Below are 57,461 nucleotides of genomic sequence, written 5' to 3' on the forward strand. Positions count from 1 at the left end.
TGTAGAGAACGTTAATCGTTAAAACCGTGAATTTATCTTTGATATTAGTAGCATCTAAGGCCAAAGGGAGATAAGTTGTCCCCGAGGAAAATAAGCTGTAGACCCATTTTAACAAAGGGCCAAAACAAGAAGTCACGTCTACTTCGCTTCGCTTCCTTCCATTTTTATCACTTTTCTCGGTGTACCATTGTTTGAGGCGACACTTGACTGTATTAGGCTTTTCATCATTGATAGAAGCGATGAATGTAGAGACTTTAGTTAGGCTAGAATTGCGCGTCATAACCATCCCAAAACTCCAAGCCGCTAATCCTCGCAGTTGAGGAATGGTTAGGGTGGGCATATGATAGCTGAGTATTCTCATCCACTCCAAGAGTGCTTTATTTTTTATCAAGGCTGGTTTTTCCTCCTCTAACCGTTTCATTGAGGTATTGATAGAGTTAACCTCTTTCATCATCCGGGGATACCTGGGGTCCCTCCCTTCCCTATTATACCCTAGGTGATAAAAACATATACCTGTAAGTCCTCCCCATCCCCCCCATCCCCAATCTCCCCTGAATTGAAAAACCGGACAGGCTTTTGGATACAATCGAACAACTGCATGAAAAGAACCGCTTATGACTGAAACCGTTGAATCTCAATTTACCAGTGGCGTAGAACGCTACAAAGCTGGTGAAGGCCCAGACACCCTGATTCCGGTGTTCCGGGATATCTGCGATCGCGCCCCAAAAAATAGTCCCGCTTGGACTTGTTTGGCGTGGCTGTATTTATTAGCCGATAAACCGACTCCCGCCTATAAGGCAGCTCAAAAAGCGGTCAAACTCAATCCCCAGGATGCTCAAGCTCAGGTTAACCTGGCAGTAGCGATGCTCGATAGTGGTCAAAAAGGCGTCCGCACTCATATCGAAATCGTCCAACAACTGATGATGGTTGCCGCAGAATTGCGCGATGAAGTGAAGGACAATATCGAAGAGGGATTGAACCGAAAACCCGATTGGAAGAGTTTACAACGGGTCAAAAACTGGCTGTTTGAATAAGCTTCCCCTTTGGTCTCTATGCTAGAGGCGATCGCATTTTCCTAGACCTTCCATTTAATTTTTAACCTTCAATGCCTGCATGAGAGCCCTCTCCAAATCTTCATGCAGGCTTATTTATTTTTACCCTTCTGATTCCCCAGCAGTTCAGAATAGACCTTGGACAACGGGATTCCGTATAACAACTTGAGTCGTTGCTTAACCGTTTTTTATAAAACTGACTCAAGCTTGATGATGCCTCACTCCGTTGCAAAATCAATCCTTCCCGAGATCCTCCTCAAGGGACTTAGCCTATTTTTCCTTTTTGCCACCTCAAAAACTGTCCACTCCACCGGATTTTAACCGGATATATTTCTCTGCCTAGAGTACATCGTTGTTAACCCTAAACAACCTCTAAATTTCAGGTCAAAGAATCACGGGAACTGAGTCTTGAAATCTTCCGCTTTAACCGGGCTTAGTTTTTGAAAGACTATTTCTTAAGTTTTAGGTTAATTTAAGAAAAGTCTACGGTGCATAATTGCCTTCAAAATGACCTAAATCAATCCAATCGATACCACTTCATCAGCATTTACCCCCTTTATCTTATGATTCTTTCTCGCCAATATACTGATTTGCCCTTGACTTGGGATACCAAGTCACCTGAAACTTTACAAAATGACTGCCAGTGGCTTGAATCTATTGTTAAAAATTCCGCTCCTTTTTCCGACGGATGGGTGAAAGCCAGAATTGTGCAACTGGCCTATAATTGCCCGAACTCTCTGGATTTTCCCCTACCGAACCCGGGGAGAAAATCAGGTAAAGGAACGACTATGACAACGGCTCAACTTTTGGCCTACGGCGGTAAGCTTTCGGAAAAAGAAATTGTTGAAGCGTTACAGTGGGAATGTCTTCAATACTGCCAAACTCACCCCATTGCTGACTTTCCTTGTTTTCGGGCAACGGTAGATGAAAACTATGTGATGGCGACGCTCAATAGCTGGTGCGATCGCCATTTTTCGGAAAAGTCGGCTCGTAATTTTGAAATCTACCAAGACCTCCATTATCCGAATGTATTTTTAGTCATTAGCACCGCTCCTATTTCCCTCTATGTAGACCGGCAATTACCTCCCCCGGAGCGATTCCGTGCCTTATTTAATGTGGATGAATTCGCGGAAATTGTGGGGGAAGGATTTTGCGATCGCATGACCCTCCGGACCCACGGCTATGCGACCTCCGCCGCGAGCTTTTATGATTTATTCATGAAGGAAGCTAATGCCTTAAATCGCCAAGATTCGGCCCAGAATAGCCGGTTAAAAGACCATCATTTCTATATCGGATATCATTGGCCGAGTGAACAACCTTTTACCAGTCCCGGTTTATGGAGTGATTTCTCCAAAAATTGGGGCGTTGTTTTGAAATTCTCCTTTGTCCTTTCCGGATTTGCTGGCATTATTGGTACCGGATTGTATGGAATGGTCAAACTCCTCGGCCTTCCCCTGTTCAAAGGGTTAGAACTACTCCCCCTGATTGGTCCAATTTGGAAGGGGATTCAGTTGAGTGCGGTGGGCCTGCAATGGTATTGGGTGGTCCCCCCCCTGTTTATTCTCTGGGTGGTCTTGATGCAGTGTTTGCGGGTGTTGGTGTATCAGCGCGATCGCTACCGGGCGATTCACTATGGTGCACCGGATTTAGCCGAATTCTTTTGGCGCTTAGACCGCGCTCTGAATCAAAAGGCTGAAAAAACAAAGCAAGCTCCCCAAACAGAAGCCTTCAAGCCGGTTATCGGCTCGATTGAAGCCGAAAATCAGGCTTCTTCATTCAAGGCTAATCAGCCAGTGTCGGGGTCTAACCCTGAGATTGCGGTGAACTTGGTGGGTCACAGTATGGGAGGACTCCTGCTGGTCAATACGTTGCGAATTTTGTCCGATCGCTTCGGCAAGGATGACGGGGACATTGACGATCCCGATGGGTTAGAGTCCAGCAAGATTGGCGATCGCCTCCGCTTGGATAAATTAATTTTGGCATCCCCAGATATCCCCTTAGAATTTCTGCGGGAGGGTCGCAACAACTACGTGCGGTCTGCTATGCGTCGTTGCCGTCAAATTTACCTGATGTCGAGCGATCGCGATATTATCCTCCGTTATATGCCGACCCTGGGCAACTGGTTTAGTGAACCCAGTATCGAAATGTCCGCCTATCGTCTAGGGAATGTCTACCTCAAACCCTTAGACGATCGCTACCCCAACAGCAATTACCGCCCTTATATTCGTAATGTCTTGGTCTCCCAAGCAGCGGCCAGTCCCACTTCCGCTTATGACCTCTTTGAGCGCTTCAACTATATCGACTGTTCCGAGACCATTGGTGTCAATGGCATCTTTTGGGCCCTGAAATCCCATCGAGGATTGGCGATCGACTTAATCAATACCCTGATGTTTCTCTTGAGTCTGAGTTATAGTCGTCTCTTCGGCCAACTTGATTTACATGGGGGCTACTTTTTAACCCATACTGCCACTTTTAAGATTTTGAAACTGCTGATCAGTCTCAATGGCGAGTCTGAAGCAGAAATCGCAGCAGGGATTGAGGAGTTGATTCAAGGCACAAGGATCCGGTTTTTACCCCGTCAACCCTTTTTGACCAAGGATTAATCCCGTATCCAGTTTTTAAAGGTCTACAAAAACCCGCACCCGTCAAGGGTGTGGGTTTCTGTGTTATTGGACTTCAGGGCGTTGCTGACGCAGGATAAACTCAGCGATCGCCAAATCCATTGGGGTGGTCACTTTCAAATTGGTCTCTTCCCCGGGGACAATTTGCACCGGCAAGTCACATTTTTCAAATAATGCCGCATCATCAGTGACTTCCCATCCCTGGGATTTTCCGCGATCGTGGCACTGTTTCAATAAAGCGACTTCAAATCCTTGGGGGGTTTGGGCGGCCCAGAGTTGCTCGCGATCGGGGGTTTGTTCAATGGTTGGGGAGTCCCGGGCGACAATTTTAATGGTGTCTTTGACGGGAATCGCGGCAATTAACCCGGGACAATGGCGGAGGGACTCGGCGCAGCGATCGAACAGGTCCGGGGTTGCCAAACACCTGGCCCCATCATGAATGAGCACATGAGTCGCTTCTGGCGGGAGTCCCTGTAACCCGTTGTAAACCGATTCCTGGCGGGTACTGCCGCCTTGGATGAATTGGACAGGTTTGCGGGGAGGATTGGCGGCTAAAATCGTTTCAAAGTCCGGCCAGTCTTCCGGTTGACCGATTAATCCAATCCAACAAATTTCCTGGGAGGCATCCGCCGCATCTAGGGTCCAGGCAATCAAGGGGCGATCGAGCAAGGACAGGAGGAGTTTATTGCGGTTGCTGCCCATTCGTCGCCCCATGCCAGCGGCGGGTATCAATAAATGCACGGTGGTTCCTCTAAAGCGTTTAGTTACAAAAATGACGCGTGAATAATAGACCTGTTGCAAAAATCGGGCTTGATCCCCCCAACCCCCCTTGGAAAGGGGGGCTTTTTAGAATTTGGCAATAAATCTACTTATAAACTAATAACTAGAGTAGAGGCGCAGGGGCGATCGCTGCATTTTTTAGGCGATTTCTGACCGGAGATTAGCTTGAGTCCAAAGATTCCGGATCGGATTAGGTCTCTCATCGCTTAGAATGAGTCTGTTTAGTAAGCTCAATCAATTGAGATGCGAATATTGGCCCTTGTCCCCGGCGGAATCGGCGACCAAATTTTATTTTTTCCGACGTTGGATAGCCTAAAACGGTTATATCCCAACGCTTACATAGATGTTGTTGTGGAACCTCGGTCGAAAGGTGCCTACCGGGTATCCAAGTTTTCTCATGACAAGTCCCTCCAGGTGCTGCCGTTTGATTTTAAGGATCGCAACGGGTTGGCGGATTGGGGGAATTTGCTGGGGATCATGCGCGATCGCGAATATGATGCGGTGATTTCCCTTGGACAGCGCTGGGTAGTGGGGTTATTACTCTGGTTAACAGGCATCCCCATCCGGATTAGCTACTCAGATTTGGGCAACTCCTGGTTACTCACCAACCCAGTCCCGCTGAAAACTGAGCAATATGCCGCTGGTATGTACCACGACTTGTTGCAGGGTTTTGGGGCATCCATGCCTTGTCCGGAACTCTCGGTCACCCTGCTTAAAGAGGATTTACGCTGGTCCGATGACGAACAGCAAAGATTGGGTGTCAAAGATAGCGGTTACATTCTGATTCATGGGGGGGCCAGCCAACTCTCCCAAATCAAAGGATTGGATAAAATCTATCCCGTTGAAAAATGGCAGCAGATTATCCAGGACCTGCAAACCCGTCAACCTCAATTGCCGGTGGTCTTGATCCAAGGGCCAGAGGATAAACCCTTATGTGACCAGTTGGTGAGGTCCTGTCCCGGCGTGAAGGTGACCTCACCCCCGGATGTGGGTAAGTTGGCGGCGACGATCGCGGCTGCAAATTTGATGCTTTGTACGGACAGTGCGCCCATGCATCTGGCCGTGGCAGTACAGACCTATACCATTGCCCTGTTTGGCCCGACAGACCCCGCTAAATTGCTCCCTGCGGGCGATCGCTATATCGGCATTCGATCTTCTACGGGCAAAATTGCTGATATTTCACCGGAAAAGGTCCTAGAAAAAGTGTGGGGAGGCTAAACAGAAGATTCGGAATTGGCAATTAAGAATTAATAATCTTTCATCACCAGGTCTGACCCATAACCGCAGAGGGTAGGGGTAGTACATGAACTGCCTCTACCCTCTGCGGTTACATCCCCCTTCTCAAGCCTCAGCCCTGATAAAATTTGGAGTGATTAATTTTTAATTCTTGTTGAGTCTCCTCAATCATCACCGATGAAACCCGCAGTATTCCTGGACCGAGATGGCGTTTTAAACCAAGAAGTTGGATATATTCACCGCGTTGAAGACCTGAATTTGATTCCCGGTGTGGCCGCTGCGGTGCGCCGCTTAAATGACCGAAATCTCTTCTGTTGTCTGGTTTCCAACCAATCGGGTCCGGCGCGAGGATATTACCCCGCTTCTCATGTGGATGCCTTACACCAGCGCCTGTGTCACTTATTGGACCAGGAAGCAGGGGCCCGGTTGGATGCGCTTTATTATTGTCCCTATCTGAGTCCTCCGGAAGGGGGGACGGACCCGGAGTTTACCCGGTGGACCACTTGGCGTAAACCCAATACGGGAATGCTAGTAGCAGCGGCTTGGAAACATGATTTAGACCTGAGTCAGAGTTTTATGGTGGGAGATAAGGCAACCGATGTGGATATGGCCCATAATGCCGGTTGTACGGGGATTTTGGTGAAAACGGGCTATGGCGATCGCGTTTTAGGGGGGAAATACCAACATCACACCCATCCAGATTTTATCGCCTCGGATTTAGCGGAGGCGGTGGATTGGATCACGCAGCAGGGGTCCAAATCAGGAAGGGGATAGAGGCGATCGCCTTGGGTTAATCCCATTCCGTTTCCTAATAGGCCCCCTCTTTCGCAAACACCACCTTCACCGTCTGGAATAAAATCTGGAAATCCAGAGAAACGGACCAATTTTGAATGTAGGTCATATCCAGGCGGAAAACTTCCTCAAAATCGACAATATCCGATCGCCCAGAAACTTGCCATAATCCCGTGATTCCCGGTAGGACTTCATGGCGCATAAAGTGATGTTCTGAAAAGCGTTCCACATCTCGCAGGGGGAACGGACGAGGACCCACTAAACTCATCTCCCCATTTAAAACATTAATAATTTGTGGTAGTTCATCCAAACTGTACCGGCGGATAAACTTACCTACTCGCGTGATCCGGGGGTCGTCTTTCATTTTGAACATAATACCCCCAGCCATTTCATTCTTGGCTTCTAACTCTTTTTGTAGCTGTTCGGCATTCGTCACCATTGTCCGAAACTTCCAGACTTTAAAATGACGGCCTTTTAATCCCACCCGAACTTGTTTGTAAAAAATTGGACCGGGGGAATCAACCTTGATCAGCAGTGATAACAACAGTAATCCCGGACTAATTAACAAGATGATGATCCCAGCGGCGACTAAATCAAATCCCCGTTTGATCCAGTAATCTCCCCCAACAATCGGCGGGGATCTAAATCTCATACTCGGGATGCCGTTGACCATCTTAATCTCAGACCACTGAATCGGCAGTTCGAGTCCCAAGGGGAGAATTCTCAAGTGAATCCCAGCGCGTTTCAACTCCCAGTAGAGATAAATTTGGTCTCGGACAGAAAGTTCAGAACAGACAAAGACTTCGCTGACGCTTTTTTCCCGCAGTCGTTGAATCATCTCCGACCAATCGTGGCTTTTTTCTCGGGTTGAGAGGTCTTCTACATCACAAATTTTGTATTGTTTACTTTTAACAATAAATCGTTTAGCAGTTTCAATATCTTTGGGTTTACAAATTAAGCCAATGCGCTGACGGATTGCCCCTTTCTGCCGCAAATACACAATCGTTAAATGCAGGATTAATCGCTCAGTCAGAACAAAAGTAATGGCAAATATCCAAGATAACAAGAAGGTCGAACGAGAAACGACTGCTTCAGGTTCGTAGAGATAGCCAATAAATAATAAAACACATTGAGCAAAGCTGAGGGATTTGACGAGATTAAAAAAATCTCGCCGCCGATCATCGGTCCCATACAGTCCCGCTGAAGCGACAATCCCCACGGTAATCACCAGAATGGGAATTAAAAATCCTGGGTTTTCATTCTGAGTCGCTATCAAGCTAAAGGAGCCAACAGGGGTCCCTAACTTGTCCGCGAGTAGCCACGCATAGCTCAACATCAAACTATCGAGGACAATTAGCAGGATAACCCGGAGTGAGCCAATGCCCGTCCCGCGACTGAGTTTGGCAATGAGTGGAGCTCGTATATCAAGTTTTCTTTTATCCATTTGTCTTGTCGGATGCACCGAACCGAGGTTAATACTCTGTGCTTTAGGATGTCTATTCTTGACCAGATATTCTTTAGAGTAGATGCCCCCCTCGACGACGCAAGTTTTGAGTTTGCCATCGCTAAGACTAAAATAAATAGATTGGTTAGTCTGTCGTATGCACCAACTTGATTCCTGGCTTAATTAACATAAATTGACACCCTTTATTTGTAAAGGACAGGAGCAAAAGCCGGTGGAATATTTTGAGTAATTCATGAACTCTATTATAATCATCCCTGAAGTTGTCCCTACTAAACGTGATAACAGAGTTCAGCTTGTCATCCTGTTGCTAGGTTAAACGATAGATAGTCTAATGGGCAATTTAGCCAGAGGGTGAACTGAACCTTGGAGGTGGGAAGAGGGGGTTAGATGCTCCCATCCTTAGTTTTAGGAACGGTGTCTGGTGATTTGGGTATTGTTGGTCATTAGGAATGTGATTGAGAACGATCGCAACAGAGGGGTACCGAGGGGTTGATTTAGAGATGGACCTATCCCCTTGATTATCTCAGAGCTTATTCAAACCGAACATGGGCAATTCAACTCAATTTATAAAAAGTATTTATAGTTAAGGTCGCCAATGTTAAAAAAAAGGTGCAAACCCAGAGCATACATATCATAACACGCTCCTATTGTCAACCCTCAAATGGTTTGGATGAATGTTCCCCTCAGTTTTGTCTTGGCGGTTTTGTGCCGGTTCACCCGGGGAGGGGCCGATATAGGTGGCCCCAGGGCTAGGCCGAACAAAACCACCCGATGGGGTCGTTACTCCCGGGGTCCTGACAGTGCCCGGTGGTAGGATTAGCGAGAGAGTTCGACACTCACCTCATTGGGAGCACGGCGTTTGAGATCAATGGATTCCGATCGCGGCAGCAAGTCATAAACTTGACGCAACACATCATCAATGGACTCGTAAGAAACTTGTCCTTTGCCGTCATAAACGACTTTACCCTCTAAATCGAGGACAACGGTTTGAGGAACCACTCCAGAATAATAGTACCCCGGTTCTGTGGGTGCATAGTCATCCTTGACGGGAATGGCATCCACGTTCAGGGGTAAAATATCGGCGGCCCTTCCGTAGAATGCCTGAATTTGCGAAACAACGGCGGTGTATTCCTTGCAATCGCTGCTGTCATCGAGAAAAAACACTAACACCGTGGCGCGATCGTCCCGGGAAAGGGACTGTTCTAGGGAGACTCGCGGGGGTACTAAGGAACCATTGCCACCATAGAGGGCGTAAATGTTGCCATCAAAGTTATCATCGTTGAGACCGGCGATCGCCCCTGGGGTGAGCATCAACCACAGACAACTCACCATCGCGATCGCCACAACCCATCGTTTTGCCATCACTCGACATAAGTCAACTGCTAAATTTAGACATTTCTTGACACGGATGCTACCAGTACGCAACCCAGAATAAAACATAAAATACAACATCAACTCTCGGGGAGACTCCTGCAATTGACTTTATCAAGTTTTGCCGGTTCTTGACGCACTTGCTTCAATCTAATCTTGGCAATTGGCAACTCCTAACTCGCGAACTCTCCCGCAACTCATCCCTGGCATCCGAAAAGAAGGGTCAAAACTCTTCCTCAACCGGGTGAAACTCCATTAAGGGATGCTTGAGTTTCTCCCATCTGCCGGGGACTGTAAACCGCAATAATACGGCGATCGCCACCCATCTCGATCACCAAGTCCACCTCGGAACCCGGATGCAACAGGGGCCTAACAAACAACTCCGGATGCAACGCCTTCCAAAAATATTCCACAAATTCCCCAATTTCCCCATCACTCATTCCCGCCTTACCCTGGGCCTTCATGTCCCATTCCGCCTGCATCCGCCACTGTAAACTAAGGTGATAATCCTGGGGATATAACACCATCAATCCATCTAATCGGTCCCACAATGGCAGATAATCCCGCAATCGCTGATTCATGTCTCGGGCAAAACTATGGTCTGCTGCGGTCATAATGGGCCAAGGGGGATTGTCAAATACTGCGGGGTCTAGGGGACGCACCCCCACAAACCATCCTTCCCATAACAGGATATCTACATTCTGAACGAGGGAGGGTTCGGTGCGATCGCCTTGTCCCTCCCACAATGATTTATCAAATCGGGGGACAGCAATGGTTTGTCCATCGGGATTGCGCAAGCGATCCAGGAGGTTAATCCCTAATTCGACATCATGAGTCCCTGGGGGTCCTCGCCAAATCAGACGCGGGTCCTCTGTTCGCAACTGCTGCCGTTCTAAATAGGTTTTATAAAGGTCATCGAGAGAAAGGGCCAAGGTAGAATAGCCTAAATGGGTCAAAATCCAGGTTAAAATTCTCCCCAGGGTGGTTTTCCCCGTTCCCTGTCCTCCTAAAATCCCTTGAATCCAGGGTCGTCCTAATTTCTGGTGACTGGCGATCAGTTTCATCGCCAAGGGTAACCACAATTGCCATAGGGATGGGAGGATTTTGTCTCCCGGGAAGGGAAATTGCTCTAGGTGGGGTAGAATCACGGCTAATGCCTGCGATCGCGCCTTGAGTTGAGACTCTACCGTTTCCCGGGAAATCCCATACCCCTGAGCACGAAGCGGATCGGCGAGTTCTTCCTGGATTAAGGTTTCCCAAGTGGATCCGGTGGGTGGCTCACCCTGGTGCCACTCCGCCAGAATTGCGGCGATCGCCCCCTCTTGCTTCATGAATCAATCTCCCTTGAATTCAGTGAAAATGGCCGATGATGGGATGAATCATCTCTTAAGAACCGAGGGTAAAGGCGAGGACGAATAAACTGTAAATCATCCCAATTTTAAAAGAATTGATTCCCTGGGCCAACAGCGATCGCTTCATTTGATTGTGAATCCGATAGAAAAAATAACTATAAAGTTCGGTTAAGAGAATTAAAACAGCGGCTACCATTACATCTAAATTGGCATTTTGTCCGGCGATCGTACTAATTGCCGTTCCCAGAAAATTACCCATTAAAAAGCTAATTAGCAGTACGGATATCCGTCGCCACGGATTGCGTAAGGATTGCCTCAGTTCAGAAGCGGCACCATCAAACAGACTGTTCAGACGGGTATTCTGCATAGCTTATATCAGTTTCAATCAAACTATTGATCTCGAACCCTGACCCGTTCAGTCAGAGACCCGATTCTGACCTCGGCGATCGCGCAACATGATGGCGACCCTCAAGATGTCATCTCTCTCCCGCATTTCCATCCAGGAAGAAGCATCTGCCGGTTTGTTAGATACAATAGCATATTCAAACCCTCTCCCTATTCTCTCCCCTCTCCCTATTCTCCCTGACATTCCAACGTAAATTGACCGTTAAATGAGGTTGCCCGAGTTTAACCCCTTGTCAATTGCGCTCAAACCGGATCGAGTCACCAATCCATCAAACCATCACAGACCCTAGATACACAAACAACGGATGAAACTTCAAATGAATCGCTTTTGGGATACTGAAAGTCAAATAAGCGTACCGCCTAAGTTCGCTCTAATCTTATCAATTTTGGGGCTATTGGGGATTGGTTGGATTGCATTTTTATGGAAATTAGGTAGCGTGGGGTTAGTGGATGAAACAGAACCTTTGTTTGCAGAAGCAGCCCGCCAAATGGTGGTTACGGGGGATTGGATTACGCCCTATTTTAATCAAGAAACGCGATTTGATAAGCCGCCGTTGATTTATTGGTTGATGGCGATCGCCTACCAAATTTTCGGCGTGAATGAGTGGGCCGTGCGTCTGCCTTCCGCATTATCTGCCATTGCATTGATGGGTTTTGTCTTCTTTACTCTGCTCTATTTTACCATTCCCACCTCGGCCATTTCCTCAGAAATTCAAGAACCGGAACCCACCAGAAATATCCCTCGAAAAGCCTGGTTTTGTGCCGGACTGGGAGGGGCGATCGCAGCCTTGAATTTCCAAACCATCGCTTGGGGAAGAATCGGCGTTTCTGATATGTTATTGAGTGCTTGTATGGGAAGCGCCCTGCTGGCTTTTTTCTGGGGATATGCCAGTTCCAAACCCTTCCTAAACAGCGACAATCAATTTAAAAATTCTCTGCCCTCACCCCTATTAAATGCCGAGGTTTGGTATATTATTTTTTATGGTTTTATCGCCTTAGCCATTCTGGCTAAAGGACCTGTAGGGATTGTTTTACCGGGATTAATTATTGGAACTTTTGCCCTTTACCTGGGAAAAGTCAAAGAATTATGGCGAGAAATGAAACCCTGGCGCGGGATTTTAATCATCCTAACTATCGCCCTGCCTTGGTATATTTTAGTGATTTTAGCCAATGGTCAAACCTATATCGATACATTTTTTGGATATCATAATTTTGAACGGTTTACCCAAGTTGTCAACAATCACAGTGAAGCCTGGTATTTTTACTTTTTAGTCCTGTTAACGGGATTTTCCCCTTGGTCGATTTATTTACCCATTGCTATCACCCGGTTACGCTTTTGGAAACGTAGTCGCTGGCAGAATCAACCCCGGGCTAATCATCTGGGTTTATTTGCTTTATTTTGGTTAATTGGAATCTTTATTTTCTTTACCGTTGCCGTCACCAAACTTCCCAGTTATATTCTTCCCGCCCTTCCTGCTGCTGCCCTATTAGTCGCCTTGTTTTGGAGTGATGAAAGCTTTAAAAGTAACCGAGAGGGTAAACCCGAGGGTTTCAGTTTATTTGCCGCAGTTTCCATCAGTGGAAACTTAATCTTATTCTTACTCATGGCAACGGCCCTTCTCTATGTTCCCCGAATCTTAGATCTAGATCCAGCCATGCCGGAATTCCCCAAAATTTTAACAAATTCGGGTTTAATTGAACGAGGGGCTTTAATTTTAATCGTGAATGCCTTAATTGGGGTGATTTTGGTCTTAAAACGCCAGTGGCGATGGATGATGTCCGTGAATATTGTGGGATTTGTCGCTTTTTTCATGTTGGCAGTTATGCCAGTTTATTTTATCTTTGATAGTGAACGACAATTGCCGGTACGCCAACTGGCTGAAATTATTTCCCAGGTGAAACAACCGGAACAACAAGTGGTGATGGTTGCCTTTGAAAAACCCAGTTTAGTGTTTTACAGTCATCAATCCATTAAATTTTTTAGGCGGTCAAATAATGCCCGAGAATATTTGCAAGAATTAGCAGTAAAAAATCCTAATGTTCTGCCATTCTTGGTTCTAGGATATCCTGACAAAATTAAGGGACTAGAAATTCCTAATCCGGACGCTTATCAAGTGATTGCCAAACGGGGGAATTATTGGCTAGTGGAAATGCCAAAACAGTTGTTTTTGCCCGATGGAATAGGGATAAAGGATGAGAATTGAGGGGTGATCCGAAATCCGGTTATAATAGGTTGATAAAAACCCACACCCTCAAGCGTGAAGCTAGAGGGACGAAGCCCGCCTACAGGGGCTGAAGCGTAAAGAAGATCTTTAACAACCGCATTGGGTATGATTAATATCTCCCCCATCCTCCCCATCTCCCCCATCCTCCCCATCTCCCCCATCCTCCATCCTCCCCATCTCCCCCATCTCCCCCATCTCCTCTCTCAAGTTCAAATTTTCAACGCTTGGTTAATGGAATCGAGTAACTCTTCCATTGATAGAGAAGGGGGTAAAAGTTGAGTGGCGATCGCCTTTAAACTGGACCGAAATTCACTAATTGCCTTGAATTCTCCGGTAGTGGCTGCTTCGGGGGTTTCCAAGAAGCGATCGACGATTAAAATGGCGGGGCGTTCCGGAAGTTGTTCTAATACTTTCAGCGCCTCCATTGGGAACGGAGGGGGAACCGAATCGGAAACATAAATTAACAGCAAATCCACACTTTTATGTTGCAATTGTTGCCAAACTTCTGACCAAGAACGACCCATCCAACATCTAAACCCAGCGGTTTGGATATATTGAATCGAAGCTTGTAACCACTCGTGTTTAGTCGCGGTAGAATCCACAGGAAAACGGCCCGATTCCCCACTTCCTGAGCGTTTGGAAACCCCCGGGGTGACGGGTTCATATCGGTCCGAAAACTGGCATAAAATCGAGATATCAATGGCTAAAATTGCCGGTTTAGAACTCATGCCTACGGCGACTTCTACCGCCTGAAATAGCTCCTTAGCATTGGGCCAAATTGCCTCATTTGCCTGGTCGCGGCTATGAATGGGTTTGAGATAGGGAAACACGGTTAATCCAGGCACTTGGGAGGCAGAGAGGGCAATTTGGCGATCGAGGGTCACTACGGGGACTGCCGCAAGGGCGGGATATTGGCTGAACTGTTGGATAAATAGACTGGGGTTGTGGAGGTGAGGGGCGGGATCCAGCAAGATGGCGTCCAGATGCCAGACTCGGGCTAATAATTCCGCTTGTTCGAGATCATCGGCCTCTAAAACCCGATAATGATAGGATGCTGAGGGATTGAACCCCGAGGTGAGCAGTCCGTTCAGTTGCTCGCTCAATCCGCTGCTGTCATCCTCCGGCGATCGCCCCTCAATGTCCCGATATTCTGGGTCAAAGGGACTCAATCGCAACACCGTTAGGGTGGTTTGCGGTGTTGCCAAACTCTCCTCTTCCGGGTCCTGCATTAACCCCTCTAAAGTTTTTTCCAGGGAATTTCCCTTCACCGGCAGGGTTAAAAACCCATTACACTGCGCCCGAATTGCCCGTTCTTTGTCCACCTCTGTTGCCATGACGATCGCCGGGATATGTCGGGTTTGCGGGTCCGATTTGAGCAGGGTCAGCACGTCCCAACCGGAGAGCATGGGTAGGAATAAATTCAAAAAAATAGCCCGAGGTTGTAAGCGTCGAGCCTTTTCCACCGCCTCAGTTCCTGCACGGGCGATCGCCACCCGATAACCCAACTCATTGAACCGTTCCGTCAAATCATCAATATATCGCGGGACCGCTTCCACAATTAAAATTAAGCGGTTCTTTGTGGGGGTGGCGCGTTCTGTTAGAGTCGTCGTCTGTTGGGGGGGACAAGGGGGTAACAGCAGGGTAAACTCACTCCCCACCCCTTCTTTAGAAATAAATGTGACATCCCCCCCATGAGCCCGCGCAAGGCGCTGGGTTAATGCCAATCCCAAACCCGTTCCCTCAAATTGTCGGGTCATCGGGTTTTCTAACTGTTGGAATTTTTGAAAAATTAAGTGCTGTTTTTGGGCGGGAATGCCAATCCCCGTATCCCAGACGGTGAAAGCCAGCCAGCCTTCCCAGCGATTCACTCGCAGGCCAATTTCTCCGCCGGTGGCGGTAAATTTAATGGCGTTAGAGAGGAGATTGTACAGCATTTGCCGCAGGCGCAATTCATCCGCAACCGGGTTCGGTAACCCGGGTTCGACTTCCAGGGTAAAAGGGATTTCCAGTTCGGTAATGGCGGCATTGCTGCTGCTGCCATGAACCGGGGAATCCGAGGGGTGATGGGACTGTTTGGCTTGATCAAAGGCGCGATCGCAGACGTCGGGAATGCTCACAGGTTCGAGAATCAGTTCCATTTGTCCACTCTCGATCCGGGTGAGGTCCAAGATGTCGTTGACCACATTCATCAAATGTCGCCCACTGGTGTAGATCATTTGAGCATAACGCGCTTGGCGATCGGTCAGGGGACCCAGGGTCCGTTCCTTGAGCAGACTGGATAACCCTAAAACAGCGGTGAGGGGGGTTTTGAGTTCGTGACTGATACAGGCCAAAAATTCATCTTTGAGCCGGTTCATTTGCATTAAATCAGCATTTTTGGCCGCCAGTTCTTTGGCGACTTGCTGCTGAACTGTGACATCTTGAGCGAGAACTAACCAGAGGGATTCCGCCTGGGACCCCTCCGATTGGATGGAAGCTGAAACCGGGGGGTGATTTTCCCTAGACTCGGGTTCGGCTAATTCGGGCCCTTGTGAAGGGTCAAAGGGGGAACCCTGCCAGGACAGATGGGGCGATCGCTCTGACAAAGCAAGACCGATCGGGATTTTTACAAACTGCCAAACCCGGTCCGACCCTTTCGGCATGGGACATAACCCTAAGCTGAGAGAGTGGGAGTCGGGGTGTTCTAAGTGGTCCGGTTCCCGATTCGCGGTGGGTTGTGAGGGGGTGCGGATTTCACCAGAGGGGTCAGTCTCTGGTTCACAGAAGGAGTCAAAGTAGGTCCGCCATGCTTGGTTATAAATCGCCACTTTCCCTGCTGATGTTTGCAATTTCATCGGCAAGGGGATTTCTTCGAGGAGTTCCCCCAGGGGACGAACCACCCCAAACGGCCAAGCTTTGACCCCACTGAGGGCCTCAGCAGCCCCAGAGGGTTGCTCGGGAACTGCGGGGGTCCGGGGAACGAGGCTGGTATTTTGGGCCAAAGCTGCGATCGCCCGAGGAAAATCCAACAACCCTAAGCATTTATCTTCAGCATCCATCACCACCCATTCTAGTGGCCTAGGTCGGTCCGGATCTTGGGTTTGCAGTCTCTCCCAGAACTGAGTTAAGCTCAGATTCGCCGGAACCCTCTCCACCGAGACAACGGCTCCCGGACTCAATCTCGCCACAGCTTGTTGCCAGATTTCTAAATCATGGGGTGTTGGTGCATCGGGAACCCCTTCCTCATTCTCGCTGCCATTCCCCACCACCGCACAGAAGTGGGCCATCAAAGTTGCTAAATCCGTGTGAGGCAGGCTATTTCTCTCCTCGGTCAAGCCCCACTCTGGATTCATGGTTTCCCCTTGTAATAAATTCAGGAGCAAACAGCCCACATCAAGGACGCCTACCGGCGCTTCTGCGTCATTGATCAGGATGAGGTGCTCAAAAGCTGACATCCGCCCTGCGCTGATGCTTAAGCGATGCCATAACTCTGCTATACTTACCGTTTGCGGGCATAGAGGGGTCGGGAGTGTAAATTCTTCTAACAGTAGGGGGGTCTTTAACATAGGGAACTGGGGATGAAGATCTTGCAAAAATCAGAATGGAGTGTTGAGCTAACGGTAACACCGAGCCGTAGGGGGTTCCCTCACCAGATACCATTCCATCGGGCTTTTACTCTAACGCCTACGGCATCCGGGTAGGGATGAGATAAATTGGACAAGAAATCGGGTTTCGTACCTACCTGGGTCCTAGTCAATAGAGATTGGGTGAAAATATCCTGTTTCTCTTCCCTCTACTGTACCGACGTCCTAGGGCGTCCTCTCTTCGTGGTCTAAGTCATTCGGGATAACCGATACAGAATCACCCGGGAATCAGAGGGTTGGCGTTTGGAGACAACTGCTGATCACGCCAGGGACATAGATCAATTATGGATCTCAATGGGGTGTGACCCCGGGCAACCCATTACAATTTAGATACAGTGTTTGTTGAATGTTTAACACAACCTTGAGCCACCAGTCATGGAGGCGGGGGAATTGAACGTTACGGCTGCACGAGTAGTCAATTGGAACATCGATTTTCTAATAACGTTTTGCAAAACAAACTGTCTATTTGTACTTTCGGGCCATCGGATATCCTGGCGCAATCGCTCACCCAGTTTTTGGAGAGCGATCGGTATGCGCTCACTTATTTTCAGGGAACTGAGGAGTTTCTCGCCTTTGTCCAACGAGAACAACAACAGCTTGACTGTTTAATTTTACAAGCTCATCCCAAGTTAAAGGGCCTCGCCTATCAACTCCATCAACAATCCACCCTATTGCCTGCGGTAATTGTCCACCTGGGTTCCCATCAAGCCAGTGAATCACCGGAAGCTCCCGATTCTGACCTCAACGACATCCTGCTAACTTCCGTAAAATCCACAGAAAATGGGGATTTTGTCTCATCCAAAGTGGTCTACCATACCGCTGAAAGCCACATTTCAGTGTCTCAACTCCCCGACATCAGTCGATCGGTTGAAAAAGCTATCACCCAGTTTATTAACTTCTCCCCAGTCTCCTGGGAAACCGATCGCACTCAACCTACCCCCAATTCATCTCCAGACACCTCCGCTCAAAACTTTCTTGGCCCTCAGCAACGAATGCTCGCCGAGAAATTGAGGGAGCGATTAGGATACCTTGGTGTGTACTACAAACGCAATCCCAAACGGTTTCTGCGGAATTTGCCTCCAGCAGAACGGCAACATTTTTTAGATGAACTCCAAGCCGAATATCGTGATATTGTTTTGAATTATTTCTCAACCGATGGCTCCCTCAATCAAAGAATTGATGAGATGGTCAGTACCGCTTTTTTGGCTGATATTTCCGTCACCCAGATTGTGGAAATACACATGGATTTAATGGACGATTTTTCAAAGCAACTTAAACTCGAAGGACGCAGTGAAGAAATCCTCTTAGACTACCGATTAACGCTCATTGATATTATCGCCCATTTATGTGAAATGTATCGTCGCTCAATTCCCAGAGATGCTTAATCAATCTTCAGTCCTCCCACTCCTTTTTCTTCTCGGCTCAATTTTCACGAAGTGAATCCATGATTAACCCCAAGAAAACCTACGTTCTCAAGCTTTACGTCGCGGGGAACACCCCCAACTCGGTTCGAGCTTTAAAAACCCTCAAAGATATTTTAGAGCAAGAATTTGAAGGAGTTTATGCCCTGAAAGTGATTGATGTCTTAAAAAATCCTCAACTCGCAGAAGAGGATAAAATTTTAGCAACCCCCACCCTTTCCAAAATCCTGCCCCCTCCCGTCCGCAAAATCATCGGAGACCTCTCGGACCGCGAAAAAGTCCTGATCGGTTTAGACCTCCTCTATGAAGAATTACGAGAAGAGCGAGAATTTGAGTAAAATCACTCGGTTCAAACCTGTCCAAACTTCTCTTAATTAATTTATAATCCTAGGTCCATCGTCCCTCACCCCTAGCCTTCTTGTCATTTTAAACGCGCCCTATGAATCTTACTAAGCCCTCTGGAGAAAGCGAAGAACGTATGCCCCTAGGCGTCCATAAAATCAGAACCATGATTGAGGGGTTTGATGACATCAGTCATGGTGGAATGCCTGTCGGTAGAACAACCTTAGTCAGCGGTACCTCCGGTACAGGTAAAACCCTGTTTGCGGTTCAGTTCCTCTATAACGGCATTACCTTTTTTGAGGAACCTGGGGTCTTCGTCACCTTTGAAGAATCTCCCAGTGATATTATCAAAAATGCCTATAGTTTTGGCTGGGACCTGCAAGGCTTAATTGACCAAGGTAAACTCTTTATTCTCGATGCTTCGCCGGATCCAGAAGGACAAGATGTGGTCGGAAATTTTGACCTTTCTGCCTTGATTGAGCGGATTCAGTATGCTATTCGCAAATACAAAGCCAAACGCGTCTCGATTGACTCGGTAACTGCCGTTTTTCAACAGTATGATGCCGCCTCGGTGGTCCGGCGGGAAATCTTCCGCTTAGTCGCCCGTCTCAAACAGGTGGGGGCAACCACTATTATGACCACGGAACGCGTCGAAGAATATGGACCCGTGGCGCGGTTTGGCGTGGAAGAATTTGTCTCGGATAATGTGGTGATTGTTCGCAACGTTTTAGAAGGGGAACGCCGTCGCCGGACCCTAGAAATTTTGAAATTGCGCGGCACTACCCACATGAAAGGGGAGTATCCTTTTACGATTACCAATGAAGGGATTAATATCTTCCCCCTCGGGGCTATGCGCCTCACTCAACGGTCCTCAAATGTCCGGGTTTCTTCCGGGGTCAAAACCCTCGATACGATGTGTGGCGGTGGATTTTTCAAGGATTCAATTATTCTGGCAACGGGCGCAACGGGTACCGGAAAAACCCTCCTGGTCAGCAAATTCTTGGAGGATGCCTGTAAGAGTGGGCAACGGGCGATGATGTTTGCCTATGAAGAATCCCGCGCTCAACTGCTCAGAAATGCTTACTCCTGGGGCATTGATTTTGAAGAACTGGAAGAGAAAGGATTGCTGAGAATTCTCTGTGCTTATCCCGAGTCTGCGGGGTTGGAAGACCACTTACAAATCATTAAAACGGATATCTCGGAATTTAAACCGGCTCGAATTGCGATCGACTCCCTTTCTGCCTTAGCGCGTGGGGTCAGTAATAATGCGTTTCGTCAGTTCGTGATTGGGGTCACGGGCTATGCTAAACAAGAGGAAATTACGGGATTTTTCACGAATACTACGGATCAATTTATGGGCGCTCATTCGATTACCGAATCCCATATTTCTACCATTACTGATACCATTTTGATGTTGCAATATGTAGAAATTCGCGGGGAAATGTCCCGGGCGATTAACGTGTTCAAAATGCGGGGATCTTGGCATGACAAAGGCATTCGGGAATACTCGATCAGTCAGAAGGGACCTGATATTAAAGATTCGTTCCGCAATTATGAACGGATTATCAGTGGTTCTCCGTCTCGGATTTCAGTAGACGAAAAAACTGAACTTTCCCGCATTGTCAAAGGTGTGCAGGGAAAAACCGGAGACGAACTATAACGGGAAGCCTTAAAAAAAGGGGGCCAGTTTTAAACTGGCCCCCTTTTTGATGAAGTGTTAATCACCCAACGAGCACGGAGGGATTTGAACCCCCGACACCCAGAACCGGAATCTGGTGCTCTATCCCCTGAGCTACGTGCCCTAACGATCTCTAACTATATCACCTGTTTGCTAGAATAGCTATAAGTAAAAATACTCCTTTTCTGGAGATTGGCTTGATCCACTGAGGGGCAGGGGTCAGCAGGACTAACAAATTCAAGGCTGGGGCTATAAAGCAGACAGAGGGAGCATAACCGGACTGGATATGAGCTAATTCCGGTCCCTTCTGGTGGATACCTTCTGGGTGAGATACCTGAATATGGGGCGGTTTTGAGGGAGGGTAGAGAGAAATCTTAAAAAAAGTTAAAATTTAAAGGAAATGTTTAAGAGTTGACCTCTACTCTCTGGGATCTAACCGGGGGATAGACTTACCCTATATTAATTTACCTCCTTATACTAACCCCCGCTCAATTTCCAAGGCAGTGACACTAATGAATAAACCGATCGCTGGACGTTATGCTCGTTATATTCGATGGCCTTCTGAGACCGAAGTTGGTCCGGTAACGTCGTTCGCACAAGAATGGGCGAAGCGGTATGTGCAGAAGCTACATTTAAAGTCCCAAGGAGAAGATAACGGGAGCGATCGCACTGGAGTGGATGAGTCTGAGTTAATGATGCGGGAACGGGTGGGGGATGCCCTCCGACAGTCGTTGCGCTTATGTATCGCTCAAGGGTGGTCAAAAACTGAAATCCTCTTAGCACCCAGTTTAAAACAGCATCCCATTGACTCCCAATATCTGAATTCCTGGGAGATTGCGGCGAAAACCCATCAAATTTATGACCAAGCGCTGGGATGGTATGCTCAGGGGAAATCTCCTCAACAACTGGCCGGGGCCTTGTCTCCAATTTTAGGCAGATTGCGACAAATGCAAGCCACCTCGGAACCGCTGACTCTGGCCTTTGTCAATCTGCAATTTTACTATACTGGGCAGTTGCTGTTGCAGCAGGTTTCCCAAACGGAGCGATCGCAACTGGAAGGGTATTTTAGCGTGATTCAGGAATACTTAAATTTACCCCTACAACGGGTCTATGAAGCAGCCGCAAAATTAGAATGGGATGACACTCCCTTGCAGGCGGTGAGAAAGCTGCTGCCGGTGAGCTCGGAAATGGCTACGGAAATATGCGATCGCATTCGCCAACTCTATCCCCGCTACCGCAGTAACAGCGGTTCCCTGACTGATGAACGCATCTACAAATCTAGCTTACGCGATGTGGAGATGTTCCAAGTCTATCTCTGGGCTTGTGTGCTAGAACAAAGTATTGCCTCGGTACAACAGGAGTTATTTCCCCTCTGTGTGATGCTTTATCCGTCCTTGGGGGTTGAGTGGGAATTAGTTAGGCAAATGCTCAATCTGTTAGGACAACAGTTGCGCGATCGGCTCACATCAGAAGAGTACGATTTATTTGTTCCCTACTTGCGCACTATGTGGGAGATGTTTTCTCCGGCAGTTTTCTCCCCCACAGATAAATCAGGTAAATCCGACAAATCGCAGGCGATCGCCCTTGAATCCGAGGACTTTTTTGATTCCAGTGAATCCTTGGGGAATTGGGTTGTGGGGTAGTGGGTTGCGCCTCGGGACTTCGGGAAACCACTGAAGTCGTTACTACAAACGGGGAGAAATTTCCTTTTTATCCCTTATTCTTTCCCTAACTCCGAATTGGAAGATAATCGCTAAAATAGTAAAAGAGGGGGGAGATTTTTGGGAAATCCCCTGTCATTTTGAATCAACATGAGAGGTTAATAAACAAATGGGATTACAACAAGGGGATACAGGTCCGCAAGTGGAACAATTACAGAGGCAATTAGAAAAGTTAGGATATAATGTTGGGCGGTTTAACCTAAACTTTGACCCTCTTCTTGAGGCGATCGTGAAAGCATTTCAAGCGGAATTGGGACTGATTGTCGATGGAGTTGTGGGAGACCAAACCCAGAACGAGATTGATCGCGCCGTCGCCGGAATAAGCCTCCCCACAAGAGTTTCCCCGCCTCCCGTCAGTCCTTCCGGGGATTTTAGTACGGGCAATTGGCCGGAATGGAGGATTGTTACCCAAGGCGGATTAAATACCCGTAGCGGCCCGGGATTTGAATTTCCCATCGAAAGTACCCTCCCAGGCGGCAGTATCGTCACCCGTCACCCTGATTATACTAATCCGGTACAAGGCGATCGCACCGGGAAACCCTGGTTAGTGATTACCAATCAAGGCACCGCCCAATTTATCCGGGCTAACAATAAATTTATCGAACCCGATATTCAGTCTTAATTCAAATAAAATAGGACAAGGCACTCCCTTGTCCTGACCCTTAATTATCGGTTAAAGATTAAGATTGGGTCTAATTTAACCCTAACCTTTTCTGCTCAAAATAACGGATAAGTTATTAGTAGGCATTTCTACAATTTCCAGTAAACTTAAGCCATTTTCCCCGGCAACTCTCTCTACATCCTCTAAATTCCTAACCCCCCATTCCGGGTTTTGCTGTTGCAGCGTCTCATCAAAATTTTCATTTGACGGGGCCGTATGTTTTCCTCCTCGTTTAAAAGGACCATACAGGTACAAAATCCCCCCCCTAGGTAAAATTCGACCTGCCCCCGCCATCAATCCTAAAGTAGCGGTAAACGGAGAAATATGAATTAAATTAATGGCAATGATTGCCGTAATTTTCGATCCATTCACCGGCGAATAATCAGAGGATTCAATTGACCAAACCGAATCGGCAACATTGAGGGGAATGGGAGGGAAAAGATTGTCTGATGGCACTTCTTTCATCCAGGCGAGAATACTCTCCCGTAATAGCGCTTCGGGTTCACTGGGTTGCCAGAATCGTGGTTTGAGGCGAGGCGCAAAAAAGATGGCGTGTTCACCGCTGCCGCTGGCAACTTCTAACACCGTTCCCGTTGGTGGGAGAACCCGACGCAACACCTTTAAAATCGGTTCACGGTTGCGTTGAGTTGCCGGGGCGAATCGTCTTGCATCATTGGGATAGTTCATTTCTTTTCTAAAATTTGTCCATTCAGGTGATTAACATTCTAAAATTAGAATAGCAAACCATCGGACAATCATCGAGCCAACTTAGCTGAAATAGTATGATAGCAAACGAGGCGATCGCCTTAGAAACCGCACCCTCTTTCCACACTGAACCCGGAGGCAACGACCCCCACCGCTTTGATGTTCGGGAAGCTTGGTATCCCGTCTATTATCTTCAAGATTTGGACAAGTCCAAAATCATGAGGTTTACCCTATTGGGAGTAGATTTAGCCATTTGGTGGGACAAAACCGGGCAGTCTTGGCGGGCATTTGAAGATAAATGTCCCCACCGTCTTGCACCGCTATCCGAGGGGAGAATTAATGAACAAGGTTGGATAGAATGTCCTTATCATGGATGGGCTTTTTCCGCAAGCGGCAAGTGCGAAAATATACCCCAACAGAATGAGGGCGGCAAGGCGGAACAGTCAGAACGTGCCTGCGTGAGAAGCTTTCCCACTACAGAATATCAGGGATTGTTATTTGTGTATGCCGGAAATCCGGAAAATGCAACAAACACCAGAGTTCCTATAGTTAATCCCTTGGAAGAATCCCCAGAAAAATGGATTTGTTTGAACACCTTTCGCGACTTACCTTATGATGCCCTGACCCTGTTAGAAAATGTTCTGGATACCAGTCATATCCCCTATACCCATCATCGCACCGTCGGCAACCGTTCCAACGCTGGAAAGGTTGAATTGGAGGTAATAGCATCAGGAAAACAAGGATTTGAAGGATTTTGGGAAGAAGGACCGCGCAAAGGTACTTTAGGCAGTCAGCAGACCCACTTTATTGCACCGGGACTAATGTGGAATGACCTGACTTCTAAGCAATTTGGCAGAACGATGACAGTCGTTTATGCCACGCCAATGCGCAAAGGAGAATGTCGGTTATTTGCTCGATTTCCGTTTCAATTTGCTTCAAAAGTCCCAGAAACTTTTATTAAATTAACGCCGCAATGGTATTCCCATATTGGACAGAATGCTATCTTAGAAGATGACCAAATTTTTCTATACCATCAAGAGCGATACTTAGAAGCAGCCGGAGGGAGTGAGAAAATTGCTAAAGCGTTTTATTTGCCAACAAAAGCGGATTTGTTTGTGTTGGCATTTCGGAAGTGGGTGAATCAGTATGACGCCGATCCCTTTCCTGGAGAATCTTTTCCACCGTTGCGATCGCGAGAAGAATTACTTGATCGCTATCATTCTCACACCATCCATTGCCGCAGTTGTTCCACCGCCTTGAGAAGAATCCAGAAACTGCGGGAAAGTGCGGGGATTTTAGCTGCGATCGCCTGGATAACTGCGCCATTATTAGCCGTCATCGCCACCGAAAACCCCATTCCAACGGTTGCCCTTTCCACCGGAATTACCCTGCTTTTAAGTGCGCTATGGTGGGGATTAGGTAAGTTAGAACGCCGGTTCTACGAGGGCCGAGATATTCCCCCCAGAAACTTACCCGAGAAAAAGAAGAGGTAGTATTAGTTAGTAGTAGATCTCGTGACTCAGCTTCAGCCAAGTCACGAGGTAAAAAGTTAGGACATTCAAACTCAGTTTCAGATTTGTCAAAGAGGGTAGAAGGGGTTCTTTTCCCTCAACTTTAGAATAAACTCAGTTGAACAATCGCTTCATCTAGTCTTTTTTGCGCCATTTCCTGATAATTTTTCACCAATTCGCAGCCGATAAAATTTCTTTCATGCTTGAGTGCTACCACCCCGGTTGTCCCGGATCCGGTAAATGGATCGAGGACAATATCGCCTTTTTGAGTCGAGGCGAATAGGCAGATTTCCACTAAGGGTTCTGGATAAACGTCAAAATGGGTATCCCTGAATTTCCCCAGGGGAATTTCCTAAACCGTTCTCTTGTTTCTGCCTTTGGGGTGAAATGCTTGATCCCATCGACTATCATGGAGGTTCTGATTTCCGGAGTTTTTGCCATTTTCTGGGGTGCTATTTCGTTTACCAAAGTGATTTCTGCCGCCTTTCATTTTGGACTGTTCCGAAACGGTGACATGAGGTTCCCGAATGGCATCGGCGTCGTAATAGTAGTCACTGGTTTTAGAAAACAGAAAGATGTATTCATGTTCCGTGGTGGGTCGATTTTTAACCGATGAAGGCATGGCATTGGGCTTTTTCCAAATGATATCGCTACGGAGAATCCATCCGCTATCTTTCAAGGCAAATGCCACCCGCCAAGGAACGCCGATGAGTTCTTTGTTTCGGTAGGTGTCGCCTAAATTGACCCAGAGTAATCCATTGTCTTTCAGTTTGGGCTTTAATCGGTTAAAGCAAGTCACGAGGTTTTTAATATAATCGGTGAAGTTTTGTTTTCTACCAATTTCATCGGAACAGTTGCCCTTTGCCCACAGAGCAAGCTGATATTTGATAAACCCAATTTTGTCGTAAAATATAGGCGATGAAACGACAATTATCGCAGAAACCCGGTCCCTCAATCCTGGACTTTTCCGACTAACTCAGCAATCAGTGGTTTTTCGGTGGAGAGATGACTCACGTGCATTACAGAAAATCCTAGAATATTCCCCTGTTCGTCTATCCGTTCCATAATGCAATCGTTGTCGGTTTCTCGCATATAACCCGCTTTATCGGAAAAAATTACTTCTAAAAAATCAGCTTCTTTATCATACCAAATTTTTAAGTTTAGGGCCATATTTGTTCTCCTTTCTTCTGTTTATCAGTTAAATAAGCTGTAACAACGAAAGCGTCTGCTTCTATATATTTTACCACTACACACAGCCACTTGTCCCCCACTTGGGTTCCTACATAGTAACGGTAGTTTAAACAAGCATTTTCATCGGTCCGTGATTTCCGAATGGCTTCGGGGTTTCGCAAGGTTATGGCAAGCTCTCTTTCCATGTTCGCCATTTCCGGATGGAGTAAAATATGGGCCAATCGTTCATCGGTTAGTCGGACCTCACGCCCCTGATAGTCGGTTAATATCTTGAACACAATTCCAACTTTTCCTGATTGTTGATTTTTTTTATTATTCTAATACAGGGTGTAGCAACTTGAGTGGGTGAATAATTGCCAGGGATATCAACAGTTAGATTTATCAGACTAAAAATATCCAAGTATAAGAATTTCAGTTGGATTTATCTGACTTTAGCTGTTAGGCCGCCAATGGTTTGAACCCCCGCCTGCTGCTATTATAGACGCGATGAAATGCGGTTAATTTTTCCTTTGAGCAATAGGGATTTGAATGATGAATTCGGTCCCTTTGCCGGGGGCGGTGATGCAGTCTAAAATACCGTTGTGTTTTTCTACGACGATTTGATAGCTGATGGCTAATCCGAGTCCTGTTCCTTTGCCGACGGGTTTGGTGGTGAAGAAGGGGTCGAAGAGGCGGGATTTAGTTTGTTCGGTCATGCCGGGTCCGTTGTCGGCGATGTGGATGATGGCCCGATCGCCTCGAACTTCGGTGCTAATCCGAATAGTTGGCAAGGTTTCGTTGGCTTCTGAACAGTGGCTTTCTAAGGCATCGATCGCATTGTTAATGATGTTCATCAGGACTTGATTCATCTGAGACGCATAGCACTCAATTAAGGGCAATTCCCCATAGTGTTTGATGAGTTCTATGCTCTGGCGATCGCCTTTTGATTTAAACCTATTTTGCAAAATTAACAGGGTATTCTCTATCCCTTCATGAAGGTCTACTTCTTTCATATCCGCTTCGTCTAGGCGGGAGAAGTTGCGTAAGCTTAAGACAATTTTGCGAATCCGTTCGGTTCCCATTCTCATGGAGGCAAGAATTTTCGGCAGATCGTCGGTAATATAATCCAATTCTAGGTCTGCAATTGCCTCTTCCAGTTTGGCCTCGGGTTGGGGATAGGTTTCCTGATACAGACTAATGATAGTCAGCAAATCTTCTGTATAATCGTTTAAATGGGTGAGGTTGCCGTGGATGAAGTTAACCGGATTATTGATTTCGTGGGCGACTCCGGCGACTAATTGCCCTAAACTAGACATTTTTTCAGTTTGGATCAGTTGAGATTGGGTTTGTTGTAACTCCTCTAAGGTCGTCTGTAATTGTTCGGTTTGTTCTTGGGCTTGGCGGGCGCTCTCTTGGGCTTGGCGATATAAGTCGGCTTGGTACAGGGCGATCGCCAATCGTTCGGCTACTGCTTGCAACAGTTCTACTTCCCACTCCTTCCACTTTCTGGGTTGATAGTGGCTTCCGCAAACCAGGCAACCGATATCTCCCGAGGCGGTTTGAATGCTAATAATAACCACGGCGCGATACCCCCATACTGTATAAAGTGATATAATATCTTGATCGGAATCGTCGCTCAACTCATCGCACCGAATCAGTTCAGCGTTAGCAATTTTCACTTCGACGGGCGTCCCTTCAACGGGATAGCGCCCGATTCGACTGTCGAGTTCAGGGTTTTTCACTTCCGTGACGATTTCCCAGTAAGGGGGGGTACTACAACAGCGATACCATATAAAACTACAGCGATCCAGTTCCAATAACTGGTATAGCTGGTGAACTACGGTTTCTAGGATGGTATTTACCTCTAGGGAGTTGCGAATATCGCTAGAAATGCGGTTAATCAGGGATTCTCGATTCGCGAGTTGTCGGGATTCGGCTTCGGATTGACGCAGGGCTTTTTCAGCTTGTTTGCGATCGCTCACATCAACGCCAATTCCCCATCCGGCCCACCCTGGAATCGGGAATTGTTTAGAAATATTCGACCAAACAATCGTTTTAATGGTGCCATCTTTGGCCGTGAGGTCCAGTTCCAAGTTCCGATAATGATTATCGAATTTCGCCATTTGAGTGAAGATGGCTTCCCGTTCGGCAGAGTTAGGATACAACATCTCGAAGGCTTGGGGATTGCCGACCATTTCCTCGGCACTATATCCGGTGACTCGCTCACATTCGCGGTTCCAGGCGATAATCAGTCCCTGATTACTGGAGGCATTCATCATCACGGGCATATGATCGAGAATCCCGAGTAGGTATTCTTCTCGCTGTTTGAGGGCACTTTCTGCTTCTTTGAGGGCGGTGATATTTTGAGCGACTAACATTCCCGCAAAGATTTCTCCCGTGGCATGAGTGACTGGGAGAACATGGAGAAGATATATTCTTCCTGCATAAGGAAATTCAAAGACTACAGTCTCACCCTGGATGGCGGAACGATACATGGGTTCTAAGATCTCGACGATTTCCCCGGGCCAGAATTCCGAGAGAGTTTTGCCTTCCATGTCGGCTTTAGAAATTCCGAGTTCGGCGAGGTCTCGTCCATCAACTAAAGTATAACGTAACTCTAGGTCAAATAAGGCAATTATCCCTTTGGGAAAATTACGGGCGATCGCCCGATACAGTTCTTCACTCCGGCGCAAGGCTTCTTCAGCTTTCTGACTTGATGTGATATCATGGGCTGTGCCAATGAGTTTTACGAGTTCGCCTTCGGCGTTGAAAATGGGTTGGCCTTTGGAGGAGATAAATTTGATAGAACCATCGGGAAACAGCATTCGGTGTTTCCGTTCATAAGGTTGCTTTTGTGCGATCGCCTCCTCAATCAGGGTTTCGAGAGAGTCACGATCTTCAGGATGTACCAGTTGCAAAAACTCCTGATAGGTTAGTCCTAATTCCGGCTGTTCAACCTGATAAATCCGTAAGAGTTCCTCGGACCAATCCACATGATAGGTACTCAAATCGAATTCCCAGGACCCAATATGAGCCACTTGTTGGGCTTGGGCGAGTTGCAAGGCGTTACGCCGCAGGGTTTCTTCCACATTTTTGCGTTCGGTGATGTCCCGGATAATGGTGGAAAAATATTCCACTGCGCCACTTTCGGACCGATGGCTCATCAGGACCTGTAAGGCGGGTATTTCCGAACCGTCTTGGTGTAGCAATGCCGTTTCTCCACTCCAAACGCCGGTTGTAGCTGCCGTGTGGAAGGCTTGAGTTGAGATGAACTCTTGCTGAGATTCAGGAAGAAAATCGGAAATGTGCCGCCCGGTGATATTCTCATCTTGAGTAATTCCGACAATGCGGCGGGCAGCAGGGTTCATGTAAAGCACTTTCCCGTGGATATCGCAGAACCCGACAAAATCAGGGGTCGCGTCAATGACGGCGGTAAGGCGTTCTCGTTCTTTTTGGGCTTCTTTGCGATCGGTGATGTCAGTGACAATGCCATCGATTCGGAGGATTTGACCTTTGGGGTCATAAATCAGCCGACTCCGCGCTTGGACGGTACGAATGCTGCCATCTTTGCGGATGAGGCGATATTCAACTTCACCGCTGCCGGTTGTCATGAGTTCTGCACTGTAGCGATCAACTTGATCGCTATCTTCTGGATGAACCATCTCCCGCCAAATTAAGGGATTTTCATAGAACTCTTGGGGAGGAATTCCATAGATTGTTTCCGTAGCGGGGTTGAAAAAGAGTGCCTTGAAGGTGTTGGGATTAATGGACCAGACCATATCATCGAGGGAGTTGAGGATGCTGTTGAGGCGGGATTGGCTTTCCTGTAGCGCCGCTTCGGCATCTTTGCGATCGGTAATGTCTCGCATGGCAACAACGGCACCTAGCTTGTTCCCGGAAGCATCTATGATCGGTTGACCACTGGCGAGGAGGGTGCAGGGTTTCTGATGTTTCGGCGCGATTACCATTTCAACATTTTGAACAGTTTCGCCGCTAAAGGCGCGAAATAAGGGAACTTCTGTCATGGGCATCGCGGTCCCATCCGGGCGGTATAAATTATAATACTCCCCCCACTGTTCGGGGGGGATAGGTCGTTCGGGGAGTCCACAATATTCTCGGGTGGCCCGATTGAATAGGGTTAAAATACCGTTGGCGTCACAAGCGACTATCCCATCGGTTAAGTTATTGAGCAGGGCATTGAGGAATTCCCGTTCTTTCTGTAAGGCGGCTTCTGCTTGGGTGCGAGAGGTGATTTCTGTCTGTAACTGGTCGATCGCCCCTTGGAGTTCAGCGGTGCGATCGGCCACTCGGCTTTCGAGGTCATGATTAACCTGTTTGAGGGCTTCTTCGATTTGTTTGCGATCGCTAATATCGACTAGGGCCCCGACAAACCCCGTGACTTCTCCCCGATCGCCGGTTTGGGTTACGGCTTGAACGAGTACCCAGATCATTGTTCCATCGTCACGCACCAGCCTACATTCGATGCGAAATTTCACGGGGTTTTGGACGAATTGGGACCATTGGGCAAAGACGAATGAGCTATCTTCGGGATGGATGATCCGGGTCCATCCGAACCCCATTGCTTCTTGAGGGGACATTCCAGCTAGTTCACACCATTTTTTGTTGACGTAGCGGCATTTTCCATCGAGGTCAGACTGGTAAATTCCCACGGGACAGAGGTTGGAGATTTCTTGATACCGGCGCAAGCGGTCTTGGAGGGATTTGATGCTGGGGCGGTTGTGCGGCGGTTCTAAGCTGGGGCGAGCGCTAGGTTCGGGGATTTTTCGACCCACTCCATACATTACCCCTTCTTCCCTAGACAGGCTGATTTCCCACTCAACCCACTGATATGTACCCTCTTTTCTTTGAGAGCGATTTTGAAAGCTAACCTGTTTAATTTCTTCAGATAGAGTGGCAATTTTCTCAACCGTTTGCGCTTGGTCTTCTGGATGTACCCTACTCATAAAGGGGCGATTTACGAGGTCTTCTGGAGTCACGCCGAGGACTCGTTCCCATGCGGGATTAACCTGTTGAAAATTCCCCTCTAACCCGAGTAGACAGAGTAAATCCTGCGATCGGTTAAAAAATCCCACATAAGGGGCTGAATTGGCTAAATTTGATCGCTTTTTTGATGACTTTTTTTGAGATTGGGTTGCCATAGATTACGGTCTTTCACTAGGGTTTGAATGGAGGGGTTTTTCTAGGGATTAGAGGGGGACCTTCTCCCTGGGTTTTGAGTTTTTGTTGTCAAAAATTAGTCTATCCTTTTTTTCCAGTCTCTGCTGGAATCAGGATTTATAGCGCTTCCTACTGTGATGAAAGGTCCATTTTGGGCCGGTTCTACGCTACCCTCTCTCCTCTGACTTCACCTGGGGCGGTGGGCGTGCGAGTATCTTACTCCCTCTGTAATTGTAGGGAAGAAGATGCTCCCATTCCTCTAAACCTCATAAGCCGAGGAACTGCGATCGCCAGGGTTTTGGGAACACTGTGCTGTTAATCTGAGGGTTATAATCGAGTCTAGGCTTAAGCCGTACTTCTTTTTAGGAGGGGCAGAACATCAAAGGCATTGATGATCTGGGCGTCCTGTCGGGATTGGGAAAGGAAATGTCTCGATTTGAGCCAATTCCACCCGTTCCCCTTTAAAATAGGCACAGACTTGTCCCTCGTTGCTCATTTATTTTTTAATTCAAATGCGTTATTGGGTCGTTAATCTATGTCTGGCGATCGCCCTGAATGCTTGCACGAGCCTTCCCGTGAAAAACCCCACCCTTGAATCCCGGGAAAATCTCACCCAATGGACAAGCGCACAAAAACAAGAACTGCGCGAAAGAAGCACCCAGATCCAACGCCTTTCTCCCTATTCCAGTTTAGATCCAACTGAGGTGGAATTTCGACGGCGGAGTTTATTAATTCGACAAAGAATAGCCCGTCCAAATCTCGAAGAACGCGATCGCTGGTGGCGGAGAAATAAGATTGATGACCCTCATAAATACTTGCTGCCGATTATTTTAGCCCGCCTCAGTTTGCCGGAGGATTACGAACCTCAACCTAATTGGGATATGTGGTTAATATTGGACCGCGATCGCCCAGATTTGTATCATTTCCGCAGTATGCTCGATGTTCGTCTTTTCTTCCTCCATCGCAATAGTCTCCCGGATGCGGTTAAGGCGTCTTACCAAAGTATGTTGGTTAGTCCTCGGGTAGAGGAGTGGAATGAAGGGGGTACGGAAAATCATGGATTTATGCAGCGGGGTTCTGGCTTGGCCCTGATAGATAACAGTGGGTTTCCGGTGGAACTTCCCCATGTAGCAGAAACCAATGAGGCTTGGTTGCGATCGCAACTGGATAAGTTTCTCACTATTGGTCAGGGAGAATTTCATTCTTCGACCTATTACGGCTACAGTATCACAGGATTACTGAATTTGTATGATTTTGCTAAAACTCCCGAACTGCGGGAACTAGCAACGGCTTTATTAGACTGGTATGCGACCAATATAGCCTTGCGCCTGAGTTGGGGCACTTCGGGCGGGGCGGAAAGTCGCGGGTTTGATCGCAATACTTGGAATAGTGGATTGAGTGCAGTGGCTTGGATGTGGTGGGGAACTCCCAATCCCTTGAATGATCAGGCGATCGCTGATGGAATGCAGCTTAACCATGCCAGATTAGCCCTAGCCCCGAGTCTGAGTTCCTATCGTCCTCCAGAACATTTACGGGCGATCGCTCACAAGCAAGTTCCCCTACCGTTCTCAGTTCAAGCCAGTCATCCAGCCTATTACAGCTACCATGCGGACAATCACCTCTGGGAAACTTTTTATGTCACCCCCGATTATTCTGTCGGTACATTGTTAGAAGGTTCTCGGGACTATCAAATAGAAGACACCATTAGGGCGCAGTATGCCACCTATAAACTGGTGATTCGTGACCCCAACGGGGTGAATAATCCTGTGATCAGTCTGGGGGGAACGTATCATTCGCCAATGGCAACGGGAAAAACCCCGGGCGACCAATATGTACAGGAACGAAGTGCGGTGATTTATCAACAGATCCTCACCGAGGCTGACTTGAAGGCAGGGGTCCCGGCCCAGTCGCACCTTGTCTTACCAATGGGGTATGGAGAACCCCGCAGGCATGAAAAATGGTATATCTGGCGCATTCAAGAAACGTGGGTGGTGGCCCAGGTGTGGGGAGATGACATTTCCTTGAAAATCCCGGTTTCTGAGAAAGACGCCGCCTATCAAGCGTTAGGGGCGATCGGCAGTAAAACCGCCTGGATTGTTGATGTGGCAAGGGTTGCCGAGTATCCCACTTTTGATAGTTTAATTCGCAGGTTGGACCGGACTGAAGTGAGGGATGCCGCCTGGAAAACCGACGGTAGGTTAGAGTATAAAAGTCTGGTCGGAGATGAGATCACCATGACCTATAAACCCCAGGGTGCGATCGCGATCGCCACCATTAACGGTAAACCCCGACAACTGGAAAATTGGCCGGTATTAGAGAGTCCTTATGTTCGGCAACCCCTCAAGGGTGGTTTTTTAGAAGTGAAGGAACCCCAACTGGGCATCTGGCGGTTACAGAGTACCCCAACAGGACCTCAATGGGAGGCTAAACCCTGACTCCCATCCAGACTCAACGCGATCGCCGTTGAGGGGAATAGGTGATTCCCCTCTCTCAACCCCCATCGCCTCCTTCACTTCGATTCCTCGATCACCTTAGCTGATACCTCGATCGCATCAATGTCAATGGTCCCCGGGGGGGTCAACCGCACGAAATGATCCTTATCCCCCATCAGCGGTTCCCCACAACTGGGACATTGAAGTTGGGTCTGATTCAGTCCCGTCAATTCATAACTGCACACGGGACACTGATCCACAATCAGGTTCCGACTCAACCACCACCGCAAGCCAAAAAAGCCAATCACCGGCAGCAGGGTGACTGCTACGATTAAGATTAAAATCGACTTCACGACCCATCCCAACCCGATGGAAATTAACACCCACACGATAAACACTGGCATCAACCATCGACTCAGGTCCGATAGGTTCAGCAGCAAGGATTTGTAACTGTTTTGATTCACAATTGACTCCCACAGAAAATCGCCAATACCTCTATCCTACTCAGTAAACTCTATCAGTTGTTTGACGCGCGCGGTAAAGGCATCCGTACCAAACCCCCCTATTGTTTCCTGGCGCAACCAGTCCCCATCGCAGCGGCGGTCCTCTCCTCGCAACATTTCAATACAAGCCGCCGCCACCGCTTGGGGGTCCCGATGTGGCACTTGCCAGCCCAATTTGCCATCCTGCAAGGGGTCTGCTGACCCATCGGCATTCCCCGAGAGCACAGGTTTTCCACAAGCCATCGCCTCTAGGTACACGATGCCAAATCCCTCCTGCGAGGGCATAATATAGGCGTCGGCGACGCGATAATGAAGGGCTAACTCTTCCGTTGGCACAAACCCGGCAAACACCACGCGATCGCTCACCCCTAACTCCTGCGCCAATCCCTGCAATCTCGGCTGATCATCCCCCCGACCAATCACTAAATACTTGACATTGGGCTGGGCTTGTGCTATCTCTGGTAATGCCCGAATCGTTACATCCACCCCTTTATAGATATCCCCTGACCACAGTCGCGCCACGGTCATCAAAACCTTACAGCCCTCTAACCCATAGCGTTCTGTCAACTCCGGCGGTTTAGGACCCGGGGTAAACTGTGTCTCATCTACCGCACAAGGGAGCAAATCAAAGCGACTGGGTGGTAATCCATTCGCCTCACAAGCGCGATCGCGACTGTATCGGCTAATCGTCCATAACCGACTCGCCTTTTGTAATCCCTGTTGTGCGATCTTCGGCAGCGGTTCCCACACCTCTTTCCCATAAGTCCACACCGTATAAGGAATCCCCAAGGGTTGACAAAGCCCTTGCACCAACGGGACCAAATTAATATGACCACAAAACACCCGCCTCGGACGGTGCAAAACAAGCTGATTCCCCAATGCCGCCGCCAATTTCACCCGTCCCCCCATCGGCGATCGCGACTTAAAATACTGAAATTGCAACCCCGGATTCCCCTCGAACGGATTCTCACAATCCGGCCCATCCCGCAGCAACAACACCTGGGCCACCCGCCCCTCACGAGATGCCCAATCCCCATACCCCGTCAAAATATCCCTCACATAGGATTGAATCCCGCCCTCCCGGGAAAAAATTTCCAAAAAGACAAAAACATCCGGTTGCTGCCGCATCCCCAAAACCTCCGTGAAAATCAGTGCAATCTGTAGTTCAACTCCCCAATGACTGTGCCGCTAACCAGCTAGTCGTCCAAGCACTTTGAAAATTAAACCCTCCCGTCACCCCATCAATATCCAGCACTTCCCCGGCAAAATATAACCCGGGACAACACCGACTCTCCATCGTCTTAAAATTCACCTCTTTCAGAGAAACCCCGCCACAAGTGACAAATTCCTCTTTAAACACCCCTTTCCCCGTGATTTGATACTTGCCTCGGGTCAATTCTTCCACCACCTGATTGATTGCTTTTTTAGAAATTTCCGCCCATCGAGTTTCGCTATCCAGTCCCGTTGCTTCTAACAACCGTTCCCACAACCTGCGGGGAATCGGAAACGGACAACTTGTCGCCACTGCCTTTCGCGGTAACTGGGATTTCACCGCCTGTAACTGTTCTCGCAACAGTTCCGGATTATACTGCGGTAACCAATCAATCGTTAACGTCGCCCGATACTTGTGGTTATATAAATATCGCGCCCCCCAGGCGGAAAGTTTCAGAATCGCTGGACCACTCAGACCCCAATGGGTAATCAAAATCGGTCCAGTTTGGGTCAATTTCGCATCCCGTAATTGAACTCGCGCCATTTTCACCGCCACTCCTGCTAAATCCTGAAAGCGAGGGTCAGTGACATTAAAGGTAAACAGAGAGGGAACAGGCGATTCTATGTGATGTCCAAGAGATTGGGCAACTTTATACCCCAGGGGATTGCTACCTGTTGCCAACAGCAGGCGATCGCAACTCAAGATTTCACCAGACTTCAATACAATCTCAAATCCCTCACCGTTCTCACCTGGCGAGGCAGATAGGCGACGTACATCCCCCACTGAAACCCCAGTCCGCAATCTCACTCCCGATTCTCCCACCTGTTGCATCAAACAGTGAATAATGGTCTCGGAATCATCCGTCATCGGGAACATTCGCCCATCTTCCTCGGTTTTCAGCTTCACCCCGCGACTTTCAAACCAGTTCACCGTATCCTGCACCTGAAACCGGGAAAATGCCCCCCGCAACGCCTTACCCCCTCGGGGATAATGGGTGACTAACATCCCCGGATCAAAGCAAGCGTGAGTTACATTGCATCGTCCTCCCCCGGAAATTTTTACCTTCGCCAGGGGTTGCCGTCCCGCTTCTAAAATGGTCACCTCACTCTGAGGATAGTTTTGAGCGCAATTAATCGCCCCAAAAAAACCGGCTGCACCCCCACCAATCACCACCACCTTCACCGGGCGATCGTTCACCACCTTAGATCCTTGCATTTCCATTAAAAATTCTATTATCCCACAGTCTGTCCTCTTTTTCCAGAGGTTCACTCCAGCAGACCTAACCGTGAGAAGAACCCCCGTTCACAAACCGGGGTTCTAATCCCCGGAAAAAAAAGCCCCGTTCAGAAACCCGGTTTCTGCACCACTGTTTGATAATTCGTAAACAATTCCGCCAGAAACCCAGTTTTTAGTCCTATCCGAGAACCCGCAGAAAACCCCTTCAAACCCGTCCCAATAAGGCCAACAACTGGGAGCGCAACGGGAAGGGATTATATCCCAAACTAAAGGCTTTAGAACTATCCAAAGATACATCTGGAGGTCTTGGGGCCGACATCTTTACATCTTGTTGCCGACCAGGTTTAATCCGCCCCTCCCTAACCTCCAAAACCTCAATCACTTGCTCAAAAAAACTATATCGTGAAACCCGCTCTTTTCCTCCTAAATGCAGCAACTTCTCATTTTGTTTCAAGGCCAATAATAACCCTTCAGCGGCAGTTTTTCCACTCACGGGCGTCCGGAATTCATCGGTGAATAAAGCTAATTCTTGTCCCGATCGCAGGGTTTGTAACATCGGCTGAAGGAAACTCTGGGCAGCGGGTCCGCCCTCGCCAAACATCAGCGGCATTCGACAAACAATCGTTTGGGGATTGCGATCGCGCATTTCTATCTCTGCCTGCACCTTTTGTTCACCATACCGACTCACCGGACAAACCTCATCGGTTTCAGCATAAGGGGGATTTAACCCATCAAAAACTAAATCCGTCGAGGTAAAAACACAGGGAATCTGCGCCTCTCCACATAATCCCGCCAAATGACTGGAAACCGTGACATTAATCCGGTACGATTCCTGGGGATAAGTTTGACAAACATTCGGCTGAGATTGAGCTGCTGCATGAATCACAGCATCGGGACAAATTTCATTAAAAAGGGATTTTAAGGCATGAAAGTCGGTCAAATCTACCGGCATCAATTGACAACCTGGAATGCTGATTTCATGAGAGCAATAGGTTCCAAAAACCTGCCACTCTGATTGAGCAACTTGACAGAGATTCCAGCCCAAAAATCCACTAGATCCGGTGATTAAAAGTTTTTTCATGAACCCACAATCAATTCTAGGTCTTTACGGTGAAAAGGGTTCAAACTCCTCTTTAGATACCCCGCAAACCGGACAAACCCAATCCTCGGGGATATCTTGAAACGCCGTTCCCGGTGCAATTCCTGAGTCAGGGTCTCCTTCCTCGGGATCATAAACATAGCCGCAGGTAGTACAGAGATATTTTTGCATGGGTCTTGCCTCTTTATAAAACTTGTTTAAGCTGATTGAATCATATAAACCGAAACTTCTTTGAATTCATTACAAAAATTTAACAATGAGTATAACAAAGGGCGCACCAGCGTGCGCCCTTCTAGGTTGATCCCGTGAGAGAAATCAGGAACAAGAAACCGGAGTTCGGCCCAAGATTTATTGCTCATTGCCCAAGATTTTTTCAAGAAATCCGGTTTGTAACCTTTTGGAGGGGAAACATTTGGCTCCCTAAAACAAAATTATCTTACTCCTGATTGAGGGCGATATCCTAAACCATGACCTTGGATTTAGACCACACCCCATTTTCATCTTCTTCATACTCTCGATGAATGGTTTCCCATGCAGCTTGTTCAGCTTTCATCGCGTCGGCAGTTTCAGCCAGAACCGCATTATATCGTTGAATAAACGTAGTTTGAGCATCCGGAGATAGATGGGTTCGGACTTCCGGCGATAAGTCTTCTGCACTGTTGCAAGACCCGGAACAAGGACGAGGTAAAGTCATAGAATTAATGGCAATTTCTTGTCCTCCAGCACTTTCCAGCAGGAGTTGAATTTCCCCGGATTTTCCTTCAGGAACTTCCGCCATGACCAGAAATTCCCCCGCTTCTAAACGAGTTTGATAAACTGCTGCTTTTTCTTCTGGCATTCCCAAGGCAACAAACACGGAAACTAATCCGGCCCCCGCACTTCCAGCGATCGCCCCCGATGCTGCCCCTAATAATACAGCACTCAGGGGTCCCGCCGCCACCACGGGACCGAGAAAGGGAATAAATAACACCCCTACTCCGGTTAGTAAGCTCAAAAATGAACCAAATAGCGACCCGAAGATCGCCCCGCTTCTTAATCCGCCTAAAATTACATCTTTTTTAGTAATAAATCCGGTGATGCGAGTATTAGATTGAAAATTTTTCCCCATCACAGAAATATGGTCTTGGGGAATCCCGCGATCGATGAGACGGCGGATGGCACTATCAATTTGGGCTTGGTCTTGAAAAATAGCAGAAACTGTGCGTTGTGGTTTATAGTCTTCCGGCATTTTTAATGTCCTAATTTAAGGTTTATATCGGCTGATTCACCTTTTCGACGATAGCAAAATACCCCCTGCTCCTGTAATCTACCGGGAGGGTGATTCTCTGAAATTTGGCGATCGCCTCCCCTGTTCTCCTCTAGCTCATTTCCTGGTAAAACCGCTGTATTTCTATACAAAATAAGCAGCGTCACCGTAACCGGATTTGGTAGTAATTTCTTCCTAGGCGGCGATCGCGCAACTCAGTTGCCCCTTTCTTCCGTCATAATTGGAAATCAGTTACTGACCCCCTATTGACCCTCGCCCATGATGACTCCAACGGACCCAAAACTCAAGACCCTCAAACGCCTGCGCACCCTCAGTAAACTCCTGGATAGCGCAATTCGCATCCCCGGAACTCGCTTTCGCTTTGGACTCGACCCCCTCCTCGGACTCCTCCCCGCAGGGGGCGATATTGTGGGTGCCTTACTCTCCGCTTACATTGTATTCAGCGCGGCTCAAATCGGTGTTCCCCGTGAAAGTTTAGTGCAAATGGTGTACAACATTCTCCTAGAAGCCTTGGTTGGAACAGTCCCAGTCGTTGGCGATTTATTTGATGCTGCCTGGAAAGCCAACGTCCGCAATATGGAACTGTTAGAAACTCACTTAGATGCCCCCACCTCGGATAAAAAAGCCGACACCCTCTTTATTGTGCTGCTCTTGGGTGGGTTAATCCTCGCCATCTTTGCGATCGTCGGGGTAGGCATCTGGATCCTGAGTTCAATCCTCAGCGCCATCCTCCAGTAGGTGGATTTTTTGAGTGGAGATGACGGGAAAAGCGACTGCCTAACCCTACAAATCTCCAAGGTTTATTTCTCTTAAATCCGGCATTGATTGTGCTAACTAACTTCTACCCAACTCAGAAATTTACCCAGTATTGACAAAAAAATCAACATTGGATATAATGAGACTATAAGGGCGTAAAAACCGGGTAAAGACACAGCCTTATCTTGTCCTTACCCGGCATCGAATTTACAGGGAAACCCGCTATTAACTCGCCTATAACTCCAACTCAACGACTATAGGAGAAACCGGAATGAGCCTTAAAACTATTGATGTCGTTTTCAGTTTTGACACCACCGGGAGTATGTACCCTTGCCTCACCCAAGTTCGCCGCAACCTCAAACAAAGCATCACCCGATTATTAGATGAAATCCCCGGAATTCGCATCGGAATCATTGCCCACGGTGACTACTGCGATGCCGGTAAAACCTACGTTACCAAACACTTAGATTTATCAGGAGATGCGGATAAAATTTGCGAGTTTGTGCAAACTGTCGAAGCAACCGGCGGGGGAGATGCACCGGAATGTTATGAATTAGTCTTACATGAAGCTCAATCTTTATCCTGGAGTTCTGCCAGTACCAAATCCCTCGTTTTAATTGGCGATGATATTCCCCATGCACCGGCTCAAAATCCTCAAAAACTCAACTGGCGCAAGGAAGTCGATAAATTAGCTGAAATGGGAATTCCCGTTTATGGCGTACAAGCCCTTAATCGCTCCCATGCCACCCTTTTTTATAAAGAATTGGCGGAAAAATCTGGCGGATTTCATATTAATTTAGACCAGTTTGCCTATATTACGGACCTATTTTTAGCAGTTTGTTATCAGCAATCCTCCGATGACCAACTGCAAGCGTATGAAGTAGAAGTCACCGAACAGGGTCGGATGAGTCGCGGGTTAAACAAAATGTTTAATACCATGCTCAATCGCGAGGAAACATTATACCGAGAATCAGCGGATTTGCGGGCGGTGACGCCGGGTCGATTTCAAGTTTTGGATATTGATAAAAGTTGTGCGATTAAAGATTTTGTAATTGAAAATGGGCTAACGTTTCAAACCGGGCGGGGGTTCTATGAGTTTACCAAAACTGAAACGATTCAAGGGAAAAAAGAGATTATCTTGATGGATCGGGCAACTGGGGATTTGTTTGAGGGAGAATCGGCGCGTGAGATGTTAGGATTACCTCCGGGAGAAACGGTACGAATTAAACCCGCTAATTTAGAGAAGTATCTCGTTTTTGTGCAAAGTACCTCTTATAATCGCAAGTTGCTTGGGGGGACAAAGTTTCTTTATGAGGTTGCAGATTGGGATCGATAACTCTTTCTGTTTTGCTAAGGGACCAGAAACCCTATTTTTGAATTAGATTTTGCTACTTATCCCAGATTGGGACAAGAAACCCGGTGTCTAACCTTTGCCAAGGGACAATCTGAACCCTTGCGGAGGGACCAGAAACCGGGTTTCTGCAATATCTGGGGGAATTTAGCTCAAAATTTTGATAGAAACGTGGTTTCTGAGACTTTGCCGGGGTCTTCCTAAATAGGGAAACCGGGAAAATGTAAAGTTTTGTTAAACCTACTAGACTCTCCAGTGTGGGGGAAGGTTTATGCTGAAGTCAAGAAGCTTAAACAACCCTTGTAATGAGAGCGTTTGAATGATGGAAACAGTCAATTTGAGATTAAAAGGGATGGGTTGCGCCTCTTGTGCAACCCGCATTGAAGAGGTGATCCAAGGCGTTCCCGGTGTGGAAGAATGCAGCGTCAACTTTAGCGCGGAACAAGCGCGGGTGAAGTATAATCCCCGAAAGGCGGACCTCGATCGCATTCAAAGTGCTGTCTCCGATGCGGGATATACTGCTGAACCCCTGGAAGAATTGGGGATGAGGGATATCGATGCAGAACAACAATCTCGGCAAGCGGAACAACAAGAATTACAACATAAGGTAATTTTTGGGGGAATCATGAGCACCATTTTGGTGGTGGGTTCCCTGCCGATGATGACGGGAATTTCTTGGCCCTTTATTCCAGATTGGTTGCATCATCCTTGGGTGCAATTTGCCCTAACAACTCCGGTTTTTTTCTGGTGTGGCAAGTCCTTTTTTGTGGGGGCCTGGAAATCGTTTAAACATCATCATGCAGACATGAATACCCTAGTAGCCCTGGGAACGGGTTCTGCTTATTTCTATTCCTTGGTTCTCTCAATTTTCCCCGGATTTTTTACCATTCAAGGGGTAATGCCGGAAGTTTATTATGAAATTACCGCAGTGGTTATCACGCTAATTTTGCTGGGGTTATTGTTTGAAAATAGAGCCAAAGGGCAAACGTCTGAAGCGATTAGAAAGTTAATGGGATTACAGGCAAAAACAGCACGGGTAATTCGCCAGGGTCAAGAAATTGATATTCCCATTCAAGAGGTGGGGGTCGGGGATGTGATTTTAGTCCGTCCCGGGGAAAAAATTCCGGTGGATGGGACAGTTTTGGAGGGTTCTTCTTTAATTGATGAGTCAATGGTGACGGGAGAATCGGTTCCAGTGAAGAAAGAAACCGGGGATGAAGTAATTGGGGCAACGATGAATAAAACCGGAAGTTTTAAGTTTAAAGCGTTGCGCGTTGGTAAGGATACGGTGTTGGCGCAAATTGTCAAATTGGTGCAAGATGCGCAGGGGAGTAAAGCGCCGATTCAACGGTTAGCCGATCGCGTGACGGGATTTTTTGTCCCAGTGGTAATTGCCATTGCGATCGCTACCTTTGTAATCTGGTTTGCCATCATGGGAAATCTTACACTCGCCATTATTACCACCGTTGGCGTGTTAATTATTGCCTGTCCTTGTGCTCTAGGTTTAGCAACCCCAACCTCCATCATGGTAGGAACGGGAAAAGGGGCAGAAAATGGCATTTTAATTAAAAGTGCTGATAGTTTAGAACTGGCTCATAAAATCCAAACCATTGTCTTAGATAAAACGGGAACTTTGACCCAAGGAAAACCCACGGTAACCGATTATGTCACCGTGGGAGGAACGGCTCATAGTAATGAAATTAACTTGTTACGATTAGCTGCCGCTGTCGAAAGTAATTCTGAGCATCCCTTAGCCGAGGCAGTGGTAGAGTATGCGAAAGCACAAGGGGTAGAAATGCCGCTTCCAAGGGTTACGAATTTTGAAGCCGTAGCCGGGATGGGAGTTCAGGCAATGGTCAGCGATCGCCTCGTCCAAATCGGTACAGCAAGATGGATGCAGGAATTAGGGATTGATACTAAAGCATTACAAACTTATCAAGAAAATTGGGAATCGGAAGCCAAAACTAGCCCTTGGATTGCCGTTGATGGACAAATTGAAGGAGTCTTCGGAATAGCCGATGCTTTAAAACCTTCTTCTGCTACGGCTATTCGAGGATTACGCCGCCTGGGATTAGAGGTGGTGATGTTAACTGGAGATAATCAAAAAACCGCCTATGCGATCGCTCAAGAAGTCGGAATTCATCGCGTGTTTGCTGAAGTTCGTCCCGGGCAAAAAGCGGATAAAATCAAAGAATTGCAAGCTGAGGGTAAAATTGTGGCAATGGTAGGTGATGGGATTAATGATGCCCCTGCTTTGGCTCAAGCGGATGTCGGAATTGCGATTGGAACCGGAACTGATGTAGCGATCGCCGCGAGTGATATTACTCTCATTTCGGGTGATTTACAAAGTATCGTCACGGCAATTCAACTCAGCCAAGCCACGATTCAAAATATCCGCCAAAATCTGTTTTTTGCCTTTATTTACAATACGGCTAGTATTCCCATTGCTGCTGGCATTCTTTACCCGTTTACCGGATGGTTGCTCAATCCCATCCTCGCCGGGGCGGCAATGGCAATGAGTTCAGTTTCCGTCGTCACCAATGCCTTGCGCTTGCGCAAATTTAACGCCCATCATTTCTAGGTAAAATCCTCGGTAATTAAAACCGTAAACTCTCTTGACACAAGGCTAATTTTATGTTGAAAATGACCAAAATTTGGATACCTTTATTGGCAGTTACCACCGTCTCGGTAACCGGGGTAACAGCAACAGCCCAAGCGATGTCAGAAATGCCCGGACACCAAACGAACTCCTCCCCCGGATTGCAAAAAATCGAACAACCCTTACCAATAAAATCTGGAGTGATTGTAGGGGGCATCACCTTAATTGGATTAGAACTCTGGTGGTTTTTATTCAGTAAAAAGAAAACCAAACCGGCAAGCGACGAGCAACCAGACAATTCCTAATATCTAATCCATCCCGCGATCGCATTTTTCCTCTGGACACGGCCCCCCGTGTCCTTTCCTATCTCAAACGAAAACCCAACCTCAATCCTTTACAATAATATCTTCTGAGTCGTTCTCTGATGTTCGTAGCAAGGACTTCAGTCGTTCCCCAACCCATACCTCTATTATCAATCCATGAACCATCATGCCTATCAATAAAGTCCGATTACGGAAACTGCACCGCATCCTGGCCCCGATCGCCATTTTACCCCTGCTCTTGACTGCCATCACCGGAATCTTGTATCAAATTGCTGTAGTTAGCGGCAACCAACCCCAATTTAGGGGGTTACTAGACCTCCATCAGGGTATATTTGGACCCGTAAACTTAGCCCCCGTTTATCCCCTGTTAAACGGATTGGGATTAATCACCCTTGCTGTTACCGGAATTATCATGTGGTTTCAAACTCGTCCCCAACGACCAAACCGAGGCTAAAATATTCAGTTGGCCTCCTTATAAGGGAGCGAAAAAATTATAAAAAATAGGAAAATAAATTGAGATAAGTCCAACTTAATCCCTGCGAAAATTCGATTTTAAAAGGAGAAACCCCTAAAAATTAAAACAACTCTAGCCGAATCCTTGAAAAAATTCCGCTAAAATTAAACCTGCAACTCAGGAGCCGGATTGTGCGTCAATCACTGGAATATGAGTCGCGCAGGGGAAAGCAAAGCCACTTATCTTTACCAGGGCAGCCTTGATCCCAAGGTCGCGATCGCGGTAGCGAATTCTAATCCGGTGCATCTTCAGCCGTTTACTCATGTCGATGAAATTTCATCGCAAAGATCGCGATCTGCTATACCTTAAAAAGTGTTGGCCTAAACCTGGAAGTCTTATTAAATTGCACGCCGAATCAAAAACTTATGGGAACTTTTCGATATCTGATCACTGTGGGTATGGGAACGCTAATCGCCTTAAGCGATATCGGCGCAAGTTTTGGACAGACTGAGCCATCCGGCGATCGCCGCCCCAGTCCAGCCCCCGCAGCCGCCTCTCCCGCCGGGGAAACCCAGGGCACAACAGCGCCCAGGGAGGGTGTACAAGCCCAGGGGGTGACCCCCACTGTAGAAAACGTACCGGAGTACCTGACCCCTAACCCTAACCCCCTCCAGTTTCCGACGGAATCCGATGAAGTGGAGATTGTCGGCACCCAACCCTTGACCTTAGAACAGGCCCTGCAAATTGCTGAACAAAACAGCCAGCAACTGCAAGAAGCCCTACTCACGGTGGATCGAAATCGCGCCGCCTTACGAGAAGCGCGTGCCGCCTTGTATCCGAACTTGGGGGTGCAATCGAGCCTATCGCGCTCAAATTCCACGGGAGCAGATTTAGCCAATCAGCGCCAAAGACAACAGTTAGGAGATAATGCCCCACCCCCTGAAGGCGGGAGCACGAGCTTAGATGGCGGCGTAGAATTAACTTACGACTTGTACAATTCTGGGCGGCGATCGGGTCAGATTGGCTTGGCTGAAACCCAATTGCTGGTGAGTGAATTAGACCTGGAACGGGTGCTGGCTGACTTGCGCTTAGAGGTTCGAGAGGCTTATTACAACCTGCAAGAAGCGGATGACCAAATTGAAATCAGCCTCTCTGCGGTGCAAAGTTCTGAACAAAGCTTACGAGATGCTGAAGCTTTGGAACGAGCAGGATTGGGGACCAGGTTTGATGTGCTGCGGGCTAGGGTCCAGTTAGCTGATGCTGCGCAATCCCTCACCCAGGCGCAGGCACAGCAGCGCATCCGTCGCCGGGAAATTGCGCGGATTTTAAATGTTTCGCAAGTGGTGGATATTTCCGCTGCGGAACCTGTGGAAATTTCGGGGCTGTGGAATTTGTCGTTGGAAGATAGCATCGTCTTGGCGTTGAGAAATCGCGCTGAGTTAGAGCAGTTGTTGTTACAGCGGGACCTAACGGATTATCAGCGTCAGATTGCCTTGTCTGCTATGGGTCCTCAAGTCAGTTTGTTTGCCAACTATAACGTGGTGGAAGTCTTTGGGGATGACTTGGATTTGGCTGATGGCTACAACTTAGGGGGTAGGGTGCAGTGGAATTTATATGATGGGGGGGCCGCTAGAGCCCGCGCCGTTCAGGAAGAACGAAATATTGAGATTGCGGAAACGCGATTCGGTCAGTTTCGCAACCAGGTCCGTTTGCAGGTAGAGCAAGCGTATTTTAATTTGCGCTCGAACTTCGAGAATATCCAAACCTCGAATATTGCGGTGGATCAGGCGCGGGAAAGTTTGCGTCTGGCGCGGTTGCGGTTTCAAGCGGGTGTAGGGACTCAAACGGATGTGCTGACGGCGGAAACGGAACTGACGCGGGCGCAAAATAACCGCTTGCGGGCGATCGTGACTTACAATCGGGCCTTAGCGTCTATGGAACGGGCGATCGGGAATGTGAATGAGGGGCTGATTTCTACGCCTTAAGTTTGCCGAAGGGGCAATCTGGAGAGCAATTTAGGGGCAATTGGTGAATTGCCCCTACAGGATGTAGGCAGTCTTTACAGAAGTTAACATGACGGTCTAAAATTTGAGAGGACCTAACATCGGCCCTGAGTCCGTGCCAAGGCTTGGCCTAATTCTGGACAACTCATGGGCCCCAATCGGTATCGCTCGATCGCAACTATGGAGAAGAGAAGTGCCTAATATCAAATTTGTGGATGAAAACAAGGAAGTAGTCGCGGCAGATGGAGCCAACTTGCGGCTGAAAGCCTTAGAAAATGGAATCGAACTCTACAAGTTTGTCGGGAAATTGATGAACTGTGGCGGTTACGGTCAATGTGGTACCTGCATCGTCGAAGTCGTCGAAGGCATGGAAAATCTCTCCGATCGCACTCCCGTCGAAAATCAAAAACTTAAGAAAAAGCCCCCCAGCTATCGTCTGGCTTGTCAAGCCCTGGTGAATGGGCCGGTGAGCGTCAAAACCAAGCCCTAACCCCCGCCCTAAATATAGGGTCGCCTCACCCCAGATCTGGGTTCAAAGAATTTAGGTCGATCAGCCTCACCGTAGTCCAGCAATAATGATATTCTGATCGTATTGAATTTTAAGATTGAAAAAATAGTGGGGTTCTATGCAAGTTAACGACCTAGGATTTGTGGCAAGCCTTCTTTTTGTGCTCGTCCCAGCCGTGTTCCTGTTGATCCTCTACATTCAAACCGCCAGCAAAAGCAAAGAGAGCTAAATTAACCGGCGGCTTGTTCTGGCACTCGGAACGGTTCCGAGTGCTTTCTTCAAGTTCTAACTCCTACAGTCGCTGGGAAACGACGCGATCGCGTCCGGTTACCAGGGAGAGTCTCCTTAATCAAAGGTGCCAAAACCCAATGTTTGGCACCTTTTTCATGGGAATTTTAGGGGGTGAATTAGGTAGAAGTCCGACCTAATAACACCGGACAGTTAGCATAAACCCTTACATAGTCGGAGAGAGACCCCCCTAAGAGGCGATCGAGGTCCACAAAGTTTTTAGCAATGTTCGGGCGGCGATCGGGGGAACCCAGCATCACGAGATCCGCATTCAAATCATCCGCTAACCGGCAAATTTCTTCTCCCGCTTTTCCTTTCGGGGTGTGGCAGCGATAGGAAACGCCATACTTCCTCGCCTCCGCCACTGCCGCGACTAATACAGGGTCTTGTTCTGGGTTGTCCACGGGTTTTGAGGAAACATGGACGAACTCCAACTGCCCTCCATCAATATCTTTGACCATCGCCAGGGCCAAATCCAGACATTGTTTCGCCGAGTCGGATTTGTCCACTGCCACGACAATTCGCTTGATTTTCTTAACGTAGACATCATCTTTAACCAGCAACATCGGACGCGAAGCAAGCTGGAAGACATACTGACTTACGGATCCTTCTAAAATCGCTTGCAACCGCCCCAAGGCCCGGGACCCCATCACAATCAGGTCAGCCTTTTCTTCCTCCGCCACTTCACAGACGACGGTTTTTGGGTCTCCCTGCTTCAGTCGGGGATTAACTTTGCTGGGGTCGATATTCAAAAATTTGACCGCATCGGCGAGGATTTTGCCCCCCTCTGCCAATTTATCCGCCATCCCATCAGCGGTGACTTCGGGGGCCACGACGTGCAGGACCGTCACTGAGGCAGTTTGAAACGAGGGGATGTCCATCAACATCTTGACCATCTCTTCACAGAGTCCTCGTCCTGCCACTGCCACTAATATTTTTTGGATCATAAGTTTAGCTCCTGGCTACAACAGCATACTATGTAGGGATGAATCCCTGAATTGATTCCGTTTCGGGAAAGCTCTAGGGGGCGAGGTAAACGACCCCAGAGATTGCTCGATTTAGGTATTTCATCTTTAATGTAAGACTTATTACTTACTGAAAATTTGTAGAAATGTAGAGTTTTGGATCGATTTGTAACATGACTGAGGAAAAAGAGACACAACCCCAACTCCCCCCAACCGGCGCGATCGCCCGCGTTGGCGAAAAATCCTCCGAAGGATGGTTCGAGTACCCCATCCGGGCTTATCCCCATCATACTGACTATGCGGGCATCGTTTGGCATGGTGCCTATATCACCTGGATGGAAGAAGCACGAGTCGAATCCTTGCGGGCGATCGGGGTCAATTTCGCCGATTTAGTCGCCCTCGGGTGTGATTTACCCGTGGTTGAGTTAGCCTTGCGCTACCACAAACCCATGAAACTGGGCACCGAGGCGATCGTCAGAACCCGGATGCTAGAAATGGATGGGGTCCGCCTCAATTGGGAATATCAGATTCAGTCCCTCGATGCACAAGAGTTGTACCTCACCGGAGTGGTTACCCTGGTGACGGTGGATATGGAAAAGGGCAAAATTATGCGTCAATTGCCTGAATCCGTCAAAAATGCCTTCTTGAAATTGTCCCGGTAGGGGAGTGGGGGGGATGGGGAGGATGGGGGGGATAGGGGAGATAGGGGGGATGGGGAGGATGGGGGGGATAGGGGAGATAGGGGAGAGTAAGTTCTGGTGACTCAGCAGAGTCAAGCCAGGAGGATCCAATCCATCTTCATGGCAGTCCTCCCAATCTCCCCCATCTCCCCAATCTCCCCCATCTCCCCAATCCTCCCCATCCTCCCCATCCCCCCCATCCTCCCCATCCTCCCCATCCGCAAGGTGATAAAATTTGGGTTAACCTAACCGACTGACCCCACCATCATGACTCGTTTACTTTACGAATATTCGATCGCCGATTGCGGTCACTTGATTATCCCTTATGTGTTTGGCACTGTGGATAGGGACCCAATTTATTCCTATCATTTACTCTCGGAACTAGGGCATCGCGGTAATTTACATAAAGCCCATAATCCCGCCGGAATTCATTCTAGTAGCCTGGAAGGGATTATTGCGATCGCCAAAGAACACTTATCTATTCATTCTGATGTGGAAGAAAGTCTGGATAGCTTTAAACATCGTTATACTTATCGAGAAAATTTAATCATTATTTATCAAATGGCCGATAAGTTCTTTTACGACCATTATAAGCCGGATAATTTACAAAATGTTGCTGCACCTAAAATATTTAAATCAGAGCAAGCCTGTATTCACTGGGTGAAATCTGGACTGGATCGCCCCAATTCTAGTTCTAATGTTTTAGATTTCAGACGGTAAAAACTATTAGTATAATTATTATTAGTATTATAGGGGGAGAACGACTTCAGTCGTTTTAGGCATTCCTAAGCCCAAAGCGTAGGAATGCCTGTTCAGGAGACTAGGCGTCTGGTGTGAGACCTAACTCTATTCCCAAATAATCCGGAAAGTCATTCCGAAAAATTTATTTTTTCATCTTTCCCGAAATCCGGTTCAAATACCATTTTCGGCACTAAAACCCAGTCGCCATCGGGTGATTCAATTTCGCTAATCCCCAAAAATGTGCCATCTTCTGCATAAATCCGCAGGGGGGATACAATTTCCCCTAACTCCGCGAGGGGAATCCGCTGACCTTGGCACCAGCGACGACCATCAGTAGAATTTAAAGCAATCTGACTTAAATGGGCTAACACTGTATCTGGTGGAATGAGTTGAAATGTCCCCTGACTGGTTTGAGTTTCAATGTCTTCAAAAGTTAAACTATCTTTCAAAGGTAACCCACAGCTTTCGGTCCGGGTGAGATGTGCGAGGGTTCCGCCGGTTTGCAAGAGGGCTCCGAGGTCCCGGGCGATCGCCCGGATATAGGTCCCGGGTCCACAGGCGATCGCGAGGTCAATTTCTGGAAAATCCCCCTCCCGCCACGCCAATACCTGGATATTATGGACCTCTACCATACGACTCGGGACTTCGATGGTTTCCCCCGCCCTTGCTAAATCATACAACCGCTTCCCTTGCACCTGAATTGCACTGTAGGCAGGGGGAATTTGAGTAATTTTCCCGAGAAATTGCGGTAATTGTGCTTCAACCTGTTCCCGCGTGAGTTGGGGAACTGCTACCGAGGTGATGGTTTCTCCTTCTAAATCATCGGTGGTGGTGGTGACCCCCAGACGGACGGTTGCCTGATAAGCTTTATCTTGGCGCAGGTATTGCAGCAGGCGCGTTGCCTTACCGACGGCGATCGGTAAGACTCCTGTTGCTGCTGGATCTAAGGTTCCACCATGTCCGACGCGCTTAGTTCGCAACAGTCTTCGGATCCGGGATACGCAGTCATGAGAGGTCATGCCAGGGGGTTTGTTGAGATTCAGAAATCCTTCCACAGTACCTTTAAAACATTCGGGGGTTCTGTTGCATTTTATCGAGATCAGGACTCATTTTTGGACTTTTATTCCAAATGTTCTACGGATACCGAGGGTTTCGGGGTTAGCAGTAAATATAAGGCAGGAACTACCAGCAAGGCGATCACGGTAGAAGCGGTCAATCCAAACCCGATCGCGGCACAAAGGGGAAACCACACGGGGTCACTAAATGCCAAGGGAACAACTCCGCCAATGGTGGTTAAACTGGTGGATAAGACGGGACGAAGGCGATCGGCGGCACCTTGAACCGCTGCCATTTGAATGGTCATCCCGCGATCGCGATAGGTATTCATGGTTTCCACCATCACGATCGCATTATTCACCACAATTCCCACTAAGGAAATAATCCCAATCACTGCCGGAAACGAAATCGGAATCCAAGCTAAGAAAAACCCCCCAAAGGTGCCAATTAACCCAAAGGGAATCGTTAGCATAATAATAAAGGGTTGGGTAAATGATCCAAACTGAATCACTAACACTGCAAACACGAGGAAAATTGCGACTCCTGCCATTTGTTGCGCTGAACCAAAGGTCTCACTTTGGGTTTGTGCTTCTCCGGCGAACTTATAGTCATATCCTTGGGGCCATTGACGGCGCATTTCATCGAGTTTCGGCTGAAAATCTCCCAAAATTTCTCCTAAAGTCCGGTTGTCTGTTTTCGCTAAAACCGTGACCGTCCGCTGTGTATCTTTGTGTACAATGGATAACGGCGCTTCTGATAATTCTGATTCTAGCACTTGAGCGGCAGACAAGGTGCGATCGCCTGCAAACACGCGAATGGTCTGGAGTTCGTCCTGGCGCGTCGGACCCCCGACGGCACCGCCTCGGGACGGCCAAGCCATACTCAGCCTGATTTCCAGGTCTTCCTCACCGCCGCCAATTGGAAAACTACCGATTTCGTTATCTGTCATCATATAACGACCTTGCATCGCTAAATCATCGGGATTTAGTCCATAGAAATTCATCGCTTCGCGTCGGGGTCGAAACTTGATATCCGGACGCAAGGCCCCGAGGTCGTCTCGCACATCAGTAGTGCCAGGAATTTGGCGCAGTGCCATTTGGACTTCCCCAGAAATCCGGCGCAATTCGGTCATATCCCGTCCCTGAATTTGAATGGCGATCGGGTCTCCCCCTTCCCCGGTACTTTCGGTATTGACCACGAGAGAGGCACCAGGATATTGGCGGATGAGTTGGTCTAATTCCTGTCGGAGTTGGCGATCGTATTCAAAGGAATAAAGTTCGCGTTCAGTCTTCGGGGTAAACATGGCGGAAAAGCCGACTAAATAGTTACCTTGATTCGGTTTCATGCCACTTTCCGTCACCAGATTACTCCGCTGTCCCACAAATTTAATCATGTTAGTCAGGTAATCTTTTTGCCGCAATACTTCTCCGATTTCATCTGCCACCTGTTGGGAGGTATCTAGGGTCGTGGTGGGAGGAAGTTCCACATTGATACTCATTTTCAGCTTATCAGAGTCTGGAAATAGAGTACCGGGAACCGTTCCCACTAAAATTAGAGTACAAACAAATAAACTGACTGTGCCTAATACCCATAAACTGGCCGTTCTTTTGTTGGAAACGGTAGTTTTTAGACTCCATTTAGCATAGCGATGGGCAGCGGATTCGTTGAGGTGATCAACCCAGGTTTTTTTGCCATGATTTTTGACCTTTCCGAGTAAGAAGCGCGATAGGGGAACATCAATGAATAAGGCGATAATATAGCTGAGAACTAGGCAGGTAATAGCACTAATCGGAATAAATCTAATAAATTTACCCATTGTACCGCTAATTGCCATTAACGGGGCCATTGCTAAAATGGTGGTTAACTGGCCGGAAAAGGCGGCTAAACCGTAGGTTTTGACGGTGGAGAGGGCAGCTTGATTAAAGGTAAGTCCGCGTACGAAAATTCCTTCATGCAATCCTTCCATCATTAGAATGTAAACATCAACAAGCAATCCCAAGGCGAGAATCATGCCGATGGTAACCATTGAATTTAGGGTTTGTCCGCCGATCCACAGAATGGCGATCGCACCCATAAAAGTTAAGGGAATCGACAATCCCGCAATTAATGCTTCCCGCCAACTGAGGGCGAAAAATAGGATAACAAACACCACGAGAATCCCTTGCCAACAGTTATCAAAAAGCCGCCGGAGGTCTTCTTGAATCGTTTGGGCGTCAGAATTAATAACGCGGTATTCTAGGCCATGAGGCCAGATATTGGGGTTTTGTTGCGCTAAATCTAAGGCAGCAATGGAGTCTTTCACAACCTTAATTGTATCAGACCCAGGAACTTTGACCACATCAACGTTGATGACGGGTTCAAATTCTCCCCCATTCCAACTGAGAAAGGCGCGATTTTTTTCCCGTTCTAAATCCCGTCGTACTTCAGCAATTTCTTTGAGACGAACGACCCGACCATTGGAACCGCCTAACCGCGCTACAGGCAAATCTTGGAGCTCTTCCACCGAGCGAAATCGGCCATACAATCGCACTTGAGTCCCAATACGATCGCTTTCCACCTGTTCCCAAGGCATATCAATGTTACCTTGTTGAATCGCACTGCTGACTTGGGTGGGAGAAATCCCCAAAGTTGTCAGACGTGACGGAATCAATTGTACCTGAATGACTTCTTTGCGTTCTCCTCCTAGTTCGACCTTTCGCACGTTGGGAACTTTTTCTAAAATATCTTTAATATCTTCCCCAGTGTGACTCAGAACCGCCATATCGATATTTCCAAATAAGCCAATTGTCAGAACGGGAGTATCTTGGACGGAGATTTGTTCGACTTTCGGCTGTTCCGCATCTCGCGGGAGTTCTGGTTTTGCTTCATCGACTTGAGCCCGCAGTAAGGCGATCGACTCATTGACGGGGGCTTCAGCGCGAAATTCTACAACAATTCGCGATCGCCCGTCATAAGAAGCACTACTAATTTCTTTTAACCCTTTGAGGGATTTAAGCTCATTTTCTATTTTGTCCGTAATCTGATTTTCAATGGTTTCAGGGTCTGCACCGGGCCAAATTGTTTCAATACTGGCGATCGCTACATTAATATCTGGATCCCCTTCTTTCACCATCGAAACCGCACCAATCACCCCCCCAATCACCAGCAAAAAACACAGTAAAATCCCAAAAACTGGCTTTAAAAAGAAGAATTTACTCAGGGAAGATGCCTTCTGAACATCAGGAATATCCTGCTCTTGTGAGTCGTCATTTTGAGGCGGTTGCGGTGGTAAAATGGTAGTTGTCATGATATTTTTTATACTTAAATCGGTTAACAGCTCATTTCAATCCTTCCAGTCCCCTCCCCTTGCGAAGGGGAGGGTTAGGGTGAGGTTCCGGGACCAGGGTGATGTTCCGGAACCCCAGTGTGAGAACCTTCTTCAATCCAAAACCTCCACAATCTCCACCAGCGCACCATCTACCAACCGATTACTCCCCTCAGTTACCAATAACTCTCCGGGATTCACTCCTTCGACGATTTCCCGGTGAGAAATTCCTTCAATGCCTAGCGTAATTTTCCGTTGTTCCACTCGTCCTGTTTCCGGGTTGACCACAAAAACATGAGGTTGGCGATCGCGAAAAACAAATGCCTCAAACGGTGCTGTAGTGGCATTGGGATTTTCCTCCACCGCAATCCAGGCCGACACTCGGGACCCATGCCGGAGATTCTCACTTCCTTGCTTAATTCGCATTGTGACAGACATCGCACGCCCTCCCGGTGTCACTGAAGGACTGACAGAAAACACCTGTCCCGATGCCCTCGCCAGTTTCGTCAGTTCATCACTGGTCATTTCTCCCGCAGATGCCGCGCTCATCTCTTCATCTAACACAATATACACCCGTTGTCCCGGTCTCACTCGGTCCCCTTCAAACGCCGGAAGTTCTACATTGACCTCAAATTCCCCCGGGTCAATGACAATCATCGGCACCCGTTCCACAATATTCTCATATTCCCCACTCGGTTGCACTCGCTGGGGTGACCAATAATCTCCCTCAGTGATATTTAAATAAGCCAAAACCCCATCAAATGGGGCATAAATCGCACTATCTTCCAAGTTCACATCGGCCCGGGTGACCTGAGTTTGAGCCGAGGCAATCCCCGCATCTGCTGCATAAATTTGGGCTTGTGCGGACTGGACTTGTCCTGCCACTGCCTGAACTTGGCTTTCGGCGGCGCTAATTTGACTATGGGCAACCGTCACTTGACTTTGTGCGACGGCTATTTCTTGTTCCCCGGCAGTGACTTGGCTTTTCGCCACTGCTACATCTTGGAGTGCAGCACTCACTTGGCTTTTGGCCGCTTCCACTTCTTTTTGTGCGGCGATAATTTGACTGTTCGCAGCTTGAACTTCTTGTTCGGCAGCTTTCACTTCATTTTGGGCAGCATTCAAGCCGGATTCGGCGTTTTGGCGACGATTAGTATAAACATCCAAATCACTTTGAGAAATTACCCCTTCTTGATATAATGTTAGACGTCGCTCCTGTTCTTTGATGGCGAGGTCGAGATCAGCTTGGGCTTTTTGGAGATTGGCTTGGGAACGGGCTAAATTGGCGAGGGTTTGTCCCTGTCGCGCTTGAGTTTGGGCGACGTTGGCTTGGGCTTGTTCTACTTTGGCTTCGGCTTGTTGTACCCCCACTTGGGCTTGTTGTACTCTCGATTGAATTTGTGCTAGATTCGCTCGCGCTTGTTCTACTTTAGAGCGGGATTGTTCTAACAAGGCTTGGTTTTGCTCAACTCCCGCTTTTGCCTGTTGTAAATTAGCGCGGGCTTGGTCGAGGTTGGCAAGGGCGACACTGCGCTGGGTTTGGGCTTCGGCGGTTCCCGCTTGAGCTTGGGTGATGTCGGCTGCGAGTTTGCGATCGTCTACTTTGGCGAGTAATTCCCCTTCCCGCACGCGATCGCCCTCTCGTAAATCTCGCCCTTCGATTTTTTTAATATAAGTAATCGTTCCCGGCACTTCAAAAGTGAGATGCTTACTGCGCACGGCGGAGGCAAACCCATCACTAAAGACCCAGGCTTGAATGGGGGCCGACTGCGCCGGAACCACCCGTACTGGCAATCCCGCTGGTTGTACCTCAGTTGGCGTGGCTTCTTCTGCTTCCGTTTGGCTATTTAACCGCATGGCTCCCACGCTCCCAATTGCTGCGATCGCCGCGAACAATGTCATGAATCCTAAACTTTTTTTAAGCCAAGATAACGATGATTTTCGTCTGGATGGGTCCGATTTTTGTCGAGTTTTCCCCCCAGTAGTGGGTCCGTTCGGTTGGGCAATTGCTCCAGACTGGACAACGGGGAGCGATAAGTTTAGCCCATCCATATTTTCTAAACGATCAATCATCCTTGGCTCTCCATTAATGAGGGTTTAATTTTTTCTTAAATCTGTCCCTGAACAAAAGGGAATTTGATGCGTTTGAGTCGCTATTTTCTACCGATAAAGTTTCAAAATGCCGGGTTGATAATTTCCCGATTATGGAGCTGATTCTTGGAGAAATTTTGGGCAAATCTTACCGATTCAGTGGGCGGCAGATGAGTCCCCGTTATGGGAAATTTAATAAAAATGGGTAAAGTTGAACCCGAGTTATCGAGATTTGGGGTAAACTCAATCCGGTTAATTTTTATATTTGTGAGCAATTCAGGCGTTTGTTCTTTAAATGGCAACCGCAAAATTACTCAGGCTTGGGAAAGCCAGTATCTCAACTGATGCTGACTCTAACTCTTGGGACACTTGCTGGGCGATCGCCTGGGGTGAAATCCCTCTCGGGAGTCGGGGTTCCTGCCACGGGTTGGCGATGCCGCTGAACACGCGAGTTCATGCTCATGTTTATAATATACGAGTAACTGCTCATGTTTGTCAACGCTCTGGGGGAAAAATGGAAGAAGAATTTTCAAAAGTAGAAGGGATGAGGCGTCAACCGCAGCAGATGCGGGCGATTAAGCGAGTGAATCAGATCCTTGATGCAGCAGATGGATTGTTTGCAGAAGTCGGATATGAAGGGGCCACCACCAATGCGATCGCCGCCCGCGCTGGGACCTCAATTGGATCCCTGTATCGTTTTTTTCCCGATAAAGAATCCATTCTCAAAGCACTCGCCACCCGCTATCTGGAGCAAATGCATGAAATGTTTTTTCAGTTACATTCGCCCGAAATGGCAACCTTACCCCTAGAGGTTTATATTGATCGAGTCATGGATGCATTTGATGAATTAATCACGGCACATCCTGGGTATCGAGCGGTGTTTTTCAAATCCCGCGCCGCTTGCCAAGAAGTGCAAGACATGGATTCCGATTTATGTGTTCAATTTGCCGGTAAATTAGCAGAGTTTTATCAATTAAAAGCACCCAACCTCGATCCATCAACCGGCGAACTGATCGCCTTAGTTGTCGTAGAAGCAGTCCGCAATTTGCGCAGACTCTCCCTAAGCCGAGATGACCAATTTCAGCAGCGAGTCAGACAGGAAATTAAAAAACTATTATTGGCCTATTTGCAGCCTTATTTAAGTTAAAAGAAGAGGATGGGGGAGATGGGGGAGATGGGGAGGGTGGGGGAGATGGGGGAGATGGGGAGGGTGGGGGAGATGGGGGAGATGGGGAGGGTAGGGGAGATAGGGGAGATGGGGAGGATGGGGGAGATGGGGAGGA

The 57,461-nt window shown here is 47.9% G+C and carries 43 protein-coding genes, 1 tRNA gene and 2 pseudogenes; 23 read left to right on the forward strand and 23 right to left on the reverse strand.

Annotated features, from left to right (window positions below; translation table 11 throughout):
- Positions 1–454: pseudogene (locus NG796_RS06770) on the reverse strand (hypothetical protein); the annotation flags it as partial.
- A gap of 160 nt (positions 455–614) precedes the next feature.
- Here NG796_RS06770 and NG796_RS06775 point away from each other — a divergent pair.
- Together NG796_RS06775 and NG796_RS06780 are read left to right on the forward strand one after the other, a co-directional pair.
- Positions 615–1,034, forward strand: a complete 420-nt coding sequence (locus NG796_RS06775) for a tetratricopeptide repeat protein (RefSeq protein ID WP_261198352.1) — start codon at positions 615–617, stop codon at positions 1,032–1,034.
- Between the two features lie 806 nt (positions 1,035–1,840).
- Positions 1,841–3,655, forward strand: a complete 1,815-nt coding sequence (locus NG796_RS06780) for an alpha/beta hydrolase (RefSeq protein WP_261205146.1) — start codon at positions 1,841–1,843, stop codon at positions 3,653–3,655.
- 63 nt (positions 3,656–3,718) lie between these two features.
- Here the strand turns inward: NG796_RS06780 and ispD are convergent, their stop codons facing one another.
- A complete protein-coding gene (gene ispD, locus NG796_RS06785; protein ID WP_261205147.1) occupies positions 3,719–4,414 on the reverse strand; it encodes a 2-C-methyl-D-erythritol 4-phosphate cytidylyltransferase in 696 nt (231 codons plus the stop codon).
- Positions 4,415–4,696: 282 nt separating this feature from the next.
- On the opposite strand from ispD, the gene NG796_RS06790 reads away from it, so the two are divergent.
- Together NG796_RS06790 and NG796_RS06795 are read left to right on the forward strand one after the other, a co-directional pair.
- Complete coding sequence (locus NG796_RS06790) at positions 4,697–5,671, forward strand: glycosyltransferase family 9 protein (RefSeq protein WP_261205148.1); 975 nt, start codon at positions 4,697–4,699, stop codon at positions 5,669–5,671.
- Positions 5,672–5,866: 195 nt separating this feature from the next.
- The gene (locus tag NG796_RS06795; RefSeq protein WP_261205149.1) at positions 5,867–6,463 is read left to right on the forward strand and encodes a D-glycero-alpha-D-manno-heptose-1,7-bisphosphate 7-phosphatase; all 597 of its coding nucleotides are present in this window, start codon (positions 5,867–5,869) and stop codon (positions 6,461–6,463) included.
- 34 nt (positions 6,464–6,497) lie between these two features.
- On the opposite strand, the gene NG796_RS06800 is transcribed toward NG796_RS06795, so the two are convergent.
- The 4 genes from NG796_RS06800 to NG796_RS06815 form a co-directional block, all read right to left on the reverse strand.
- A complete protein-coding gene (locus NG796_RS06800; protein WP_261205150.1) occupies positions 6,498–7,925 on the reverse strand; it encodes a sugar transferase in 1,428 nt (475 codons plus the stop codon).
- 837 nt (positions 7,926–8,762) lie between these two features.
- Positions 8,763–9,308: a thylakoid membrane photosystem I accumulation factor gene (locus NG796_RS06805; protein ID WP_261205151.1), complete on the reverse strand. Its 546-nt coding sequence runs from the start codon at positions 9,306–9,308 to the stop codon at positions 8,763–8,765.
- A gap of 245 nt (positions 9,309–9,553) precedes the next feature.
- Entirely contained in the window at positions 9,554–10,648 is a 1,095-nt protein-coding gene (locus NG796_RS06810) for a glycerate kinase (protein ID WP_261205152.1), read from the reverse strand.
- 55 nt (positions 10,649–10,703) lie between these two features.
- Positions 10,704–11,036: a DUF565 domain-containing protein gene (locus NG796_RS06815; RefSeq protein ID WP_261205153.1), complete on the reverse strand. Its 333-nt coding sequence runs from the start codon at positions 11,034–11,036 to the stop codon at positions 10,704–10,706.
- A gap of 355 nt (positions 11,037–11,391) precedes the next feature.
- Between NG796_RS06815 and NG796_RS06820 the strand changes: the two genes are divergently transcribed.
- On the forward strand, positions 11,392–13,278 hold the full coding sequence (locus tag NG796_RS06820) for an ArnT family glycosyltransferase (RefSeq protein ID WP_261205154.1): 1,887 nt from the start codon (positions 11,392–11,394) through the stop codon (positions 13,276–13,278).
- Positions 13,279–13,508: 230 nt separating this feature from the next.
- On the opposite strand, the gene NG796_RS06825 is transcribed toward NG796_RS06820, so the two are convergent.
- Positions 13,509–16,733, reverse strand: coding sequence for an ATP-binding protein (locus NG796_RS06825; protein WP_261205155.1), 3,225 nt, complete (start codon positions 16,731–16,733; stop codon positions 13,509–13,511).
- A 608-nt stretch (positions 16,734–17,341) separates the two neighbouring features.
- Between NG796_RS06825 and NG796_RS06830 the strand changes: the two genes are divergently transcribed.
- The 3 genes from NG796_RS06830 to kaiC all read left to right on the forward strand — a co-directional run bounded on the left by NG796_RS06830 (position 17,342) and on the right by kaiC (position 20,345).
- Positions 17,342–18,307, forward strand: a complete 966-nt coding sequence (locus NG796_RS06830) for a circadian clock protein KaiA (protein WP_261205156.1) — start codon at positions 17,342–17,344, stop codon at positions 18,305–18,307.
- Positions 18,308–18,366: 59 nt separating this feature from the next.
- Positions 18,367–18,681, forward strand: a complete 315-nt coding sequence (gene kaiB / locus NG796_RS06835; RefSeq protein WP_015147792.1) for a circadian clock protein KaiB — start codon at positions 18,367–18,369, stop codon at positions 18,679–18,681.
- Positions 18,682–18,782: 101 nt separating this feature from the next.
- Positions 18,783–20,345 (forward strand): circadian clock protein KaiC, encoded by a 1,563-nt coding sequence (gene kaiC, locus NG796_RS06840; protein ID WP_261205157.1) that lies wholly within the window; start codon positions 18,783–18,785, stop codon positions 20,343–20,345.
- A gap of 69 nt (positions 20,346–20,414) precedes the next feature.
- On the opposite strand, the gene NG796_RS06845 is transcribed toward kaiC, so the two are convergent.
- Positions 20,415–20,487, reverse strand: a tRNA-Arg gene (locus NG796_RS06845).
- Between the two features lie 388 nt (positions 20,488–20,875).
- Here NG796_RS06845 and NG796_RS06850 point away from each other — a divergent pair.
- Both NG796_RS06850 and NG796_RS06855 read left to right on the forward strand, forming a co-directional pair.
- A complete protein-coding gene (locus NG796_RS06850) occupies positions 20,876–22,006 on the forward strand; it encodes a hypothetical protein (protein ID WP_261205158.1) in 1,131 nt (376 codons plus the stop codon).
- Between the two features lie 187 nt (positions 22,007–22,193).
- Positions 22,194–22,706, forward strand: a complete 513-nt coding sequence (locus tag NG796_RS06855; protein WP_261205159.1) for a peptidoglycan-binding domain-containing protein — start codon at positions 22,194–22,196, stop codon at positions 22,704–22,706.
- Between the two features lie 81 nt (positions 22,707–22,787).
- Here the strand turns inward: NG796_RS06855 and NG796_RS06860 are convergent, their stop codons facing one another.
- Positions 22,788–23,432 carry a class I SAM-dependent methyltransferase gene (locus tag NG796_RS06860; protein WP_261205160.1) on the reverse strand — a complete coding sequence of 215 codons (645 nt, stop codon included), beginning with the start codon at positions 23,430–23,432 and terminating at the stop codon, positions 22,788–22,790.
- A 95-nt stretch (positions 23,433–23,527) separates the two neighbouring features.
- On the opposite strand from NG796_RS06860, the gene NG796_RS06865 reads away from it, so the two are divergent.
- A complete protein-coding gene (locus NG796_RS06865) occupies positions 23,528–24,943 on the forward strand; it encodes a Rieske 2Fe-2S domain-containing protein (RefSeq protein ID WP_261205161.1) in 1,416 nt (471 codons plus the stop codon).
- A gap of 121 nt (positions 24,944–25,064) precedes the next feature.
- On the opposite strand, the pseudogene NG796_RS06870 reads toward NG796_RS06865, so the two are convergent.
- The 4 genes and pseudogenes from NG796_RS06870 to NG796_RS06885 all read right to left on the reverse strand — a co-directional run bounded on the left by NG796_RS06870 (position 25,065) and on the right by NG796_RS06885 (position 31,290).
- A pseudogene (locus tag NG796_RS06870) lies at positions 25,065–25,916 on the reverse strand (DNA-methyltransferase).
- Positions 25,913–26,131: a DUF2283 domain-containing protein gene (locus NG796_RS06875; RefSeq protein ID WP_261205162.1), complete on the reverse strand. Its 219-nt coding sequence runs from the start codon at positions 26,129–26,131 to the stop codon at positions 25,913–25,915. Before NG796_RS06875 ends, NG796_RS06870 begins: the two are co-directional and overlap by 4 nt.
- Positions 26,122–26,430 (reverse strand): hypothetical protein, encoded by a 309-nt coding sequence (locus NG796_RS06880; RefSeq protein ID WP_261205163.1) that lies wholly within the window; start codon positions 26,428–26,430, stop codon positions 26,122–26,124. Before NG796_RS06880 ends, NG796_RS06875 begins: the two co-directional genes overlap by 10 nt.
- A gap of 219 nt (positions 26,431–26,649) precedes the next feature.
- Positions 26,650–31,290: a PAS domain S-box protein gene (locus NG796_RS06885; protein WP_261205164.1), complete on the reverse strand. Its 4,641-nt coding sequence runs from the start codon at positions 31,288–31,290 to the stop codon at positions 26,650–26,652.
- 531 nt (positions 31,291–31,821) lie between these two features.
- Between NG796_RS06885 and NG796_RS06890 the strand changes: the two genes are divergently transcribed.
- Entirely contained in the window at positions 31,822–33,744 is a 1,923-nt protein-coding gene (locus tag NG796_RS06890) for a hypothetical protein (protein WP_261205165.1), read from the forward strand.
- A gap of 74 nt (positions 33,745–33,818) precedes the next feature.
- Here the strand turns inward: NG796_RS06890 and NG796_RS06895 are convergent, their stop codons facing one another.
- The 6 genes from NG796_RS06895 to NG796_RS06920 all read right to left on the reverse strand — a co-directional run bounded on the left by NG796_RS06895 (position 33,819) and on the right by NG796_RS06920 (position 39,020).
- Positions 33,819–34,205: a hypothetical protein gene (locus NG796_RS06895; protein WP_261205166.1), complete on the reverse strand. Its 387-nt coding sequence runs from the start codon at positions 34,203–34,205 to the stop codon at positions 33,819–33,821.
- 36 nt (positions 34,206–34,241) lie between these two features.
- Positions 34,242–35,372 carry a glycosyltransferase family 4 protein gene (locus tag NG796_RS06900; protein WP_261205167.1) on the reverse strand — a complete coding sequence of 377 codons (1,131 nt, stop codon included), beginning with the start codon at positions 35,370–35,372 and terminating at the stop codon, positions 34,242–34,244.
- A 37-nt stretch (positions 35,373–35,409) separates the two neighbouring features.
- A complete protein-coding gene (locus NG796_RS06905) occupies positions 35,410–36,678 on the reverse strand; it encodes an NAD(P)/FAD-dependent oxidoreductase (RefSeq protein WP_261205168.1) in 1,269 nt (422 codons plus the stop codon).
- Positions 36,679–36,898: 220 nt separating this feature from the next.
- Complete coding sequence (locus NG796_RS06910) at positions 36,899–37,774, reverse strand: SDR family oxidoreductase (protein ID WP_261205169.1); 876 nt, start codon at positions 37,772–37,774, stop codon at positions 36,899–36,901.
- A 24-nt stretch (positions 37,775–37,798) separates the two neighbouring features.
- On the reverse strand, positions 37,799–37,963 hold the full coding sequence (gene rd / locus NG796_RS06915; RefSeq protein ID WP_261205170.1) for a rubredoxin: 165 nt from the start codon (positions 37,961–37,963) through the stop codon (positions 37,799–37,801).
- Between the two features lie 289 nt (positions 37,964–38,252).
- Positions 38,253–39,020: a ChaB family protein gene (locus NG796_RS06920; protein WP_261205171.1), complete on the reverse strand. Its 768-nt coding sequence runs from the start codon at positions 39,018–39,020 to the stop codon at positions 38,253–38,255.
- 297 nt (positions 39,021–39,317) lie between these two features.
- On the opposite strand from NG796_RS06920, the gene NG796_RS06925 reads away from it, so the two are divergent.
- From NG796_RS06925 to psbM, 8 genes are all read left to right on the forward strand, one after another.
- Positions 39,318–39,797 (forward strand): DUF4112 domain-containing protein, encoded by a 480-nt coding sequence (locus tag NG796_RS06925; protein WP_261205172.1) that lies wholly within the window; start codon positions 39,318–39,320, stop codon positions 39,795–39,797.
- Between the two features lie 289 nt (positions 39,798–40,086).
- Complete coding sequence (locus tag NG796_RS06930) at positions 40,087–41,151, forward strand: vWA domain-containing protein (RefSeq protein WP_261205173.1); 1,065 nt, start codon at positions 40,087–40,089, stop codon at positions 41,149–41,151.
- Positions 41,152–41,488: 337 nt separating this feature from the next.
- Entirely contained in the window at positions 41,489–43,747 is a 2,259-nt protein-coding gene (locus NG796_RS06935; RefSeq protein ID WP_261205314.1) for a heavy metal translocating P-type ATPase, read from the forward strand.
- A gap of 53 nt (positions 43,748–43,800) precedes the next feature.
- A complete protein-coding gene (locus NG796_RS06940; RefSeq protein WP_261205174.1) occupies positions 43,801–44,070 on the forward strand; it encodes a hypothetical protein in 270 nt (89 codons plus the stop codon).
- A gap of 184 nt (positions 44,071–44,254) precedes the next feature.
- Positions 44,255–44,542 carry a PepSY domain-containing protein gene (locus NG796_RS06945; protein WP_261205175.1) on the forward strand — a complete coding sequence of 96 codons (288 nt, stop codon included), beginning with the start codon at positions 44,255–44,257 and terminating at the stop codon, positions 44,540–44,542.
- Between the two features lie 425 nt (positions 44,543–44,967).
- The gene (locus NG796_RS06950) at positions 44,968–46,527 is read left to right on the forward strand and encodes a TolC family protein (RefSeq protein ID WP_261205176.1); all 1,560 of its coding nucleotides are present in this window, start codon (positions 44,968–44,970) and stop codon (positions 46,525–46,527) included.
- Between the two features lie 211 nt (positions 46,528–46,738).
- A complete protein-coding gene (locus NG796_RS06955; protein ID WP_261205177.1) occupies positions 46,739–47,035 on the forward strand; it encodes a (2Fe-2S)-binding protein in 297 nt (98 codons plus the stop codon).
- Positions 47,036–47,171: 136 nt separating this feature from the next.
- A complete protein-coding gene (gene psbM, locus NG796_RS06960; protein ID WP_015147816.1) occupies positions 47,172–47,282 on the forward strand; it encodes a photosystem II reaction center protein PsbM in 111 nt (36 codons plus the stop codon).
- Between the two features lie 178 nt (positions 47,283–47,460).
- Here psbM and NG796_RS06965 read toward each other — a convergent pair whose 3' ends face one another.
- Positions 47,461–48,288: a universal stress protein gene (locus tag NG796_RS06965; protein ID WP_261205178.1), complete on the reverse strand. Its 828-nt coding sequence runs from the start codon at positions 48,286–48,288 to the stop codon at positions 47,461–47,463.
- Between the two features lie 191 nt (positions 48,289–48,479).
- On the opposite strand from NG796_RS06965, the gene NG796_RS06970 reads away from it, so the two are divergent.
- Together NG796_RS06970 and NG796_RS06975 are read left to right on the forward strand one after the other, a co-directional pair.
- Positions 48,480–48,968, forward strand: a complete 489-nt coding sequence (locus NG796_RS06970) for an acyl-CoA thioesterase (RefSeq protein WP_261205179.1) — start codon at positions 48,480–48,482, stop codon at positions 48,966–48,968.
- A gap of 285 nt (positions 48,969–49,253) precedes the next feature.
- Complete coding sequence (locus NG796_RS06975) at positions 49,254–49,706, forward strand: hypothetical protein (RefSeq protein ID WP_261205180.1); 453 nt, start codon at positions 49,254–49,256, stop codon at positions 49,704–49,706.
- Positions 49,707–49,855: 149 nt separating this feature from the next.
- Here NG796_RS06975 and truB read toward each other — a convergent pair whose 3' ends face one another.
- The 3 genes from truB to NG796_RS06990 all read right to left on the reverse strand — a co-directional run bounded on the left by truB (position 49,856) and on the right by NG796_RS06990 (position 56,160).
- Positions 49,856–50,782, reverse strand: coding sequence for a tRNA pseudouridine(55) synthase TruB (truB, locus tag NG796_RS06980; protein WP_261205181.1), 927 nt, complete (start codon positions 50,780–50,782; stop codon positions 49,856–49,858).
- Between the two features lie 65 nt (positions 50,783–50,847).
- Positions 50,848–54,069 carry an efflux RND transporter permease subunit gene (locus tag NG796_RS06985; RefSeq protein ID WP_261205182.1) on the reverse strand — a complete coding sequence of 1,074 codons (3,222 nt, stop codon included), beginning with the start codon at positions 54,067–54,069 and terminating at the stop codon, positions 50,848–50,850.
- A 132-nt stretch (positions 54,070–54,201) separates the two neighbouring features.
- Positions 54,202–56,160 carry an HlyD family efflux transporter periplasmic adaptor subunit gene (locus NG796_RS06990; protein WP_261205183.1) on the reverse strand — a complete coding sequence of 653 codons (1,959 nt, stop codon included), beginning with the start codon at positions 56,158–56,160 and terminating at the stop codon, positions 54,202–54,204.
- 313 nt (positions 56,161–56,473) lie between these two features.
- On the opposite strand from NG796_RS06990, the gene NG796_RS06995 reads away from it, so the two are divergent.
- Positions 56,474–57,325, forward strand: a complete 852-nt coding sequence (locus tag NG796_RS06995; protein ID WP_261205184.1) for a TetR/AcrR family transcriptional regulator — start codon at positions 56,474–56,476, stop codon at positions 57,323–57,325.
- Positions 57,326–57,461: the final 136 nt, after the last annotated feature.

The organism is Laspinema sp. D2d (genome assembly GCF_025370755.1).
Lineage (GTDB): Bacteria > Cyanobacteriota > Cyanobacteriia > Cyanobacteriales > Laspinemataceae > Laspinema.

Excerpts from the sequence above, each read along its gene's own strand:
- NG796_RS06775 (WP_261198352.1), top strand. The coding sequence starts at position 615 with ATGACTGAAACCGTTGAATCTCAATTTACCAGTGGCGTAGAACGCTAC.
- NG796_RS06780 (WP_261205146.1), top strand. The coding sequence starts at position 1,841 with ATGACAACGGCTCAACTTTTGGCCTACGGCGGTAAGCTTTCGGAAAAA.
- NG796_RS06790 (WP_261205148.1), top strand. The coding sequence starts at position 4,697 with ATGCGAATATTGGCCCTTGTCCCCGGCGGAATCGGCGACCAAATTTTA.
- NG796_RS06795 (WP_261205149.1), top strand. The coding sequence starts at position 5,867 with ATGAAACCCGCAGTATTCCTGGACCGAGATGGCGTTTTAAACCAAGAA.
- NG796_RS06800 (WP_261205150.1), bottom strand. The coding sequence starts at position 7,925 with ATGGATAAAAGAAAACTTGATATACGAGCTCCACTCATTGCCAAACTC.
- NG796_RS06805 (WP_261205151.1), bottom strand. The coding sequence starts at position 9,308 with ATGGCAAAACGATGGGTTGTGGCGATCGCGATGGTGAGTTGTCTGTGG.
- NG796_RS06810 (WP_261205152.1), bottom strand. The coding sequence starts at position 10,648 with ATGAAGCAAGAGGGGGCGATCGCCGCAATTCTGGCGGAGTGGCACCAG.
- NG796_RS06815 (WP_261205153.1), bottom strand. The coding sequence starts at position 11,036 with ATGCAGAATACCCGTCTGAACAGTCTGTTTGATGGTGCCGCTTCTGAA.
- NG796_RS06820 (WP_261205154.1), top strand. The coding sequence starts at position 11,392 with ATGAATCGCTTTTGGGATACTGAAAGTCAAATAAGCGTACCGCCTAAG.
- NG796_RS06825 (WP_261205155.1), bottom strand. The coding sequence starts at position 16,733 with ATGTCAGCTTTTGAGCACCTCATCCTGATCAATGACGCAGAAGCGCCG.
- kaiB (WP_015147792.1), top strand. The coding sequence starts at position 18,367 with ATGATTAACCCCAAGAAAACCTACGTTCTCAAGCTTTACGTCGCGGGG.
- kaiC (WP_261205157.1), top strand. The coding sequence starts at position 18,783 with ATGAATCTTACTAAGCCCTCTGGAGAAAGCGAAGAACGTATGCCCCTA.
- NG796_RS06850 (WP_261205158.1), top strand. The coding sequence starts at position 20,876 with ATGAATAAACCGATCGCTGGACGTTATGCTCGTTATATTCGATGGCCT.
- NG796_RS06855 (WP_261205159.1), top strand. The coding sequence starts at position 22,194 with ATGGGATTACAACAAGGGGATACAGGTCCGCAAGTGGAACAATTACAG.
- NG796_RS06860 (WP_261205160.1), bottom strand. The coding sequence starts at position 23,432 with ATGAACTATCCCAATGATGCAAGACGATTCGCCCCGGCAACTCAACGC.
- NG796_RS06865 (WP_261205161.1), top strand. The coding sequence starts at position 23,528 with ATGATAGCAAACGAGGCGATCGCCTTAGAAACCGCACCCTCTTTCCAC.
- NG796_RS06875 (WP_261205162.1), bottom strand. The coding sequence starts at position 26,131 with ATGGCCCTAAACTTAAAAATTTGGTATGATAAAGAAGCTGATTTTTTA.
- NG796_RS06885 (WP_261205164.1), bottom strand. The coding sequence starts at position 31,290 with ATGGCAACCCAATCTCAAAAAAAGTCATCAAAAAAGCGATCAAATTTA.
- NG796_RS06890 (WP_261205165.1), top strand. The coding sequence starts at position 31,822 with ATGCGTTATTGGGTCGTTAATCTATGTCTGGCGATCGCCCTGAATGCT.
- NG796_RS06900 (WP_261205167.1), bottom strand. The coding sequence starts at position 35,372 with ATGCGGCAGCAACCGGATGTTTTTGTCTTTTTGGAAATTTTTTCCCGG.
- NG796_RS06905 (WP_261205168.1), bottom strand. The coding sequence starts at position 36,678 with ATGGAAATGCAAGGATCTAAGGTGGTGAACGATCGCCCGGTGAAGGTG.
- NG796_RS06910 (WP_261205169.1), bottom strand. The coding sequence starts at position 37,774 with ATGAAAAAACTTTTAATCACCGGATCTAGTGGATTTTTGGGCTGGAAT.
- rd (WP_261205170.1), bottom strand. The coding sequence starts at position 37,963 with ATGCAAAAATATCTCTGTACTACCTGCGGCTATGTTTATGATCCCGAG.
- NG796_RS06920 (WP_261205171.1), bottom strand. The coding sequence starts at position 39,020 with ATGCCGGAAGACTATAAACCACAACGCACAGTTTCTGCTATTTTTCAA.
- NG796_RS06925 (WP_261205172.1), top strand. The coding sequence starts at position 39,318 with ATGATGACTCCAACGGACCCAAAACTCAAGACCCTCAAACGCCTGCGC.
- NG796_RS06930 (WP_261205173.1), top strand. The coding sequence starts at position 40,087 with ATGAGCCTTAAAACTATTGATGTCGTTTTCAGTTTTGACACCACCGGG.
- NG796_RS06935 (WP_261205314.1), top strand. The coding sequence starts at position 41,489 with ATGGAAACAGTCAATTTGAGATTAAAAGGGATGGGTTGCGCCTCTTGT.
- NG796_RS06940 (WP_261205174.1), top strand. The coding sequence starts at position 43,801 with ATGTTGAAAATGACCAAAATTTGGATACCTTTATTGGCAGTTACCACC.
- NG796_RS06945 (WP_261205175.1), top strand. The coding sequence starts at position 44,255 with ATGCCTATCAATAAAGTCCGATTACGGAAACTGCACCGCATCCTGGCC.
- NG796_RS06950 (WP_261205176.1), top strand. The coding sequence starts at position 44,968 with ATGGGAACTTTTCGATATCTGATCACTGTGGGTATGGGAACGCTAATC.
- psbM (WP_015147816.1), top strand. The coding sequence starts at position 47,172 with ATGCAAGTTAACGACCTAGGATTTGTGGCAAGCCTTCTTTTTGTGCTC.
- NG796_RS06965 (WP_261205178.1), bottom strand. The coding sequence starts at position 48,288 with ATGATCCAAAAAATATTAGTGGCAGTGGCAGGACGAGGACTCTGTGAA.
- NG796_RS06970 (WP_261205179.1), top strand. The coding sequence starts at position 48,480 with ATGACTGAGGAAAAAGAGACACAACCCCAACTCCCCCCAACCGGCGCG.
- NG796_RS06975 (WP_261205180.1), top strand. The coding sequence starts at position 49,254 with ATGACTCGTTTACTTTACGAATATTCGATCGCCGATTGCGGTCACTTG.
- NG796_RS06985 (WP_261205182.1), bottom strand. The coding sequence starts at position 54,069 with ATGACAACTACCATTTTACCACCGCAACCGCCTCAAAATGACGACTCA.
- NG796_RS06990 (WP_261205183.1), bottom strand. The coding sequence starts at position 56,160 with ATGATTGATCGTTTAGAAAATATGGATGGGCTAAACTTATCGCTCCCC.
- NG796_RS06995 (WP_261205184.1), top strand. The coding sequence starts at position 56,474 with ATGGCAACCGCAAAATTACTCAGGCTTGGGAAAGCCAGTATCTCAACT.